The organism is Pseudomonas sp. Irchel s3a18 (genome assembly GCF_900187535.1).
Taxonomy (GTDB): domain Bacteria; phylum Pseudomonadota; class Gammaproteobacteria; order Pseudomonadales; family Pseudomonadaceae; genus Aquipseudomonas.
Genome location: NZ_FYDV01000025.1, coordinates 1 through 57,383, shown reverse-complemented (window position 1 = coordinate 57,383; position 57,383 = coordinate 1). Strand labels below are relative to the sequence as shown.

Below are 57,383 nucleotides of genomic sequence, written 5' to 3'. Positions count from 1 at the left end.
CGATAAGGCAGAAAAAGTGTTCAAGGGCGCGTGCCGACCCGTGCTCCCCTCCAGGTGCCTGTAGGTGTCGGCATTCGTCAGGCACAGCAGTTTCCTGCCATCCTTGAGTTCAACCCAGAACGTCACCTGGGCCTCATCGTGGCTCAAGGCAGTGTCGGTGACGGCGCAGAGGGGCGCCAGCGCCAGGGTGGCGGCCAGGCCCATACCTGCAGGGTTCTGCGTGAGTGATTGTGGGGCCTGGTTCAACAGGGTGAAATCCTTGATGTCCGTCACCGGGACGTTGAGGCCCGGCCAGGGATAGAGCGCGGTCTCGACGTTGATCACACCCGGTCCGCAGGTCCCGACACCATAAAGAAAATCACCGGTCAGAATCTGGATGTTAGCCATGTGGATGCCTCCCGATATCGACCTCGTGGACATTTCACGCCCCAAAAAAGAGCGAGTCAATGACCGGGCGACAGGCGTGGGATTCAGGCCTCAGATATTGAGCTTTTCGCATTCGGCCTGGGCTTCCAGGCGAGTCCCATAGAGGGCATTCATCCGCTGTTTGTCCTGATTGTCGTAGAGGTTGAAACCCATCGGGGCCAGCCCGGTGTGTAGCCGAATACCTCTACGGCCGGATGTGGTCTTGATGGGGATCGCAGGAACCACAACGAATCGGGGGATCATTTCCCTGTCCTCTTGCCTGGCGGATGTTAAGCAATAGAGGCAATAAGCCGCCACCGCAAGCGAGCTTCAGGTGTATCCGATGAACTGTCCGCGCCGGGGCATTATGCCGGGATGGCCGTTTGTCCGGCCTGTGGTTATGCTCAGCAGCTTATCATTCGTTAACAATAATCAAACCACAGTGACGTTATGAGCCAACCAGAGACGCGTGCGACTGCCTTAGCGCTGTATCCCGAGGATTCCCGCGAAGCAGCGGCGCTGCTCAAGCAGGCCGTGCCCTTGATGGTGCGCCACAACATTCCACCCAATCCGGTGCATTACGCGCTCTGGTACACCTACAGCAAAGGCCAGGAGCCAGAGCTCAATCGTCACCTGGACAGAATGGTCAGGGACTTCGAGGCTTTCCCGGCAGAGTCTGCTGCCCGGCTGTTTCGTGAGTACATCATCCGCGATGAACTGGAGGACGCTCGCAGCGGCCAGCAGCAGGCGATCAACCTGGTGGACGGCATGGAGCGCGACATCTCGCGCAGCGTCAGAGGCAGCCAGCACTTCCAGGATCGCCTCGGGCATTGCCTGGACATGCTGGAGGAGCCGAGTGGCGAACGCTTGCCAACCCTTCTGAGTGAACTGCAGCAGAGCACCCGGCTCATGCAGGACCAGCAAGAGCTGTTCCTTTCCCAACTGCACTCGGCGCAAAACGAGATCAAGAGCCTGCGCGACAAGCTTGAGCGCGCCCAGTTGGCCGCGACCCTTGATGGCCTGACCCAGGTGCTCAACCGAACGACGTTCACCCGTTTACTGGAGCAGGCGCTGGGCGCCGGTCAGGCAGGTGTGGCATTGATCATGCTGGATATCGACCACTTCAAGCAGTTCAACGACCAGTACGGCCACCCGTTGGGCGACCGGGTGCTCCAGCATGTCGGCGAGGTGCTGCGCAATGCAATCAGCCCACATGTTACGGTGGCGCGCTATGGCGGTGAAGAGTTCTGCGTCATGTTGCACGCGTGCAGGGACCTGGATAACGCCTGGGATTTTGCCGAACAGTTGCGCCTGAAGGTGCAGGCCTTGCGGATCAAGGCGCGCGGTAGCGACCAGGTGCTGGACAGGGTCACGGCGTCCTTTGGTGTCGCCCTCGCCAAACCGGATGACACCCTTGAGAGCCTGCTGACGCGTGCCGACGACGCGCTGTACCAGGCCAAGCGCAATGGCCGTAACCAGGTCCATCGGTCGGCCTGGAGGTGACCCTCGGGGTCTTCAGGTGAACCGCTGAAAATCGTCGCACGACAGCCGCGGATTGTCTTCAGTGGCTCAGTGTCGATAAGCGGTATGGCGCGAAAAAAGTGTGGTTATTTAAGGACTTAGCGGATAAACGGTATAAAATTAACCTGTAAATATCTTGTTACAAGTCAATGGGTTAGGTATTATCGTCCTGCGTTCACCACCACGGTTTATGCATTTTTAAGCCCCAAGTTTCCATCAGCTACTTGGGCTTTTTTTTGCCTGCAATTTGGCCCCTAGGCCTGCAGGTTTTCTGCTGTCGGTGTTCAGTGTCCATCGCCGCCCGGTTATTTCCCCAGGCCATAAGGGCGACACAAAACGTTATTAGACCCCTCGGCAGGGCAATGCTAAAAAAGAAAGTGCACGGCATTCAATCAGCATGAAGCGGGTTGAGTCACAACGTGCACTGCATCTCCATTTGCTTAAATGGAAACCGCCCAACATTGAGCTGGGCAACGATCAATGAGTCTGATGCCGCCCTCAGGGTCAATTGCTGCGCCTCTGGCCAACTGCTCGCGCAACCGTGCATAGGGCTCATTGATCACTTTTTCTCCCGCAACCTCCAAAATCCGACACGCCATCGCTTATTGCATGGGGCGGGATGAATTGTGCCCGTTAGAATGCCCCCACTGGACAATGAGGCGGTGGCGGCAGATGCGCAGAGAAATTGGTTACTGGAACCGGGAAGGCCGGGAGTTGTTCTATTACCTGGAGTTCAACCCACACACGGCGGAGTTTTTTCTCACCTGTGAACACACCCCGCGCGAGGGTGCAGTGAGCATCAGGTCGGTGCCCCTCAGCGAGGCCCGTGGCGAGCGTTACTACGACGATGCCGTGATGATCATCAAGGAAGAGCTGTTCAAGGATTACCGGATCCAGGCGCACGCTTGATCGCTCAAGCGTGCGGGTTGTGATTTTTCGCTCAGGCGATCAGGTCAACCTTGCCGCTCGCCAGGCGGTAGATCCCGCCCACGATTTTCAACTTGCCATTGGCGAGGGCGTCACTGAGCACGGGCGATGTGGTTTTCAGGCGCTCGACCGAGTCCTTGACGTTTTGCACGGTTGCGTTGTGCAGCAGGTCGCCGGGTTCTTTCAGGACTTTGTTGATCGTGGGCTGGAGGGCGAGTGTCAGTGTCTGAATCTTGCCGGGGTATACCGTGCGGTCTTTGGCGGTTTTGATCCCTGCGATCATGGCCCCGCAACTCTCGTGGCCCAACACCAGAATCAACGGCGCGCCCAGCGCCAGTACCGAGTACTCAAGGCTGGCCAGCCCTTCGTCGGTGACAAAGTTACCGGCGATCCGAACGGCAAACAGATCGCCGCGGGCTGTATCGAACGCGTATTCGGGGGCGATGCGCGAATCCGCGCAACTCAGGACTGCAACGAACGGGTTCTGGCCGGACACCAGGGCTTCGCGCTCCGCCTTGAAGTCGTGGGTGGTGGAGGCACCGCGAATGTATCGCTCGTTTCCTTCCACCAGGCGTTGCAGGGCCTGGTCGGGGCTGAGGGCGTTTTGCGGCTTGGGTGGCGCGGCGTTTTCTTCCGCAGCCTTGGCCAGCCTGGCGGGGAGGGCGCCGGCCAGCAGCAGGGCACCTGCGCCCAGACCTGCGAGCCTCAGAAACTGGCGGCGATCATGGGGGGCGGGGCCTGGCGTTGTTTCACGGGATGGGCACATGGCATATGGACTCGGTTCATGGGGAAGAATGACTGGCACAGGGGCGAGTACTGCCCTGAGCCCCGGGTACCGCCATGTGCAAGTCTAGAGGGTTTGCCGGGTTAGCATTGCGCCCCGGTGATTGGGCGATCAACGGCGATGTCGTGAGGCAGAACCCGCTCAAAAAATGCGATACCGCTATCACTTTGCGTTTAATGCTTTCGCCTGTGCCAGCGTCGTCTACGCTGTCTGAGTGAGTCAGAACCCCATAAACGGACCTGTGGAGCCATCTCATGTAGGGGCGGGCTTGTTGAGGGTCGAATTCGCCATGTGGCGTTGGTCAGGCACCTGGTGCCGACGGTTGCATCCGGCGAGTGGCGGCGTTATCAAGGAAGTGACGCTTTCGGCATTCTGAATGGGAGGCAATAGTCATGTCACTCAATAAGCCTGAGCAGGAACTGCGGCAGGATCTGCAGGACATTGCGTCCGAGCTGCGCTGGTCCGCCGTGGAGATGAAAGCCATTGCCGCGCGACTCAGCGAGTCCGGCAATTCGGTGGACGCCCAGGCGTTGCTGCGGATGTGCGAGTTGTTCGAGCGCACCGACGCGCGATTGGGCAGTTTCGCCGGTGAGGTCAAGGCGCACAAAATCAGCCTCAAGTAAGCCCGGGCGGTCGGCAGTAGTCACACCCTTGACGCCATCGCGGGCGACCCCGTGCCCGCAGAAAATCACCCTCGAACTACTATTATTTTTGCCGAGGCCGGACAAATTCGATAAAGTTAACCATTAGGTCAACTTTTTTCAGCTTGTCAGCCCTTCGCATCGTCAGGAGGGTTTCTGTATGACCTGAGATTTCCCAGAACACCATAATGACATGGACGGATTTCATAGCCGTCCAGAGGATGATCCATGTCCAACCGTGATATATCCCGGCGCTCCTTCTTGCAGGGCGGGTTGATCGCTGGCGTCAGCGTGACGCTGACTCCGCTCAGTTCCCAGGCATTGGCCGCCCTGATGGAAAACAGCGTGACCGTCCCGTCCGAGCAATGGCTTGGCAACAACGGCAAGGCACGCATGCGCAACGACTCACTGTCCAAGGTGTGCGGCAGCAAGGTATTTGCCCGCGACATCCGCGCCAAGGACATGCCGGGCTGGCCGCAACAGCAAGGCCACGCGATGCTGCTCAAGACTATTCGTGCCGACCGCATCTACGAGGGTTTCGACCTGTCGTTGCTGGGCGCCGAATTGCAGCCTGACCGCATCGTCACTGCGCAGGACCTGGACAAGGACGGCATCGTATTTCCGGAAGAACACGCCCCCGATCCGCTGCTGCCGCCCGGCCAGGTACCGATGTTCATCGGCCACCCGGTGGCGATCCTGATCTGGAACGATTTCGAACGTTACCGCCAGGCCAAGAACAAACTCAAGTTCAACGACAAGGCCATCCGCTACGGTGCCCAGGCGCCGCTGTACACCCGTGACCCCTACGGCAGTTTCCGCTACGTGCGCGTGGGCGGGGCGACCTCGGCCGATGAAGACGAATTCGCCAGCCTGAAAGACTCGATCCTGTTCCCGATGATTCGCGAGCGGCGTCCGGTCTGGAACGCCCAGCCCAACCTGCATGGCAACCTGACCGAGCGCGGCCTGTTTTATGCCGACCGCATGAAACAGCAACTGGAAACCCCGCCGGAAGGCTGGATGGTGTTTGACGAGCGCTACAAGACGCCGTCCATCGAGCCGGCCGCGCTGGAGCCGGACAACGGCAACGGTTGGTACGACCCGGCGACCAAGACCCTGCATTTCGTGGTGGCCACCCAGTGCCCACTGGAGACGGCGAGCGAAACGGCGAAGATGATCGCACCGTCGCGTTTCGGCCTGAGCACGCTGAACATGCACCCGGGCTACACCGTCGGCTACGGCTCCAAGGACCACAACATTTTCGTCTACTACGCAGCCCTGGCGGCGTTGTACGGCGCCGGTGTGCCGGTACGCCTGGCCAACGACCGCTACGAGCAGTTCCAGAGCGGCATCAAGCGTCACCCGTTCGACATCCGCTACCAGTTGGCGGTGGACAAAAAGGATCACAGCTTCAAGATTTTCCGCGCCGACATGACCGTCGATGGCGGCGGCCGGATCAACTACAGCCCGTCGGTGGCCGCCGTGGGCGCCACCGCCGCGCAGTCGATCTACTACATGCCGCAGAACGACCTGCAGGTAACCGCGTATCACTCCCGTGCTGTCGAGGCCGGTTCCATGCGTGGTTATGGCACCCTGCAAAGCATGGCCGCCACCGAGATGATGGTGGATGAAATTGCCGATCGCCTAGGGATCGATGCCATCGACCTGCGCAAGAAGAACGTGCTGCTGTCGGGGATGAAAAACACCCAGGGCGCGGTGCCGGCCGGTGCCTTGCGCCTGAACGAGATTCTCGAAAAGGCGGCGGGCAATGAGTTCTGGAAAAACCGTCACGCGCTGAAAAAGCAGGAAGACGCCAAGGACCCGGATAGCTTGTACGGGGTGGGTTTCGCCATCTGCCAGAAAGACTTCGGCACAGGCTCCGAAGCGCCAATGGCCAGCGTCGAGTTCACTGCTGAAGGTCATGTCACCCTGCGCCACATCGGTATCGAGATCGGCACCGGCATGTCCACGTCCCAGGCCCTGGTGGTCGCCGACTTCCTCGGCAATCCGGCCAGTGAAGTGAAGACCGGTGAGACCGAGTGGAAAGAGCTGCAGCTGACCAGCAGCGGCAACCCCTACATCATGAGTCAGGCCGAGCAGGACACTGTGCTGCGCAACCCGCGCTGGGTCGGCAAGATCGCCTCGGCGTCCTCGGCCACCAACTCGGCTTACTACTTCAGCCACGCCACCCGTGAAGCGGCGCGCGTGCTGTTCAACCACGGCCTGTGGCCGGCGGCCATGGAAATCTGGCGCCAGGGCCCGTTTGGCGGCCAGGCCAACCCGTATGTGGTCCGTCGTGAAGACGCCCACTGGGTCGATGGAAAGCTGACCGCCAATGGCATGGAACCGCTGCCGTTCGCCGTACTGGCCAAGCATGCCCACGAGCGTGGCCTGGTGACCGGTGCCACCGTGCACGGTTTCAACCGCTGGAGTTGGGCCGAGGCCGAGTTCAGCATCAACGGCGTGCGCGAGCGCCTGCCGCTGGATGCCCTGGCCGTGAAATACGGTACCGGTGCGCCGAAGGCCAAGCTGGCGCAGATGACCAGCGCCGGCTTCCACCTGCTGGACCGACAGAACGTCGCGTATCCGGCGACGCAGTTGAACAACGCGGCCGTGACCTACTACAGCCCCGTTGCCACTTTGGTGGAACTGAAAGTGAACAAGGGGTCGGGCGAGGTGCGCGTCCTTAACCACCATTCCTGGCTCGAATGTGGCCGGGTGCTGGTGCCGGAGCTGGTCAAGGGCCAGATCGAAGGCGGGGTCGCCATGGGCATCGGCCACGCGTTGCTGGAAGAGATGCCGCTGTACGAAGGCGGGCCGGGGGAGGGTGACTGGAACTTCAACCGCTATCGCTTGCCCATGGCCAAGGATGTCGCGGTCTGGACGCAGACGTCGGAGATCCTCCCACCCCTGTCGCCAAGCGACCCGTCCAAGGGCATTGCCGAGGTGGTGATGATTCCGGTGGTGGGCGCTATCGCCAACGCCGTGGCTCACGCTATCGGCAAACGTGTCCGTGACCTGCCTATCACTCCAGCGCGCATCAAGGAGGCCCTCAATGGCTAACCGTCCGCTTCAAATGACCCTCAATGGTCAAACCGTCGGTCCCGTCGAGGTCCCTGAAGATCTGCCGATGATCGACTACCTGCACGAGTACCGTAACCTCACCGGTTCACGTCTGGGCTGCGGCCAGGGCATTTGTCACGCCTGCGTGGTGATCGTCGACAACCCCGACGGCACCAGCGAAGAAGTGCGCACCTGCATCACCGGTGCCCACTACTTCGAAGGCAAGAAAATCCGCACCATCGAGGGCCACGCGAGCCGTGATGAAGCGGGCAAGGTCACCGAACTGAACCCGATTCAGCAACGCTTTGTCGACGAGTTCGCCTTCCAGTGCAGCTACTGCGCACCAGGTTTCGTCAACGCGGCGACCGTGCTGGTGGAAAAACTGCAGCGCCAGCCGATCAAGAAGAGCCAGCTGGAAGCGGTGATCGAGGACAGCCTCGGTCACCATATCTGCCGCTGCACCGGGTACGTGCGCTACTACAGCGCCACGCGCAACGTGCTGACCGATCTCGGCCTGGTCAAGGAGGGTTAAGCATGAAGCGACTACTTTCCGGCCTGGCTGCCGCCGTGGGTCTTGCGGTTTCGCTGATGGCGATCCAGCAGGCCCAGGCGGCCGATCAGCAGCAGATCAAGCAGGGTGAATACCTGGCGCGGGCAGCCGACTGCATGGCCTGCCACACCGCGCCCGGTGGCGCACCCTATGCCGGTGGACTGCCCATCGTGTCGCCGTTCGGCACCATCTACGGCACCAACATCACTCCGGACAAGGAGCATGGCATCGGCCTGTACAGCGATGACGAGTTCTTCGCCGCGCTGACCGAAGGCAAGCGTCGTGACGGCGCCAACCTGTACCCGGCGATGCCATACACCTCGTATCACTTGATGCCCCGTGCCGACTCCGATGCGATTCACGCCTACCTGAAGACTTTCGAGCCGATCAACCGTGCCGCACCGGTCACCCGCCTGAGCTTTCCGTTCAACGTGCGTCTGGGCCTGACCGGCTGGAACATGCTCTACGGCAAGGACGTGAAGCTTGAGCCGACTGAAGGCAAAAGCGAGGCGTTCAAGCGCGGGCAGTACATGGTCGATGTGCTCGGTCACTGTGGTGAATGCCACACGCCGCGTGGCTTGCCTGGCGCCATGCAGCAGGACAAACGCATGACTGGCGGCTTGCTCAATGGCTACCTGGCGCCCAGCCTGCTGGCCAACGATCTGGCAGTCCGTGGCTGGACCCATCAGGACCTGAGTTCGTTCCTCAAGCATGGCATGAGCGCCCAGGGCACGATGTTCAATGAGATGTTCCCGGTGTTCCACAACAGCACCCAGAACCTCAGTGACTCGGACCTGGCGGCCATGGCTACCTTCCTGCTTGGCGATCAGCCGCCCCAGGCCAAGGTGCTGGCCACGGTGGCATTGGACAAGATGACCGAAAGCGCCCAGCGCGGCCGTCAAAGCTACCTGAACGTCTGCGCCGGTTGCCACGGTGTCGAGGGCGAAGGCAAGCCGCACATCGCCGTGGCCATGCAGGGCAACACCACCCTACGCCTGGAAGATCCGCGCAACCTGTTGCGCGTCATCGACGACGGGATTGGCGAGCAGCAGTTCTCGGGTTTCGAGCGCATGCAACCGATGCCGGGTTTTGTCGACAAGTTGAGCGCGCAACAGACCACCGACCTGATCAACTACCTGCGTCAGGCCTGGGGCGGTCAACCGGCAGACCTGGTGATCAGCCAGATCGAACAACTCAAGGCTGAGGCTCCGCCAGAGCACAAGGCGAACTGACATGCAGCATCTTGACCTGCAGGTGATACGGCGCGCGTTGGCCTGGTCCAGCGCGGGCCAGTGCGTGTGGCTGTGCAGCGTCCTCAGCACCTACGGCTCGGCGCCCCGTGCGCCGGGCTCGATGCTGGCGGTCAACGACAGCGGTCATTGGATTGGCTCGCTGTCGGGTGGCTGCGTCGAGGACGATTTTCTGGAGCGCATGGCCGAGGGGCTGTTCAACGACGCCGTCGTGGTGGTGCGCTACGGCGAGACGGATGACCCGCGCTCTCAGGTGAGACTGCCCTGTGGCGGGCTGCTCGATGTGCTGGTGGAGAAGCTTGAGCCGGACTGTGAGGTGCAGGCCCATCTGCGTGAACTGGAGTCGGCGTTGCTGGGGCAACGTCGCCTGATTCGTGAGGTCGACTTGCACAGCGGCGCCCGCAGCCTGCTGGTTGACCGCGAGCATGGGCCCCGTATCGAACGTGAAATCGACCGTGTACGGTTGCGCGTCGGTGCGGCGCAACGGCTGTTGCTCGCCGGTTACTCCAGCGTGGCGCAGGCCTGTGCCGAATTCGGGGTAGGCCTGGGTTTCGAAGTGATTCTGTGCGACCCGCGCGATGAGGTGCTCGAAGGGGTGGTCCTGGAGAACGTCGAGATACGCCGTCAATTGCCATCGGTGTTCATTGCCGACGGTGGCTGCCACAGCGACACGGCGGTGGTGGCGCTGACCCATGATCCGCGTATCGATGACCTGGCCATGATGGAGGCCGTACGCACCGACGCGTTCTACATCGGTGTGATGGGCTCCCTGCAAACCTCGCAGAAGCGCTTCGAGCGGTTGCGCCGCATCGGTGGTCTGGGGGACGCTGAACTGGCGCGCATTCACGCGCCCATCGGGCTTAACCTGGGCAGCAAGACGCCGGCGGAGATCGCCTTGGCGGTGCTCGCCGATATTGTGCGAATTCGCAGCGGTATTGCCCGGGACCGGCTCTGACGCCAGGTGTTGACGCGGCAGTGATCGACCCTTGGTGAGTTCCGGCCTGAAGCTTCAGGTCGGAACGCTTAGCGGAACCTTGGCAGTGGGCGCTCAACGGGTTTGAGCGAGGTCAAGGCGCTCTGGATCAGCGGCGTGTCTTTCTCGATATCCAGCAGACGGTCGCGGATTCTCACGGCGGTCGGGTGGCCGTCATGGTTGTCTACCCAGTCGGCAATTTCCTTGCAGGCAGCGGTCAGGCGCGTCTGGCGTGAGTCGAGCAGGGTCAGCAAGGTGGTGATGGACTCTTTTTCGGACATGACAAACACCTCCATAGTCGAGAAGGTTGCAAGGATTCGACGACAGGCCCGTGCCTGCGAACCTGCCGCCGGTCAAGGCGCCGATCCTTCAGCTCAGTTCATTATAGCCCCTGCCATTGAACGTCGGTCACATTGCCTGGGGCCTACGTTTCAGCCTTGGCGCGCGACCCGCGAGCTGACCCGGTTGAGGCGCCGGCACTCGTTCAGGGCGTCTTCCTGGCGATCATAACCGTCGCCGATGAACCCGCCGCGAGTACGGGTATCGGCAATCCTGTACCAGACCTCCGCAACCGGAGGCGGATGGGCCACTTCCCCGACTCGGCGCCCCTGGACGATGATCTTGTTGCAGCGTTTCACAACGAAAATGTCTTCCATGGCGTCACCGGGGTGATTTGTATTCCCATCAACTATAGATCGCGGTGGCCAAGGTGCAAAAACAACGCGTGTCGTTCGTCGCATGGGTCACGACAGTCACGGCTGGCGGACGTTGTGCAGGCACCACCCGTCAGGTGTCCAGGCCAGGGTATGGGAGGGCTGGAGTGCGTTGATGAATCCGGCGTCATGGGAGACGGCGATGATCGCACCGGCAAACCCGCGCAGGGCCTGCTCAAGGGCCTGTACCGAAGCAAGGTCCAGGTGGTTGGTCGGCTCATCGAGCAACAGCAACTGCGCCGGGTTCTCGCGCCATGCGGCAACGGCAAGGGCGGCCTTGAGTCGTTCGCCACCGCTGAGTAGGCGGGTCGGCACGGTCACGCGCATGGTGTCCAGTTGCAGGTGGGCCAGGCGGCTGCGCACCGCGCCCTCTGACAATGGCGTGTCCTGCAGGTTTAACTGCTCGATCACAGAGCGTTGTGGGTCCAGTTGTTCAAGGTGTTGATCCAGATAGGCACTCGGCACGTGGGTCAGGCACTGCCCGCTGACAGGGTTGCAGTGGGCCGCGAGCATTTTCAGCAGGGTGGACTTTCCGCAACCGTTCGGCCCGCTGACGGCAACGCGTACAGGGCCTGCAAGTGAAAGCGTGAGCCAGGTGCCGGGTGCCCCGGCTGGCAGCCATGGCAATTGCGCATCGACCAGTGTGAGCACTTGCCGGCCGGCCGGTATGGCGCTTGCGGGCAGAGGAATCAGCACGGGTTCGGCGGGCGCAACCCGTGTACGGGCTTCGCGTACCTGAGCATCTATCGCGCTTTTACAGGCCTGATGCGTTTTGCGTAGATGGCCCATGAACTCGGTGGCCGAGCTTTTCATCGTGGCACGCTCAAAGCGTGAGACGTTGGCGCTGTCCGCGTTTCGGCGTGATCCGGCGGCACGCCGTTGAAGGGCGTCGTGCTCGCGCTGCAAGCGTTTTTGCTCGCGACTGCGCAGTGTGCGGGCATGATCAAGGGCTGATCGCGCCGCGTCTTGCTCGATGTCTCGCTGCGTGAGGTACGCCTCATGGTTGCCGCCAAACACCTGCACCCCCCGTTCACTGAGTTCGACGATGCGTTCAAGGCTGTTGAGCAGGGTTCGGTCGTGGCTGACCACAATCAAGCCACCGCGCCAGGCAGCCAAGCGGCCCATCAGCCAGCGGCGACCGTCGGCGTCCAGGTGGTTGGTCGGTTCATCCAGTACCAGCATCTCGGCCGGGCTGAGAAACGCGCCGATCAGCGCGATGCGCGCACGTTGACCACCGCTCAAGGTGTTCACGGGGTGGTGTGGGGTCAGTGCGCACAGGCCGGCTTCATCGAGCATTGCACGTAGACGATCGCGCATGTCCCAGCGCTCGGCCACCTGTTCAAGGTCCCGCGCGTCGGCCGTGCCGTCGGCCAGCCGCTCGAGGGCATCGAGTACCTGCGCGACGCCGGCTGCCTGAGCGACGTTTTGCTCAGCCATGACACTCGGCTCTTGTGCCACATAGGCAACGCTGGCGTGACGAATGAGGTTTCCCGAGGTGGGTTGCAACTCACCGGCAATCAATCGGGCCAGCACGGATTTGCCACTGCCATTACGACCGACGATGCCGGTGGGGCACTGATCCAGGCGCAGGGTGAGGGCGTCGAACAGGGTCTGGCCATTGGCAAATTGATAGGTGAGCCGGTTCAGGATGACCAGCGCAGGTGGATGCGTGACGTGAGTCATGGCACCTCCAGAAAATGTCGGAAAGACCAGCACGGAAGCTGGCCCGCATAGGGCCACGCGCTGCGATTACATTTTTGAAAGGCTTAGTTGTTCACGTCGAACGATCGTCCCGGGGGAGAGGAAAGGTGCATAGCCTAGCCCAGGCGCGGATACCCTTACAAGCTTCAGGTCTATTGGCCGGTGCAGTTTCAGGCCAGCACCGCCACGGCCTTGATCTGCGCCCAGAGTTGTTGCCCGGGATGCACCTGCAAGTGATCGCGCGAATACCGGGTGATGCGCGCCAGCAACGGCGTGCCGCCAGCGTCCAGTCGCACCAGGACATGGGCGGTGTTGTCGGCGGCAATTTCACTGATGACCGTGACCGGCAAGCGATTGAGGATGCTGCTCTGTTCGCCACCCGCAAGGCTCAGGCTGACATCCCGGGCCTGCACCTTGAAGCGCAACTGTTTGCCCACGGCCAGGGGCAGATGGGCCACGCGTACATTCAACAGGCTGCGGGGCAGTTGCAGGGTCAGCAGTTGGTAGTCGACGTTGTAGTCAGTCACCTGGCCGTCGATCACCACGCCCGCGTCGTCACCCTGCGCCAGCGGCAGGTCGAGCCGCGCCAGGGTTTCGCCGACCGGTCCGCTGGCCAGGGCCTTGCCGGCGCTCAGCAGCACAATGTGATCGGCCAGGCGCGCGACTTCGTCCTGGGAATGGCTGACGTACAACACCGGTATTTCCAGTTCGTCGTGCAGCCGCTCAAGGTACGGCAGGATCTCGCTTTTGCGCTGTGAGTCCAGCGCGGCCAAGGGCTCGTCCATCAACAGTAACCGAGGGCTGGTGAGCAACGCACGGGCGATGCCGACGCGTTGCCGTTCGCCGCCGGAGAGGTGTTGCGGATGGCGATCCAGCAGGTGGCCGATGCCCAGCAACTCGGTGGCGTGCAGCAGGTCGACCCGGCGCTGCTCACGGGCAATACGCCGCAGGCCAAATTCCAGGTTGGCCCGCACCGACAGGTGGGGGAACAGGCTGGCTTCCTGAAACACATAGCCCAGCGCCCGTTTGTGGGGGGGCACAAAGTGCTTCTTGCGACTGTCCTGCCAGACCTCGTCGTTGATCTGGATAAAGCCATGCTCGGCTCGTTCCAGGCCGGCGATGCAGCGCAGGCAGGTGGTCTTGCCCGAGCCGGAATGACCGTACAGCGCCGTGACGCCACGGCCGGGCAGGTCCAGGTCGACGTCCAGGGTGAAGTCCGGGTAGCGAAGATACAGGCGCGCGTGAATCCCAGCAGTCATCGATCAGCTCCAGCCGGCCTTGGTTTTGCGGCTTGAATACAGTGCCAGCAGCACCAGGAATGAAAACACCAGCATCGCTCCGGCCAGCCAGTGGGCCTGGGCATACTCCATGGCTTCGACGTGGTCGTAGATCTGCACCGAGACCACGCGGGTCTTGTCGGGGATGTTGCCGCCGATCATCAGCACCACGCCAAATTCACCGACGGTATGGGCGAAGCCGAGAATGGCCGCGGTGACAAAACCAGGCCGGGCCAAGGGCAGGACCACACTGAAAAAGGTGTCCCAGGGATTGGCGCGCAAGGTGGCGGCCACTTCCAGGGGGCGGGGGCCGATGGCCGAGAAGGCGTTTTGCAACGGCTGGACGACAAAGGGCATCGAGTAAATCACCGAGCCGATCACCAGCCCGGTAAAGCTGAAGGTCAAGGTGCCCAGCCCCAGCGACTGGGTGAGTTGGCCAATGAACCCGTTGGGGCCGAGGGTCAGCAGCAGGTAGAAGCCGATCACCGTCGGCGGCAGCACCAGGGGCAGGGCGACGATCGCCCCGATGGGGCCGCGCAGCCAGGACCGGGTGCGCGACAACCACAACGCAATCGGAGTACCGATGATCAGCAAAATCACCGTGGTCAGGGACGCGAGCTTGAAGGTCAGCCAGATCGCGGCAAGGTCGGCACTCGATAGGGTCATTTAAAGTTGATAACCGTAGGATTTGATAACGGCAGCGGCTTTCGGCCCCTTGAGGTAGTCAACCAGTGCCTTGGCAGCCGGGTTGTCCTTGCCTTTGTCGAGGATCACCGCGTCCTGCTTGATCGGATCGTGCATGTCGGCGGGCACGATCCACGCCGAGCCAGCGGTGACTTTGCCGTCTTTATAGATCTGCGACAAGGCGACGAAGCCCACTTCGGCGTTACCGGTGGAGACGAACTGAAAGGCCTGGGTGATGCTCTGGCCTTCGACAATCTTGTCCTTGACCTTGTCGGTCAGCCCCAGCCTGGCCAGCACTTGCGTAGCGGCGAGGCCGTAAGGGGCGGCTTTCGGGTTGGCGATGGACAGGTGTTGGTACTGGTTACTGGTCAGCACGTTGCCCTTGGCGTCGACGTAACCGTCCTTGGCCGACCACAGCACCAGGGTGCCGATGGCGTAGGTAAAGCGCGAGCCGTCGACGATATCGCCTTCCTGCTCGAGTTTTTGTGGGGTGCTGTCGTCTGCCGAGAGGAACACTTCGAACGGTGCACCGTTCTTGATCTGGGTGTAGAACTGCCCCGTGGCGCCATAGGCGGCGACCAGTTTATGCCCGGTGTCTTTTTCGAAGTCGGCGGCAATGGCCTGGATCGGCGCGGTGAAGTTGGCGGCGACGGCGACCTGGACTTCGTTGGCCTGGGCCGAGTTCAAGGCGAACACGGCGAACAAGGAGGCCAGGCAAACCGGGGCAAAACCTGAGACACGAATAGTCATGAAGCGGCTCCGAAGGACGAGTGAGGTGGGCAGTGTGTTGTTGTGATTCGACTGCGCTGGGGCTGAGGCTTAACGCTATATATAAAAATATACAGCGAAAGAGCTGCGAGCGGAACTCGTCAACGGCTCATGAGTGAAAAATTGTATACAGTTTTCTGTCGGGGGGCTTTCAGTGGTATCTGCAGAAGGGGTGATCGTTCCCGCCCGGGAACGATCATCGAGGCGCCGAGTTCAGCGGCGTCCCAGCAAGGCCAGCGCTTCATCCGCCAGGCGTCGGGTCAGTTCGCCAGTGGACAGTTCCACACCCAGGCGCAGCGCCTGTCCGGCCCACAGGGTGCTGAAGTCTGCCTCGTCCTTGGCGCGCAGCGGCAGCAAGGCACCGCCAGCCAGCGGGAACGCCGGGGCCTGCGGACAGATCGGGCCGAGCTCGCGCATGATCCGATTGATGATCCCCCGCGCCGGGCGCCCGGTGAAAATGTTGGTGACTGCCGTTTCGCTCTTCCTGGCGCTGCGCAAGGCCTGGTGGTGCGAGGCGCTGACCTGGGCTTGCGGCGTGAACAGGTACGCGGTGCCTAGCTGCACCGCCGAGGCGCCCAGGGCGAACGCGGCGGCGATCCCCCGCGCATCGCCAATGCCACCGGCGGCGATAACGGGCACGCGGACGGCATCGACGACTTGCGGCACCAGGGCAAAGGTACCGACCTGAGTGCTCAAGTCATCGCTGAGAAACATCCCGCGATGGCCGCCGGCCTCGTAACCCATGGCGATGATCGCATCGCAGCCATGTTGCTCAAGCCAGATGGCCTCAGCCACAGTCGTCGCGGACGACAGCACCTTGGCGCCGGTGGCCTTGACCCGGTCGAGCAGGGATTTCTCCGGCAGGCCGAAATGGAAGCTCACCACTTCGGGGCGAAACGCCTCGACCACCTCGCAGGCGGCCTCATCGAACGGCGCCCGGTTGGACACCGGTGTCGGCGCCTCGAAATCAGCCCCCAGTTCACGGTAGTAGGGTTCCAGCAGTTGCTTCCATTGGCGGGTGCGCGACTCGTCGGCAACGGGTGGCTGATGGCAGAAGAAGTTCACATTCAATGGATGCGTGCTGTGTTGCCGTATCGTCGTGAGCGCCTCGCGTAATTGCCCGGTGCTCAGCATGGTTGCGGGCATCGAGCCCAGGGCGCCGGCGTTACTGGCGGCGATCACCATGTCCGGGCCGGTCGCGCCGGCCATGGGCGCCTGGATGATCGGCAACTCGATGCCTAGCAGATCAACAATACGGGTGTCAGGCCATTGGCTCATCAGCAGTGTGCTCCTGCATGGAAAAGGTGAATGGGGGTCGGCTGTTGCGGTTCAATCGGTTCGTCAGCGATCAAAGCCGTCACCCTTTGAGCAGGGCATCGGTGTCGTTCAAACGGGCCGGGCGACGCGCTGCTTGTCCGCGATAGCGGTGGCTCAGCCAACATCAAGGATGACTGTGCTGGCGTCAGCGATTCTGGCCCAGAGGGCAAAAATCATAGCCCTGGCATGTAGCATCGGTCATGGCTTTTTTGCGCCGTGGCTGCGAAGGTATTGGCCTGGACTCAGCTCACGGCGACCCATCCAATCAGGAGACAGTGATGTTCAAAGGCATTTTGATTGAGAACGATAACGGCGCGTACCAGGCCAGTTTGCGAGAGATCGACGACGATCAGTTACCCGAGGGCAATGTCACGGTGCGTGTGGCGTACAGCACCCTGAACTTCAAGGATGGACTGGCGATTACCGGTTCAAGCCCTGTGGTGCGCAGATTTCCGATGGTTCCCGGGATCGACCTGGCCGGCACGGTGGAGGTCAGCGAGCATCCGGACTTCAAGGTTGGAGACAAAGTGCTGCTCAATGGCTGGGGCGTGGGGGAAGGGCACTGGGGTGGGCTGGCACAGAAGGCACGGCTTGCGGGTGATTGGTTGATTCCCTTGCCGCGTGCATTCACCGAAGCCCAGGCCATGGCCATTGGTACGGCCGGCTATACCGCGATGTTGTGCATCCTGGCGCTGGAGCGCAACGGCGTGACTCCGGACCAGGGCGAGGTATTGGTAACCGGGGCCAACGGTGGTGTCGGCAGTTTCGCCATCGCCCTGTTGTCCGCGCTGGGCTACCAGGTGGTCGCTTGCACCGGTCGCCCCTCGGAGCATGCCTACCTCAAGCAGTTGGGCGCCCGCGAGATCATCGATCGGGCCAGCCTGTCGGGCCCCGGCAAGCCGTTGGCCAAGGAGCGTTGGGCGGCGGTGGTCGACTCGGTGGGCAGTCATACCCTGGCCAATGCCTGCGCCAGCACCCGGGCCAATGGTACGGTGGCGGCGTGCGGACTGGCCCAGGGCATGGACTTTCCGGGCTCTGTCGCGCCTTTTATCCTGCGCGGCATTACCCTGGCCGGGATCAACAGCGTGACTCAACCCAAGGCCCGGCGCATTGCAGCCTGGGACCGACTGGCCAGGGACCTGGACCTAGGGTTGCTGTCACTGATCAGTCACGAAATCGCTCTGAGCGATGCCATCGACCTTGCGCCACGGCTGCTGGCCGGCGAGGTGCGCGGGCGCGTTGTGGTGGATGTGAATCGTTAATCAAGGAGGAAGTGTTCATGGGTGTCAAACAACTGGAAGTACAGCCGTTTCGTGTGGCCGGACTGCGCGTGCGTACGCTTAATACCGCAGAGCAACAGGCGTCGACCGCCAGGATCGGCCCGATGTGGCAACGCTTTTTCAGCGAGGGCCTGTACGACAAGATCGCCGGCAAGACGGCGGATTCGTGGGTGTATGGCGTGTACAGCCAATATGAGTCGGACGCGAGCGGGGCGTTTGACGTGCTGGCGGGCGTGGCTGTCAATGAGGCCCCGGCCGATTACCACAGCCTTGAAGTGCAGGGCGGCCAGTACTTGGTGTTCGATGCCAAGGGGCCGATGCCGGGCAGCGTGATTGAGGCCTGGGGGCGGGTGTGGGCGTATTTCGATGAACATCCGCAGGTTCAGCGCCGGTTTGCCACCGACTTCGAGGCCTACACCGGCCCCGACAGCGTGGCCGTGCACATCGGCATTTTCTAAGGCTGGCTTTCGCGCGCCAGCAACTGACGCTTGCGTTCCACCCCCCAGCGATAGCCCGACAGGTCGCCATCGCTGCGCACCACCCGGTGGCACGGTATTGCCACCGCCAGGTTGTTGGCCCCGCACGCCTGGGCCACGGCGCGGAACGCCTTGGGCGCACCGATACGCCGGGCAATCTCGGCGTAACTGGCAGTGCTGCCCACCGGGATCTCCCGCAACGCCTTCCAGACCCGCTCCTGAAACGCTGTGCCGCGCACATCCAGCGGCAGGTCCAGGCCCAAGGCGGGGGCTTCGATGAAACCCACCACCTTGGCAATCAGTTGCTCAAACTGCGGGTCCGCGCCGATCAGGTTGGCTTGCCGGAACTTGTCTTGCAGGTCGCGGACCAGGGTATCGGGATCGTCACCGAGGAGAATCGCGCACACCCCGCGCTCGCTCTGTGCCACCACGATCGCCCCGAGCGAGCATTGGCCGACGGCAAAGCGAATGTCAGTATTCTGGCCCGCGGCGCGGTAATTGCCAGGAGTCATGCCGAGCACCTGATCGGCGGACTCGTAGAAGCGACTGTTGGAGTTGAACCCGGCGTCATACAACGCATCCGTCACCGAGCCCGCCACCTCGAGCCGTTCGCGGACTCGGCGTGAACGCTGGGCCGTGGCATAGCCCTTGGGCGTCAGGCCAGTCACGGCCTTGAACACGCGGTGGAAATGAAAGGGGCTCATGCGCGCGCTGTGTGCCAGTTCGCCGAGACTGGGCACGGTGTCGGCGGATTCGATCTGTCGACAGGCCGCGGCGACCAGGGTGGCGTGCTGGCTGGCAACCAGGGTTTGATCCGCCGCGGCCCGCTTGCTGGGGCGGAAACCCGCGGCCAGGGCTTGTTCCTCGGTGTCGAAGAACACCACGTTCTGCGGTTTCGGTAAGCGCGCCAGGCTACTGGGGCGGCAATAGATCCCGGTGGTTTTTACCCCATAGACAAACTGACCGTCGGCGTGCGGGTCGCGAGCCAGTACGGCGGCCCAGCGGGGGTCTTGTTCGGTGGCGTGCCTGGCGGTGGTCATGGTGCGTTACCTTTTGAAGATTCAGCCCAGCTTGCCCGGTCTGAAGGCCGAAGGCACTCCGCGGCTTGCGGTCAAATTCCAGGTGTCACCCCGCGCGGCGCAAGGTGAGGTTGATCCGCTGTGCGCCCAGTTGTGGATGATGCCCCTCGTTGAGCGGCAACACGCCGTGATAGCGCAAGCGGTCCACGCCGCCCCAGACCACGATGTCCCCGTGAAACAGTGGCACTCGCCGGCTTTTGTCACTGCGTTTCAAACCACCGAACAGAAAGATCGCCGGTAGGCCCAGGGAGACCGACACGATAGGCGCATCATAGGACCGTTCGTCTTTGTCCTGGTGCAAGGACATTTTCGCACCGGGCAGGTACCGGTTGATCAGGCAGGCGTCCGGCATAAAGTCGCTGAAGCCGGCTGCCATCGCTGCGGCATGCGCCAGTTCCCGGAAGACGGCAGGCATTTCTGGCCAAGGCTGGTCGCTGAGCGGGTCGAGGCGGGTATAGCGGTAGCCACTGCGATCGGTGGTCCAGCCCAGCGTGCCGCAACTGCTCAAGGCAACCGACATGGTGAAACCACCCGGTGTGACCATGTTTCGAAACGGTGCTTGCAGCAGCACAGGCTCCAGTGCGGGAAGTAAACGCGCCACCCAGGGCAAGGCAAAGCCACGCAGTACGTATGACTGTTCGCCGATCTGTTCGGTCCGCGCCGGTTGGCGGTCTTCCCCGGCAAACAGGTCGAGGGTGACAGGGAGGCTGTGATCACTGTGCATCGTGGAAAATCACTCCAAGGGTATGCCGCTCACCGCTGTGCAGGCGACTGACGCCATGGCGCATGTTCACCCGGTAGTCGCCACGAACGCCCTGCACCGGGCGCTGGCTCACCGCAAATATCAGTGCATCGCCCTGTTCAAGGCTCATTACCATGGGCCGCGATTGCATCCTGGGGCGCTGCTCGGTGAGCACGAACTCGCCACCTGTGAAGTCTACACCGGGTGCTGACAACAGAATCGCCACCTGCAGGGGAAACACCTGCTCACCGTACAGATCCTGATGCAGGCAGTTGTAGTCCCCCGGGCCGTAGTGCAGCAATAAGGGAGTAGGGCGTTGCTGGCCGGCAGCATGGCAGCGCTGCAAGAACGCGCTGTGCGCTGCGGGAAAGCGGTCAGGCAGGCCCATGCGTTCATGCCAGCGGTTGGCCAATGGCGCTAGCCGGGTGTACAGCGCCCCGCGTAATTGCTCGACGAGTGCGGGCAGGGGGTAGCTGAAGTAACGGTACTCGCCCCGCCCGAAGCCGTGCCTGGCCATCACCACGTGAGCGCGGAAACGTGTCGGTTCGGCGTACAGCGCCGCAAGGTCGCGGCATTGCCGGGCAGTGAGCAGGCCCTTGAGGATGGCGCAGCCATCCTGGTCGAGGGTGTGCTCGAGGGCGGGCCAGGGGAGGGTGTCGATACGTTCGAGCAGCGACGGCCCGGCTGTCGCAGGGGCGGCGTTGCGGTCGTGGTGGTGCGGGGAAGTGGACATGGCTGGCTCCTGAACCCGGGTCGAGGATGACCAGTCTGGGAGGCTCAAGCGCGGGTGACACTCCGGTGCTTGCGGTCGAACTCCGGAGTGCTTGCCAGGTCGGTCGGCGACCTTACAGCGCCTTGCTCACACTGATGTCAGTGATGACATCTGTGGTGTCGCCATGGATGGCGGCAAGGGCGGCCCTGGCCTCGTCTTCAGTGCCCTTGACCAGTTGGGCGAACTCGAACCGGCGCTCGCCGTTGAGTTTGTACTTGATGACGTACTTGGTGGTTTGAGTCACGAGCGTACCTGTGTGTCACAGTGTATATAGAGGATCAGCTGAGTTTCGAGCTGGACCGGCGAATGATCTTGATCGAGTGCGTCAGCGTTGGCTTACGGGTCACACTGATCGGTCGACGGTTGACCGTGTCGATGGTGATGTTCCAGAAACCGGTGCTCGGCGCGGTGATTTTCGCTGGGAAGGTGTCGAATGCACCCCCGTGGTAGGTGTGGCGTCCACCATTTTTGAAGCTGCGAAAGTTGGCGTCGTTCATCAGGCGGATGTTGCAGGTTTGGGAGCATTGGATGACGACGATGTCATCTTCGTTGAGGTGCTCGCGCTGGTGGATAAATTTCATGGGGCGCCTCCAGAAGGGCTTTTTCTACAAAATCAAAACGATAGCATGTGCGATAGCGCAGTTTATCAGCCTCCACACCCGAAAAGCGGGCTCTTGGGTCCGGCTTTGACAATTAAAAACAGTTATCCGTGATTATTTGCGCAATAAAGCGCTGCATTCCGGAGAAAATCGGTATTTGTGCTGTCGGAGGGTCTTTATTGGAGGATTTGTATGAAGCGGGGCGTTTTGTTGCTGGCATTGGCGATGAGTGGTTGTGCGACAGTCTCGGACATCAATCAGACGCTGCCCACCATGAATGTGATTTCAGGGAAGAAACCACAAGAATATGCCGCCTGTGTTGCCGACAAACTGGCCACTAGCCGTGGCGCGGTGCAGATCGAACCGTACAAGGATGGCGTGCAGGTCATCGTGCCAGGAAAACTCTCCGCCGATCCGGCCGCGGTGTTTGATATCGACGCGCGCTCCGGCGGCAGCAGCATCAAGCTCCATGAGAGCCTGTCCAACGTGCCGATGCGCCCTGGCGATATCGGCAATGCGGCCAACGAGTGCATTTCTGGCTAGGGTCGATCGCCTGCCCGCACCGTCTGTTGCCCAAGCCCGGCCCCGCCACCGTTGAAGGTGTGGGGCCGGGCTTTTTCATTTCTGACCGTCTCGAACCCAGATCCGCGTTGTGATGGGCGGACCCATCACCTACTCTTCATATGCTTATGCAAAGTAGGCCTAAGCATATAACTAGAAGAATGGAGTTCGAGATGGAATTCAACCCGATGGTGTTGAGCGGCCTGATGCTCGTGGCGGCCAGCAGTGCCATGGCTGCCGATGGTCAGAAAATTTTCACCCAGGGCGGCACACAGCCGGGGGCAACCGCCTGTTTTGCCTGCCATGGCGCGGATGGCATGGGGATGCCTGCGGCCGGCTTTCCTCGATTGGCAGGGTTGTCCGCGGAGTACCTGCGCAAGCAACTGAATGATTTTCGCGGTGGTTCGCGGGGCAGCGCGGTGATGCAGCCTTTGGCCAAAGCCCTGACCGATGATGAGATCCAGGCCGTTTCCAGCGCATTGGCGGCCATGCCAGCGCCTGAAACTACCCTGGCCACGCGCGATGCCGTGCCGAAAAACGCGGGGCAAACCCTGGCATTGCGAGGTGCCTGGGACCGGCAGATTCCCGAATGCGTGATGTGTCATGGACCGGGTGGCGTCGGCGTCGGTAGCGCCTTCCCGCCGTTGGCCGGGCAATCGGCGAGCTATCTGGTGGCGCAATTGAACGCCTGGCGCGATGGCACCCGGCACAATGACCCCAATGACTTGATGGGCCACATCGCCAAAGCCCTGACACCGGACGAGATCACCGCAGTCGCCGATTATTTCGCGACCTTGGGCAGCCAGGAGGCCAAGCCATGAAATTCCTTTCTTTCGCGCCACTGTCCCTGGTGTTGATGAGCGCCGACCTGTACGCCGCGCAGACGGTCATGGACGACCAGTCCGAGCTGAAAACCCAGGCAGTGGCAGCCGGTCATACCTCCTATTTCCAACCGCCGGCCGAACACGAGTTGTCGGACAACGCCTTTGGCAAACTGGTGCGCCAGGGCCACAGTCTGTTTGTCGACACCCGGCGCCAGGCACCGGCGTATGTCGGCAATGGCCTCAATTGCAGCAACTGCCACCTTGATCAGGGACGTTTGCCCAACTCCGCACCACTGTGGGGGGCCTATCCGATGTACCCGGCGTATCGCAAGAAGAACGACAAGGTCAACACCTTTGCCGAGCGCCTGCAGGGGTGTTTCCAGTTCAGCATGAACGGCAAGCCGCCACCGGCCGACGGGCCGGAGATTACCGCGTTGTCGGCCTATGCCTACTGGCTGGCAACCAAGGCGCCGCTCGGCGTCGAGTCACCGGGGCGCGGCTACCCTGAGGTCACCCAGCCGGCCAAGGGCTATGACCTCGCCCAAGGGGCGCAGGTCTACAAAGCGCAGTGTGCGATTTGCCATGGCGATACCGGGCAAGGGCAGAAAGTCGGCCAGGACTATGTCATGCCGCCCCTGTGGGGCAAGGACTCCTACAACTGGGGGGCCGGCATGCACCGCATCAATACGGCGGCGTCGTTCATTCAATACAACATGCCATTGGGCAAGGGAAAGAGCCTGAACGATCAGCAGGCCTGGGATGTGGCGGCGTTCATCAACAGCCATGAACGGCCGCAGGATCCGCGCCTGATCGATGGCTCCATCGAGAAAACCCGCGTGAAGTTCCATGCCAACGATGGGGTCAATCTCTACGGGCAAACGGTGGATGGGGTGCTGATCGGGCAAGGGATCCGATAAACTGTCGTCTATCGACACAATGCCGCTCTTGGGCGGCATTGTCATTTCTGGAGCAGTCAATGAAACGCGAGCAAGTCAGAGAACGGCATGCAGAGGGTCACATCTCTGCCACCCATGTGATTCAGAATCCTGCGAACCCGGGGGAATGGATCGTCTTTTTCAAGAAAAGCGCAGGGCGCAGTTTTTTCCTGGTGGATGACAATGACGAGGTCGAGTCCTTCAGCCGGCTGGATGACTTGATCGAGACCGTGCGCGGCCTTGGGATCAAGTTCGCCGAAATACACATGTGATGAGTCAGCCCGCTCTGTCGGCTACTTGCACACCACCACGACACTGCGGCTTTTGAAGTTGCCGACGTCAGCGCCAAGGGTCTTTTCACTTTCGTCGAGGGCCGGCGTACCCTCCGTGCCTACTATCCGGTAGCCGGTGCCGGCACAGGATGCATCGGCTTTCTCGTAGCATTTGGCCCAGGAGTTGGCTTCGCCCGAACAGTCAATTGCCAGGCCTTGCTGGCCATCGTCCAGGTAGATTTTGGAGGTGCTGGCGCATCCGCCCAGGAGCAGTACCGCCATCAGCGTCAGGTATTTTTTCATGGGTGGCAGCCATCAGTCAGCAGGGGCGCAGTTGCCCTGGGCAAGGATGCTACAGCCCATGGCGATCAGGCTACAGACACGCACAAAAAAACCTGCGGGCAGGCAGGTTTTTTGCACGGGTAAGCTGTTACTCAGGCTTGGCGCCACGGCGCTTGGGTGCAGGCGGGGTGTCCTGCAGCACGGAGGCCACTTCAATCGCCATGGCTTGCGAGGGGAAAGGCCCGGCGATATTTTCGCCGCTGGCGCTGTCGACCCACCACTGGCCATCTTTGGCCTGGTTGATCAGGTAACCGTTCACACTTTTTGCTGCCGACATCTATCTGCCTCGTTGGCTGGTTCAATCGCGCAATGATAGCCGATAGCAGCCAATGTGTCTGAGCCTGTTCTCTGGTCTAAAGTGAAGCCCTCGTGTTGAACAGGGGGGCTGGCAAGTCACTGTGGCGGGTTTTAACACTGCGTGCGGTGTGAATTTGCGGAACTATCTCGCAGAATATTTCTCTATGATGGCACCGGTTAGCCAGTGCGGGGCATTGTAACGTCCCCGCCGTCTGATTAGACTGCGCCGAAACTCGTATACACAGCCCTTATCAAGGACTTTTATGATCAAGAAATGCTTGTTCCCAGCAGCCGGTTACGGTACTCGCTTCCTGCCAGCGACTAAAGCCATGCCCAAGGAAATGCTGCCGGTGGTGAACAAGCCACTGATCCAGTACGGCGTTGAAGAAGCACTGGATGCCGGCTTGACCGAAATCTCCATTGTCACCGGCCGTGGCAAACGCGCCCTGGAAGACCACTTCGACATCAGCTATGAGCTGGAAAACCAGATCAAGGGCACTGACAAAGAGAAATACCTGGTCGGTATCCGCAAGCTGCTCGACGAATGCTCGTTCTCCTACACCCGTCAAACCGAAATGAAAGGCCTGGGCCACGCGATCCTGACCGGTCGCCCACTGATCGGTGACGAACCCTTCGCCGTGGTACTGGCGGACGACTTGTGCGTCAACCTGGAAGGCGACGGCGTGCTGACCCAGATGGTCAAGCTGTACAAGCAGTATCGCTGCACCATCGTGGCGATCCAGGAAGTGGATCCGCAGGAAACCCAGAAGTACGGTGTGATCGCCGGTGACCTGATCGGTGATGACCTGTACCGCGTGCGCAACATGGTCGAGAAGCCAAAGCCTGAAGATGCTCCGTCCAACTTGGCCATCATCGGTCGTTACATCCTGACGCCGGACATCTTCAAGCTGATCGAAGAAACCGAGCCAGGCAAAGGCGGCGAGATCCAGATCACCGACGCCCTGATGAAACAGGCGCAAGACGGTTGCGTGATTGCCTACAAGTTCAAGGGCAAGCGTTTCGACTGCGGCGGCGCTGAAGGCTACATCGAGGCGACCAACTTCTGCTTCGAACACTTCTACAAGACGGGCAAGGCTTACTGATAGCTGAGTCACCGCCCTGTACTGAAAAGCCACCTTCGGGTTAATACCGTCAGTTAAGCGAACGCCAACCTATGTAGGAGCGAGCGCGCTCGCGATGAACGTTAACGATAACGCGTGTTTTCTGAATAAACGCGTTGTTCTTGAGGTCATCGCGAGCGCGCTCGCTCCTACAAATTCGGCTTCATCTCCTTAACTGACTGGCATTGACCTTCGGGTGGCTTTTTCATTTTTCGGACCCTGCGGTTCGCGGCGCTGACCATCAAAGCGGCAGCAGGTATGCTGGTGGCCTGCCGAGGAGAGTGAAATGGCTTACGATTTTGACCTTTATGTGATTGGCGCCGGTTCCGGTGGTGTACGCGCGGCGCGCTTTGCTGCGGGCTTCGGTGCAAAAGTGGCCGTGGCCGAGAGCCGTTATCTGGGGGGGACCTGCGTCAACGTGGGCTGCGTTCCCAAGAAGCTGCTGGTGTACGGCGCGCACTTTGCCGAAGACTTCGAACAGTCCCGGGGCTTTGGCTGGTCGTTGGACGAGGCCGACTTCGACTGGGCGACGCTGATCGCCAACAAGGACCGCGAGATCAATCGCCTGAATGGCATCTACCGCAACCTGCTGGTCAACAGCGGCGTGACCCTGCACGAAGGCCATGCCAAGTTGCTGGACCCGCATACGGTCGAGGTCAACGGCCAACGGTTTACCGCCAACACCATTCTGGTCGCCACCGGTGGCTGGCCGCAGATCCCGGAGATTCCGGGGCGCGAGCACGCCATCAGCTCCAACGAGGCGTTTTTCCTCAAAACGCTGCCCAAGCGCGTGCTGGTGGTGGGCGGTGGCTACATCGCCGTCGAGTTTGCCGGGATCTTCCACGGCCTGGGTGCCGAGACCACCTTGTTGTATCGCGGTGAGCTGTTCCTGCGTGGTTTTGACAGTTCGGTGCGCAAGCATTTGCAGGAAGAACTGACCCGACGCGGGATGGACCTGCAATTCAACGCCGACATCGAGCGTATCGACAAGCAGGCCGATGGCAGCCTGAACGTGACCCTCAAGGATGGCCGCCAGCTGCAGGCCGACTGCGTGTTCTACGCCACCGGGCGGCGTCCGATGCTGGACAACCTGGGCCTGGAAAACACCCGGGTCACGTTCGACAACAAAGGCTTTGTCGAAGTCGATGAGCTGTACCAGACCGCGGAGCCCTCGATCCTGGCCATTGGCGATGTGATCGGCCGCGTGCAACTGACGCCGGTCGCCCTGGCCGAAGGCATGGCCGTTGCGCGTCGCCTGTTCAAGCCGGAACAGTATCGTCCGGTCGATTACAACATGATCCCGACGGCCGTGTTCAGCTTGCCGAACATCGGCACCGTTGGCCTGACAGAAGAGCAGGCCCGGGAAGCGGGGTATGAGGTGCAACTGTTCGAAAGCCGTTTCCGGCCGATGAAGCTGACCCTGACCGAGTGCCAGGAGCGCACCCTGATGAAACTGGTGGTGGATGCCAGGACCGACAAGGTGCTGGGTTGCCACATGGTCGGACCGGACGCCGGCGAGATCGTCCAGGGGCTGGCAATTGCCCTCAAGGCCGGCGCGACCAAACGTGACTTCGACGAGACCATCGGCGTGCATCCTACGGCCGCTGAAGAGTTTGTCACGATGCGCACCCCAGTAGCGGGTTAAGCGCCTTTCGCGGTACCCGACGCTGTGTCTGGCGGTGCATGAAGTGTGCCTGCCAGAGCCAGCGTTTTTTTATGCAGATACTTTTTTCTTCTATTAATACTGTCGGCTAATAGCCAAAACCAATCAGCAGCATCAGGTTATCCAATGAGCCATCAGCGGACTCATTGGTTAGGATTCTCCCATCAAGTTTTTAACCACTGACGGAGAGTCAACGATGCCTATCATCAACAGCCAAGTTAAACCGTTCAAAGCGACTGCCTACAAAAATGGCGACTTCGTACACGTGTCGGACGCTGACCTGAAAGGCAAGTGGTCTGTCGTATTCTTCTACCCGGCCGACTTCACCTTCGTTTGCCCGACCGAGCTGGAAGACCTGGCCGACAACTACGCCGAATTCCAGAAGCTGGGCGTCGAGATCTACAGCGTGTCCACCGACACTCACTTTGCCCACGCGGCCTGGCACAACACCTCGCCGGCCATCGGCAAAATCCAGTACACCATGATCGGCGACCCGACCCACGTCATCTCCCGCAACTTCGACGTACTGATCGAAGAAGCCGGCCTGGCGGACCGTGGCACCTTCGTGATCAACCCTGAAGGCCAGATCAAGATCGTCGAACTGAACGACGGCGGTGTGGGTCGTGACGCCTCCGAACTGCTGCGCAAGATCAAGGCTGCCCAGTACGTTGCCGCTCACCCGGGCCAGGTTTGCCCAGCCAAGTGGAAAGAAGGCGAAGCCACGCTGGCGCCGTCCCTGGACCTGGTCGGCAAGATCTGAGTCTGTGAGTCGATCGAGGGCGATGAGCTCTTGAGCACGTAAACCGCATCGCCCCAAAAAACGCCTGGGCGAATCTGCCCGGGCGTTGTTTTTTCAAGAACCGAATAAAGGAGATCGCCCGTATGTTGGACGCCAATCTTAAAGCCCAGTTGAAGTCATACCTGGAACGGGTCACCCAGCCGATCGAGATCGTCGCCTCCCTCGACGACGGTGCGAAATCCCAGGAAATGCTCGCGCTGCTCAAAGACGTTGCCAGTCTTTGCAGCCTGATTACCTTGCGCGACGACGGTAACGATGCACGCAAACCGTCGTTCTCGATCAATCGCCCGGGTGCCGATATCAGCCTGCGTTTCGCCGGCATCCCCATGGGCCACGAATTCACTTCGCTGGTGCTGGCCTTGCTGCAAGTCGGCGGTCACCCTTCGAAGGCCAGCAGTGAGCTGATCGAACAGATCCGCTCGCTCAAAGGCGAGTTCAACTTTGAAACCTACTTCTCGCTGTCCTGCCAGAACTGCCCGGACGTGGTCCAGGCGCTGAACCTGATGGCGGTGCTCAACCCGAACATCCGTCACGTCGCCATCGATGGCGCGTTGTTCCAGGACGAAGTCACTGAGCGCCAGATCATGGCCGTGCCCAGCGTCTACCTGAACGGTGTGAACTTCGGCCAGGGTCGGATGGGCCTGGAAGAAATCGTCGCCAAACTCGACACCAGCGCCATTGAGCGCCAGGCCGAGAAAATCAGCGCCAAGGAGGCCTTTGACGTGCTGGTGGTCGGTGGTGGCCCGGCCGGTGCGTCGGCGGCAATTTACGCCGCCCGCAAGGGGATTCGCACCGGTGTTGCCGCCGAGCGGTTTGGCGGTCAGGTGCTGGACACCATGGCCATCGAGAACTTCATTTCCGTGCAGGAGACCGAAGGGCCGAAGCTGGCGGTGGCGCTGGAAGAGCACGTCAAGCAGTACGACGTCGACATCATGAACCTGCAACGCGCCGACACCCTGGTGCCGGGCAAGCATGGGGAACTGCATGAAGTCAGGTTCGCCAGCGGTGCCAGCCTCAAGGCCAGGACCGTGATTCTGGCCACCGGTGCGCGCTGGCGTGAAATGAACGTGCCGGGTGAGCAGCAATACCGCAACAAGGGCGTGGCGTACTGCCCGCACTGTGATGGTCCGCTGTTCAAAGGCAAGCGCGTGGCCGTGATTGGCGGTGGTAACTCTGGCGTCGAGGCGGCCATCGACCTGGCCGGTATCGTCGCCCACGTGACCCTGCTGGAGTTCGATGTGCAGTTGCGCGCCGACGCCGTCCTGCAGCGCAAGCTGCACAGCCTGCCGAACGTCACCGTGATCACGAATGCACAAACCACGGAAGTCACCGGTGACGGTCAGAAGGTCAACGGCCTGCGTTACAAGGATCGCCAGTCAGGCGAGACCTTGGATGTGGCGCTGGAAGGGATCTTTGTCCAGATTGGCTTGCTGCCTAACACCGACTGGCTCAAGGGCACCGTCGAACTGTCGCCGCGGGGCGAGATCATCGTCGATAACCGGGGTGAGACCTCGATCCCGGGTGTGTTCGCCGCTGGCGACGTGACGACCGTGCCGTACAAGCAGATCGTGATTGCCGTGGGCGAGGGCGCCAAGGCATCGCTGAGTGCCTTCGATCACCTGATCCGTACCTCGGCCCCTGCATAAAGGCCTGGGCCGAAAACACAAAACCTCGTAGGAGCGAGCGTGCTCGCGATGGTCGCCAACGATAACGCGGGAAGGCTGGCCCCCCGCGGCGGTCTGAGGCTTATCGCGAGCAAGCTCGCTCCTACAGAGGGAATGTGGCGGAGGTTACAGCGGCGCCGGCTGAATGATTTCAACCCAGTACGCATCCGGGTCCTTGATGAAGGCCAGGCTCTTCATGCGGCCGTCATTCAAGCGTTTCTGGAAGTCACAGCCCAGGGCTTCGAAGCGCTCGCACGCGGCGCGAATGTCGGGGACGGCAATGCAGATATGACCGAAACCACGCGGGTCGGTGTTGCCATTGTGGTAGGCGAAATCGGTGTCGTTCTCGGTGCCGTGGTTGTGGGTCAGTTCCAGGATGCCCGGGATCGACTTCATCCACTGGGTGCGGGCCGCCGCGTCGGCGGGGATCTGGTTCTTGTCGACCAGCGCAAGGAAATACAGGCTGAATTCGGCTTCCGGGAAGTCACGCTTTTCCAACAGAGTGAAGCCCAGGACACGCGTGTAGAAGTCCAGGGACTTGGTGATGTCCTTGACCCGCAGCATGGTGTGGTTGAAGACGAATTGCTGGGTGGCGGTGTCAGGTTGGGCGGTGACGCCGGGGAAGGTATTCAGTTCGTGCAGGCTCATGGGCCCTCCGGAAAACAAGTGGGGCAAACGACGCTGCGGACAGTAACTGTCCTTGGGCTTGCGGTGTGCCAATGATACGCAACGGACCGGGTTGCGCCAAAGTAAAACCTTGGGCTATTGCCTGGGCGAGCGGCTGGGCTCAGACTTTGAAGCTCGCCCCGCCAGTGTTCTGCGTGATGATCCGACTGTATAAATCCCTATTCGTATTCACTTGTCTGTTTTCGGCTATCGCGTGTGCACAGCCGGCACTTCCCGAGATCGCCTGGCCCAGTGGCTGGCAGGTGCAAGCACTGACGCAAGAGGCGGAACCCGCACCCAGTTCGCCGCAGGTCGTCAGGCAACGTGCGATAAAAAACGATGAAAATGGTGATCCGGTATTGGTCATGGAGTTGACCATGAGCCAGGTTGAAGTCGGGCATGAAGTCAATGTGCAGGGTGTCCTGCTGGAAATGCGCAAGTCGATACAGAAGGATTTTTTTCGAAGCGGCTATCAGAGTGTGTGCAACAAGATCCATCCCGCTACATTGAGCCGGTTATCGGCCCTGGAAACCACCTGCACGGTTACCCGTAATGGTCAGATGCTGTTGTCGCAAACCGTGGTCGCTGCGGTAGATGGCGATAAGGTCTATGTATTTTCCTATGCCGGCCAGGCTGAGGCTTATGCAAAAAACCAGGGTGAAATACAGGACTTTCGAAATAGTTTGAAACTTTGATGGCAGGCGCAGGGGGGTAATGCCAGTCAGTTAAGGAGGTGAAGTCGCATTTGTAGGAGCGAGCGTGCTCGCGATGAACTCAAGAGCAACGCGTTTAATCAGAAAACACGCATTATCGTTAACGTCCATCGCGAGCACTCGAGCGTCGACCGGCTGCACCTACAAAGGTCGACGTTCGCTTAACTGACTGGCATTAGGCGCCGGGGGGCTGTGATTTCAGCGCTGTGGCGCAGGCCCATTATCCAAATGGATTATATAAAAAGTTAGTTTGAGGGATTTATCGGCTTTTGCAACTAGATCGACGATCATACCAGGCATGAAAAAGCCCTGCATGTGCAGGGCTTTTGGCGTGGCGTCGAAGACTTAGGCGCGAAGCCAGGAATCAACGGTGCTGGCGCCGTATTGTTCCTTCCAGGCTTTCAGGCCGCGGTGATTACCACCCTTGGTTTCGATCAGCTCACCGGTGTGCGGGTTCTGATAAACCTTGACCACGCGCGCGCGGCGGGTCTTGGGGGCCGCAGCCAGTTGCAGGCCGGACTTAGGGTTCGGGTCGAGGATGGCGATAATGTCGCGCAGGCTCTTGCCGTAGGTTTTCATCAGCCCCTGGAGCTTTTCTTCGAATTCGATTTCTTTCTTCAGCCCGGCGTCGTTCTTCAGGGATTCCAGCTGCGCGAGCTGTTCTTGAAGGGCCTTTTCAGCTGCACGAAATTCAGCGAGTCTGGACAATATCTTTACTCCAATAGTGTGTTTGGCTGATACATACCGCCAACAAAGCTATAAGCCAAGAGCCTTGTAGCGACTCGGGGGATAGTGGCTCACCTGCCAATCCTGCTCAGGCAGGAAAAATTGTAGTAGTTAATTGAGTCGGAGTAAATCACGTCTTTTTCAAGATGTAAGGTTGCCCGGCGTTTTTTACGCAAGGGTGTGCGCCTAGTCATGGGATTCCATTTTTCAGGGCAGTTTGACCAAGGGCTTAGTGGTTCTTGAGCTCGATAATGAAGTCCGCAGCGGGCATGGGGCGACCATACAGGTAACCTTGCAGGAAGTTGACCCCATGCTGGGCAAGATAGTCACTCTGCTGCAGAGTTTCCACGCCTTCGGCGACGATGCCCAGATCGAGTTTTCCGGAGAGTTCAATGATGCTTTCCAATATATGCCCGGACAAGGCATCGGCCCCGATCATCGCCACGAAACTCTGATCGATTTTCAGGAAGTCCACATTGAACTGGCGCAAGTAGCCCAGGCTGGAGTGCCCGGTACCAAAATCGTCGATTGCAATCTTCACCCCCAGTTCATGCAGTTGTTCGAACAGTTGAAGGGTCACGGGCGAGGGAACAATGAGCTCGCGTTCCGTCAGTTCCAGAATCAGCGCCACCGAGCCTGGCGAGAAGGCAGCGAGGAACTCACGGCAGTCGTCGACCAGTGCCAGGTCCTGGCAATGGTTGGCGGTGATGTTGATGCCGATATGGAACAATTCATTCAAGTGTTGGGTATGGGGCGCGAGCAAGGCGGCGGTCTGGCGCATCAACGAGCGCGTCATCGGAACAATCAGTCCCGAATGCTCGGCGAATGGAATGAACAGGTCAGGACGCACCACGCCTTCTTTCGGATGCTTCCAGCGCATCAGGACTTCGACCCCGGCCCATTGTTTGTTGTCGCCATGCACCACAGGCTGAAAGTAGGGAACGAACTCGCCGGCCTCCAGTGCGCGCTGCAATTCAAGGCTGGGCGACGACGAGCGTTTTTGCAGCCAGTGGGCGATGGTGCCGGCGATCACGCCAAAGAAAATCAGCAGGCTGAACAGTGGCGGGTATTCACTGGCCATGTAACGCCAGACTTCACCCTCGGGAAAGCCGGCTTCCACGCCATAGGCATACCGTGAGGACTGCAGACTGCTGCGGGCGACCGGCAACTCGGGAGGCGGGGTCTCGTGGACCTTGCCATCGACCGTCAACCAGCTGTCACCGACTTGCAGCCGCAACAAGGTCTTGCGGCCGATCAGGCGCAGGACATTGCTCAGGTGATAGCCATCCAGCGTGGTCAGTGCGCCTTGCCGGCCTTCACTGAGGCGATACACCAGCAGTGCGGTGTCGGGGGTGACCGGGTTGCCGCTCATCAGCCACAACTTGCCCTGGGTGTACTCGCCGGGGTCGACGTATTGCTTGAAGTCGCCAAACAATGAACTGCAATACAGGTTGTTGTCCCACACCAGATTGGTCGAGCGCACAAAAGGCCGGCGGGTGACTTGTTCACGCAAGGTCAGTGTCACGTCGGCGCAGGGTTGTCCGGCCAGGGGCAACAGCACCTGGGCCGCGTGGGCAGTGTTGTCGAGCATCAGGTCGAACTGGCGCACCGCCTCGACGGCGGTCTGATGGGTGTTTTGCGTGAGCCGGAATTCGGCTTGCATGTGCAGAATGATCACGCCCAACAGCACGGGAACCAGGCCGGCCAACACGGTGATGGCATTGCGAACGGCGGGTTTTCGGCGGGGCTTGAGGGTCAGCGGCATGGGTGAAACCTGTGACGATGGAGTAGGGCAATCAAATGCAGGCGTGGCAAGGGCATGTGTCCCCCGCAGAACGTTGGTACCGGGGATGATAGATGGCGCTTGGCGTTTGTGCTTTTCAACGGTAATCCAGTTGCCGTGCCAGCTTGATGAACGCCAGCGTGGCTGGAGATGCCTGGCGCTCGTCCAGTACGGCCAGCCCGACCTGGCGCTTGACCTTGGGTGACAGTGGCCGCTTCACATAGCGTGGCTGTGGGGTATCGGGCAGCGAGCCCTCGGCAACGATCGTCAGGGCGTCACCGCGACTGACGGTTTCCAGGGTGCTGAGCAGCTGCGAACTGCGATAGCGGATATCCGGCGTCAGCCGGGCCGCACTGAACAAGCGCGATACCAGTTCCGCCGAGCCGGCTTCGGTGAGGATGAACGGGTCATGGCACAGGTCGCTCAGACTCAGGCTGTCACGTTGGGCGAGGGGGTGTTGTTGCGGGATCAATGCCACCATCTGGTCTTCGACCAGGGCAAAGGTGTCGAAGCGTTCCTCGGGTAGCACCACAAAGCCCACATCAATGCGCCTTTCCTCCAGCCACTGCACGACCTGTCGGTCAGGCCCCTCATCAATGTGCACTTCGATCCCGGGCCAGGTGGCGCGGTACTGCTGCAATATCATCGGCAGCAGCTTGATCGAAGAGGTCGGGCCGAAAGAGCCAATGCGTAGCGTGCCGCGTTTCATGCCTCGGGCATCCGCCGCCTCTTGGCGCAAGGTACTGGCCAGGCCGAGCATGGCCCGGGCACGCAGCAGCAACGGCTGGCCGATGTCGCTCAGTTCAACCCGGGACGGATGCCTTCTGAGTAACTCGACGCCCAACTCCTGCTCCAGTGACTTGATGGCGTGGGACACCGCCGACTGGCTGATGCCCAGGCGGTTGGCCGCGCTGGTGAAGCTTTGCAGTTCGGCCACCCGGGAAAATATCTCGAGTTGGGTCAGTGTCATGAGTAATTGCTCATTTTACGATGATCGATCATGAGGTAAAGAATACGCCATTAGCGCAATGCCAGTGAGTTAAGTGAACGCCGACTTTTGTAGGAGCAGCCGGTCGACGCTCGAGCGCTCGCGATGAACTCAAGGGCAACGCAGTTACTCAGAAAGCACGCGTAATCGTTAACGTCCATCGCGAGCGCGCTCGCTCCTACAAATGCGACCTGTGCTCCTTAACTGAACAGCATTGCGCCATCAGCGCGCCATTTTTCTCAGGAGTCTCATGAAAAGCCTTGTCCAGAGCCGTTCCCGTGAGTCGGATGCGCCCGTCTACCTGAAACTGGCTGCCGTCACCATGATCTGGGGCGGCACCTTTGTGGCCGGCCGGTTTCTGGCGGACGGACTGACGCCGTTGTTGGCCGCCAGCCTGCGGTTCCTGCTGGCGAGCCTGGCGCTGCTGCTGTTCATGGCCGCGGCGCGCATTCCGCTGGTACGCCCGACATTCAGGCAGTGGCGGCAATTGGCGCTGCTGGGGTTCTTCGGGATCTTCTTCTATAACCTGTGTTTCTTTTACGGTTTGCGGTTGATCAACGCATCGCGGGCGTCGCTGATCGTGGCGCTCAACCCGGCGGTTATCGGCCTGGCCTCGTGGTTGTTGTTCAAGGAGCGGCTGAGCAGGATCCAGGTCGCCGGCATCGCACTGTGCCTGGTCGGCGCCGGCGTGGTCATTCTCGGGCGCAACCCCTCGGCGCTTGACGGGGCGGCGGCAGATACCTGGCTGGGGGATGTGCTGATACTTGGTTGCGTGCTGGGGTGGGGCGTCTATTCGTTGTGTTCCAGAGGGCTGAATCAGGCGCTGGGGCCGCTGCACACGGTCACCTATTCCATTGTGCTGGGTACCCTGATGCTTTGGGCGACCAGTGCCGTGCGGGGTGAGGTGAGTCTTGAGGCACTCATCGACCTGCAGGCGGGGCAGTGGTCGAGCCTGTTGTATCTGGGCGTGCTGGGCTCGGCTTTGGCCTATATCGGCTACTACGACGGGCTCCGCCAGATCGGCGCCACCCGTTCCGGAGTGTTTATCGCGCTGAACCCGCTGACCGCGGTGATTCTGGGCGCGCTGTTGCTGGACGAGCAGATGAGCGGCGCGATGTACCTGGGCGGCGGGGTGATTCTGCTCGGCATCTACCTGTGCAACAAACCCTTTGCATGGGCGCGAAAAAGGGGGATTTTATAGAGAAGGCGGACAAACCGTTTTACGCTGTGTAGAATCGGGTTACGCATATAAGAATAACGTCTTCTGGCAGCAGAAGCCTCGCCCGTAAAAGCCTTGGGTCGACAATGAAGATATTTGGGTTCCAATTGATCTACGGTGATTTTCTCGCCCGCAGTGTGCGAGGAATCTCCTGCGCGCCACCTGTCGCACTCAGCATTGCTCGAAACTAACGATCCGTTAATTCCAGAAAAAGCATGATGAGGCGCCAACCATGGCAGATTTATACGAAAACCCAATGGGCCTGATGGGCTTCGAGTTCATCGAACTGGCATCGCCAACCCCGAACACCCTTGAACCGATCTTCGAGATCATGGGGTTCACCAAGGTCGCGACCCACCGTTCCAAAGACGTGCACCTGTATCGCCAGGGCGCGATCAACCTGATCCTCAACAACGAACCCCACAGCGTGGCCTCGTACTTCGCGGCCGAACACGGCCCCTCGGTGTGCGGCATGGCATTTCGTGTCAAGGACTCGCAGCAGGCTTACAAGCGTGCACTGGAGCTTGGCGCCCAGCCGATTCACATCGAGACCGGCCCGATGGAGCTGAACCTGCCGGCGATCAAAGGCATCGGCGGCGCGCCGCTGTACCTGATCGACCGTTTTGGCGAAGGCAGCTCGATCTATGACATCGATTTCGTGTTCATCGAGGGTGTTGACCGCAACCCGGTCGGCGCGGGCCTGAAGATCATCGACCACCTGACCCACAACGTGTACCGCGGCCGCATGGCCTACTGGGCGAACTTCTACGAGAAGCTGTTCAACTTCCGCGAGATCCGCTACTTCGACATCAAGGGCGAATACACCGGCCTGACCTCCAAGGCCATGACCGCGCCGGACGGCATGATCCGCATCCCGCTCAACGAAGAGTCGTCCAAGGGCGCGGGGCAGATCGAAGAGTTCCTGATGCAGTTCAACGGCGAGGGCATCCAGCACGTTGCGTTCCTGTCCGATGACCTGATCAAGACCTGGGATCACCTGAAAAGCATCGGCATGCGCTTCATGACCGCGCCGCCCGAGACCTACTACGAAATGCTCGAAGGCCGCTTGCCGAACCACGGTGAGCCGGTGGGCGAACTGCAGGCGCGCGGGATTCTGCTGGATGGCTCTTCGGAAGCAGGCGACAAGCGCCTGCTGCTGCAGATCTTCTCGGAAACCCTGATGGGGCCGGTGTTCTTCGAATTCATCCAGCGCAAAGGCGATGATGGTTTCGGCGAAGGCAACTTCAAGGCGCTGTTCGAATCGATCGAGCGCGATCAGGTCCGCCGTGGTGTGCTGGCCACCGAGTAAGGTTCTGACGCTGTAAAAAAACGCCCGGTCAGGTTTCAAGCCTGACCGGGCGTTCTGGTTTATGACATCGATTTTCGTTGCTGCCGGACCAGGTGCTTGAAGCCCTCGAATACCAGCACCAGCACCGCCAGCCAGATCGGAATGTAGGTCAGCCATTCCCCCGCCTTGATGCTCTCTCCCAGCAGTAGCGCAACCCCCAGCAGCAGCACCGGCTCGACATAGCTGAGCAGGCCGAACAGGCTGAATGGCAGCAGGCGGCTGGCGATGATGTACACCACCAGCGCCGATGCACTGATGATCCCGAGTACGGGAATCAGCAACGACAGCCACGGGTGCTGATCGAACACCCCAAAGCCTTGTTCGCCATGGTGCACGACCCAGTAGGCCACGGGCAGCAACAGCGCCATGTCCAGCCACAAACCGCCGAGGTTGTCTGCCGCCAGGCGTCGGCGCAGCACGAAATAGGTGGGGTAACCGATGGCCACCAGCAGGGTCGCCCAGGAAAAACTGCCCACCTGATACAACTCGTTGAGCACGCCAAGGGTGGCCAGGAACGCCGCAATTTTCTGCAGATACGACAGCCGTTCGCCATACACCATGCGCCCGGTCAGTACCATGGTCAGGGGTAGCAGGAAGTAGCCCAGCGAAACGTCCAGGCTGTGACCGTTCAGCGGCGCCCACATGAACAGCCAGAGCTGCACGCCGAGCAAGGCCGACGACAGCAGCAAGCCACCGAGCAGCGCCGGCTTGCCGGCGACCCGCCGCAGGATCTCGATGACCCGTTTCCATTCGCCCGACACCAGCATGAAGACGGTCATGCACGGCACGGTCAGCAGCATGCGCCAGCCAAAGATCTCCACGCCGTCCAGTGGCGACAGCAGGGAGGTGTAGTAATACATGACGGCGAACAGCACCGAGGCTGACACCGATAGAGCGATACCTTTAGACACGCAGTCCTCGCCAAACACGGGGGAAATTCAAGAGGGCAGAGGATAGCGTGGATTGCCCGGCGGATGTGCGCGCTGAACCCGTGGCGAGCAAGCCACGGGCGGTGTTCACGGTTGATTGAGCGGCGCGCGCCGTGTGTGCGGGCCGGTCCGCACACACGATATTGGCGTTTATCAGGCGCGCAAGGTGCGGGTCATGCGCAGCGCCAGCAGACTGCCGCCGACAATCACGCCCGCCAGCACATACAGCGCGGCATCGGTCGAGCCGCTGGTGTCCTTGACCCAGCCCACCAGGTACGGGCTGAGGAAGCCGGCCATCTGCCCCATGGAATTGATCAGCGCCAGGCCACCGGCCGCGGCGCCGGCACTGAGCATCGCGGTGGGCACTGGCCAGAACATCGGCAGGCCGGTGAGGGCGCCCATGGTGGCGATGGTCAGTCCGAGGATGGCGATGGCCGGTGTCGTGGCGAAGTTCACCGCGATCAACAAGCCCACGGCGCCCATCAGCATCGGCACCACCAGGTGCCAGCGACGCTCTTTATGCAGGTCCGCCGAGCGGCCGACGACCAGCATGAAGACTGCCGCCAGCAGATAGGGGATCGCGCTGAGCCAGCCAATCACCAGGTTGTCACTGAAGCCCAGGTTCTTGATGATCGACGGCAGCCAGAAGTTGATCGCGTACACGCCACTCTGGATGCAGAAGTAGATCAGGCCGAACGCCCAGATCGCCGGGTTCTTGAACACCGCCAGCAGCGAGTCGGTGGCGGTCTTGGGTTTGTTGCTCCAGTCGATGGCCTGGTCCGCTTCAAGTACCGCGCGCTCATGGGGCTTGAGCCACTTGGCGCTGGCAAAGTTGTCGCTCAACAGGAAGTACGCCATCAGGCCCAGCACCACGGTCGGGATGCCTTGCAGCAGGAACATCCACTGCCAACCCGCCAAGCCACCCTGGCCGGCGGCGAAGTGGTTGAGGATCCAGCCGGAGAACGGGCTGCCGAGTAGGCCCGACACCGGGATCGCCGACATGAACAGCGCCATGATGCGGCCGCGACGGAAGGTCGGGAACCACTGCGAGAGGTACAGCACCACACCCGGGAAGAATCCGGCTTCGGCGGCGCCGGTGAACAGGCGCAGGGTGTAGAACTCGGTGGGCGTGGTGACGAACAGCAGGCAGGTCGACAGCGTGCCCCAGGTCACCATCATCACCGCGATCCAGCGTCGCGGGCCGAATTTGCTCAGGGCCAGGTTACTCGGCACGCCGCACAGCACGTAGCCGATAAAGAAAATCCCGGCCCCGAGGCCGTACACGGTTTCGCTGAATTTCAGCGCATCGAGCATCTGCAACTTGGCAAAGCCAACGTTGACCCGGTCCAGGTAGTTGAACAGGTAGCAGATGAAGATGAAGGGGATCAGGCGCAGGGTAATGCGCTTGTAGACGGCGTTCTTGTCGTCATCGGTGGCCAGTATGGCAGCGGCGCTCTGTGACATGGCGGGTCTCTCTTTATTATGATTTTTTGCGGTGCAAGGGTAACGTTGACCGCTTGATGAGTCTCGGTCACCCATTGGCGGATGTCTTTGTGCCTGAGCACAGGGTTTGCGCCAACCGCCTGTGCGGGTGAACAACAATCATTGCCCCGTGTTTCAAGGAATACGCCCCATGTTCGAACTCGATCACGACCTGGCGCAGGATATCGTCGACCGGGCGATGGCCATTCTGCCCTACAACGTCAATGTCATGGACAATCAGGGGCTGATCTTGGGCAGCGGCGAGCCCGAGCGGATCAACACCCGGCACGAAGGCGCGCAGTTGGTGCTGGCCAACGGTCGGGTGGTGGAAATCGATGCCCAGACCGCCGCGCACCTCAAGGGCGTGCAGCCAGGGATCAATCTGCCGTTGCTGCTCGATCAACGCTTGATTGGCGTGCTGGGTATTACTGGCGAACCCGAGCAGCTACGCACCTATGCCGAACTGGTGCGCATGACCGCCGAGATGCTGGTCGGCCAGCGTAACCAGCAGGCTGAACAGCAATGGCGCCGCCAGCGTTGTGATGACCTGCTGGCACTGTTGCTCAGTGACGCGGGGGACTCGCCACGGCTGATCGACGAAGCCCGGCAAATGGGCCTCAAGCCGCAATTGGCGCGTACTCCATATTTGTTTGAATTGGGTCTGGAGCACGCCGGCGGGCAAACGGTAGAGGCCTTGAGTGCCTGGCTGAGTTCGCGCTACCCCGACAGTTGGTGCGTGAGTTCGGCCAAGTCCTCGTTGCTGTGGTGCCGGCCAACGACTCAGACCGTGGACAACGAACGCTTGCTGGAAAAACTCCAGGGCCTGGGCTGGAACATTCTGCGTATCGCCGTGGGCGGCCAGGCCGATGGCTTGCAGGGCCTGCGTCGTTGCTATAGACGGGTCGGCGACTTGTTGGCCTATGGCCGCGACGTGCTGCCGCACAGCCGCTTGCTGACCCTCAATCGCTATCGTCTGCCGGTCATGCTCTGGCGCCACCGCAACGACGATGCGCTGGATGAACTGCTCAACCCGCTGCGCAAGGTGATTGCCAGGGACACCAATGGCCAGTTGCTGGCGACGTTGCGCAGTTGGTGCGAACACGACGGCCAGAGCCAGGCCTGCGCCGAGGCCCTGGGCATTCACCGCAACAGCCTGCGCTATCGCATGGAGCGGATTGCCGAGCTCAGTGGCGTCGATCCATTGCGGCTGGACGGCATGCTGGCGTTGTACCTGGGCGTACAGCTACTGCCGCAAACCGATACGCCATTGCGCGTTTGTGGAAATGAACAATAAACCCCGATGGTGTTTGTGCAGCGGACCGGCGTCATTGGCCAAGGCAACTGGCAGCATGCTCTGCATAACAACCGGAGAATTCACATGAAGATCGTCATCGCCCCCGATTCGTTCAAGGACAGCCTGAGTGCCATGGGCGTGGCCGATGCCATTGCTTTGGGGCTGGCCGATGTGTGGCCGGATGCGCAGTTGGTCAAGTGCCCGATGGCCGACGGTGGTGAGGGCACGGTCGAGGCCATTCTCGCCGCCTGTGCCGGCGAACGGCGCAGCACGCGTGTGCAAGGGCCTCTCGGCGAAACGGTGGAGGCCCATTGGGGCTGGTTGCCCGACAGCCACACCGCGATCATTGAGATGGCAGAAGCCAGCGGTCTGCAATTGGTGCCGCTGGAGCAGCGTGATGCGTGCATCAGCAGCACCTTTGGCACCGGGCAGTTGATGGGTGCCGCGCTGGATGCCGGTGCCCGGCGCATCATCCTGGCCATCGGCGGCAGTGCCACCAACGACGGGGGTGCCGGTGCGCTGCAGGCGTTGGGCGTGAGCTTGCTCGACGTGCAGGGGCAAGCGATAAGTACCGGTGGCCTGGCGCTCAAGGACCTGGCCCGAATTGAACTCAATGCAATGGACCCGCGCCTGGCCCAGGTCCGTATCGAGATCGCCGCCGACGTCGACAATCCACTCTGCGGCCCCCACGGCGCCTCGGCCATTTTCGGTCCACAGAAAGGTGCCTCGCCTGAGCAGGTGCAGCAACTCGACCTTGCCCTCGGGCACTTCGCCGATCATTGCGCACACGCACTGGGCAAGGACCTGCGCGACGAACCCGGAAGCGGCGCCGCGGGTGGCTTGGGGTTTGCCGCCAAGGCGTTTTGGCAGGCGCAATTTCGTCCGGGCGTGGAAGTGGTGGCTGAACTGATCGGGTTGGCGCAGACGATGCGTGGCGCCGATCTGGTGGTCACTGGCGAAGGCCGCTTCGATGCTCAGACCTTGCGTGGAAAAGCCCCTTTTGGTGTCGCGCGAATTGCCCGACAACAAGGCGTGCCGGTCATCGTCATCGCCGGCACCCTGGGCGAAGGTTACGAGCAGATGTATGCACAGGGTGTCGATGCCGCATTTGCCTTACCCTCGGGACCGATGAGCCTGGTGCAGGCCTGCACCGAGGCGCCGCGACTGCTGCGCGAGCGGGCAGGGGATATTGCACGCGTCTGGCGAGTGGTGCTCAAGGCTGAATCCGTGCGACCTGTACAAACACCCACCTGTCAAGTCTGACAGTATCGCGGTTAAAAAATACGGCGCTTAATTCGCTCAGGTCATTACGGCCAGGCAGGGCGACAGGGCGTTGTTTACAGTGCACATGTCGTGAGTCGAACTGCCTGACATCTTTGGTAGGCCATGAAGCGGTTCATGGCCGAAATCGAATGGTTGCGGAGCGATAAACATGGCACGTTCATATGATGCGTCAAAAGCCGAGCAAGTACGCAAACACTATCTTGAGAGCCAATTCGTTGCGGTGGATTTGCGTCCACCGGTGCTGGTGGATGGGATTCCCGGTGATGCCGATGGATTAATGCCGCACGATAAAACTTCTGCTCCTTTGGAGATAGAGATCCCACTGTTCTCGGATCGACATAGTGTTGTGCCAAACTTGCTGACAGTGGAGTGGTTGCCCGCCAGCTCATCGGAATATTTATTTGTTTTTGATGAAGATGTACCTGGATCAGCTACCTTGCCCGATGATCGATTCCCTCTACGGAGGCAGCTCCCCCTCAGCCTTTTTCAGAACTACGAAGGTAAGTTCGAGTTTCGTTACCGTGTCCGCAACTGGAACGATCATACGATAGAAAGAGAGTCACCCCCAGCACCGGTGACGATCGACAGGATAGGGCCTATCCATCCTGGAACACCCGAGGCGATTGAGGGTGTTCCCGCGTTGGTTACCTCCGATATTCTGACGCGCGATGGTGGCGTGAAGTGCCAGATCCCGGACTTCGCTGAAGACAAAAAAGAGTTTGTCAGGGTAATGGTGGGACTGATGGATAAACCGCCGGAGTCGGCGGCGGAATTTCCTGCCTTGGTGGTGATTGATGAGTTGCTTGATCCCGGTCGGCAAATCCTGATACCCGAGAATTTTGTAACTGCCATCGGTTCGAAATTACAGTACCTGGTGTATTACTTGTTCGACAAGGCGGGGAATCGCAGTGAACGCTCTTACGACCGAAGTATTCAAGTGGCGCTGGGCGAACTGCCAAGTGGTTTGTCGCCGTGCGAGGTGCCGTTGGCCGATGATGACGGGTTCATTGATCGTGCCGATGGGGCCATGCCGGTAAAAGTCCATATTCCCGAGTATACCGACTGGCAAACCAGCGACGGCATTGTAATTGAGTTCGGTAATCAGACCCTGGCACGTACGTCCGTAGGCGCGCACCTTGATTTTCCTCTGAAAATCACGATTCCGTGGGGGCGCGTGTCGGCAGCCTATGACTTCCTCGCGGGAGGGCCACAGGAAGTCCAGGTAGACTACCGAGTGTTTCGTGGTGACTACCCCACCCGATCGCCGGCGCCGACCCCGGCGACCTTGATCCTCGAACTCCCCGGGCCAGAGAATCCGAATCCCGAACCGATCAATCCGGTACTTGATGTGATCCGGTTCTTGAGTTCCGAGGGCAGTGATCGCGAGCTGACGATCGATGATATCGACGATGACGCCACGGCTTTTTTCAAGTTGCCGGACAATGTCGTGGCAAACGATGTATTCACCATTACTTATAATAATCGGGTGATCAGCTCTGCACCTTATACAGTCAGCGGAAGCGAAGACCCCAATCAGGAAGTTTCGCTATCGATTCCATGGGACGATATTAAACTCACTCCGGTCATGACCGGGCTGGAGATGTTCTACACCTTCACTCGCCCGGGATTTGTCAATCCGCAGGAGTCGAAGCGGACAGCAATCGATGTCCTCGTTGAGGTGGTTGACCTGCCTGAGCCGTTGTTTCCCAAAGCCGTAGATCTTGGAGGTGGCTATAAAATTTTCAATTGCACCTCACTCGAAGAAGACCGCGGCGTCTGGGGCGTCAAGGTGCATATCCCGGTATCAAGTCATTTAAAAGAAGGTGTGTTGGTAAAGTTTAATTGGCAGACTTACGGTCCGGACGGGACTACCCCATTGCCTGGCACCACGATAGAGGATGAGAGAGAAGTCTCATTGGCGGAGGAAAGTGCGGGGATGGACTGGTTCGTCGCCTATGAAACCTATCTTAAACCGACGTATGTGCCGGGAACCTCGAGTTCGGGTGAGGGCAAGGCGATGTACAGCCTTCCCGTTCGTGGTGTCGATGAGTCATCTGAGTGGGAAGACGTCATTATTGGGGTATTTGAAAGCACGGGCTCAGGCAACGATCATTGCGTAATTCCCAGACCTTGAGAGTTGTTTTGGTCTGATGGCAGGAGGATATTTTTCTCCTGTCATCGGCCTCCTTTTTTGTAGGTTTTAACAGGATAAGTCCTACAGACACTTATAGGTTTTCTAACTAGTCTTGCGGCCTTTTCAAGTTCAGGAAAAGACCATCGGTCTGACGTACTTGACGTTTAAAACCTATAAATCTGTGGTGCTCGATGAACGCTAAAAATACCTTCGTCCTCTATCCCTTGCCTGTATCCCTCAAGTGGATGAGCCTTCTGCCGTTGTTCTTGCTCAGTAGTCATTCGCTGGCCAAGGACATTACCCGAGACACCGTGATTGATAGCGGTGCTGGCGCTGAGAACTACCGCGTCAGAAACGGCGCCAATCTGACCGCCAATGGTGCGACGACCAAACAGATCCGGGTTGATCCGGGGTCCTCTGTGACACTGACGGGAACAACCGTCGATGGGACCGCGAGCAGCGTTGCTGTCGACCTGCTCGACGGCAACGCGTCCATCACCGGCAGTACTGTTACCGCCCGAACCACCGGCCTTTCACTGGGTTTCAGCGCGAGTGGTTCGCCAGGCTCCAGGGCGGCGGTCAGCGACAGTGATATTTCCGGTGGCGTGACAGGAGCCCTGGTCGGGAGCTTTGGCCAATTGCAATTGACCCGTAGCAAACTGACGGCAAGCAGCGATTTCGGGAGTGGTCTTCAGTTAGCCAGTGGCCAAGTTTTAGCAACTGCCAGTGAAATTCGAGGCGGCGGCAACGGAGTGTTCTTTACCCCGGGCAACCTGGCGGCGGGTCAGGCGCTGCTAGTGCTCGATGATACGGAGGTTGAGGGCAAAACCGGCTCGGCGATTTTTGTCGATGATTACGGCCTGACGCCGATTGACGCGCATATCGAGGTGCGTAACGGCTCCACTCTTTTGGGGGGCAATGGCACACTTCTGGAGGTCAAGGGTGTGTCGACCGCGAGCATGCTGGTCGATCACAGCGATCTGCTGGGTAATGTCATTGCCGATTCCGCGGCCACGGCGAACATCACCCTGCAGAATCGGGCGACGCTGACCGGCCAACTGACCAACGTCGAACAGTTGACGGTCAACAGCGATGCCCGCTGGGTGATGGTCGCCGATGGCGAGGTCGCGAATCTCGCCCTCAACGGCGGTGGCGTCCAGTACGGCAATCCAGGCGAATACTACAGGTTGAACGTCGGAAATTTGTCGGGCGACGGCGGCACGTTCTACATGCACAACAACTTCAGCACGGGCCAGATCGACACCCTGGAAGTGACCGGCACCGCCAGCGGCGATCACAAGGTGGCACTCGACAGTAGCGGCACAGAACCCGTGGCTGCGGGCTCTACGGCAGTGGTCCGTATCGGTGACGGCGACGCCCGTTTTTCATTGCTGAACGGCCCGGTGGAGCAGGGAGCTTTTTCCTACGATCTGATCAAGCAGGGCGATAACGAATGGTTTCTCAACACGGCGACCCGCGTTGTCAGCCCGGGCACCCAATCGGTGATGGCCCTGTTCAACGCTGCGCCGACTGTCTGGTACGGCGAACTCAGCACCCTGCGCAGCCGCATGGGTGAAGTACGTCAGGACGGCGGCAAGGCGGGTGGCTGGATGCGTACTTATGGTAACAAGTTTGATGTCAATGCCAGTTCCGGCACGGCCTACCAGCAAACCCAGCGAGGCTTGTCGTTCGGTGTCGATGCGCCGCTGCCACTCGGTGACGGTCAATGGCTGGTGGGCTTGCTTGGCGGGTACAGCAAATCCGATCTGAACCTGAGCCACGGCACCAGCGGTACTGTCGACAGCTACTACGCGGGTGCCTACACCACATGGCTGGATGAGCCGAGTGGTTACTACTTTGACGGCGTCTTGAAGTTCAACCGTTTCCAGAACACGTCTGACGTGCAACTCAGTGACGGCAAAAAGACCAAGGGCAAGTACGACAACACGGGTGTCGGTGCGTCTCTGGAGTTCGGGCGTCATATCAAGCTGGCCGACGACTACTTTATCGAGCCGTTTGCGCAACTGTCAGGGGTGATCATTCAGGGCGAGAGTTATGACCTGGACAACGGCCTGTCCGCCGAAGGCGATCGTACCCGTTCCTTGCTCGGCAAGGTCGGTGCCACGGCCGGACGCAACGTCATGTTGGGTGAGGGCAAGGTGGTGCAGCCCTATCTGCGCGCCGCTTACGTACATGAGTTCGCCAGCAATAACGAAGTCAAGGTCAACAACAACGCCTTCAACAATGACCTGTCGGGTTCCCGTGGCGAACTGGGCGCCGGAGTCAGCCTGACGTTGACGGACAAGGTTTCACTGCACGCTGAATTTGACTATAGCCACGGTGACAAGATCGAGCAGCCGTGGGGCGCCAATGTGGGCGCACGCTATCGCTGGTAATCGGACTCGCGTTGAGGAGAGGGTGTGAGGGTTCCTCTTCTCTTGCTGGCGTTATTGCAGTTGTTTCTGATGACCCATGGATAAACATGGGTTTTTTTCCAACCACTCACCGGAAAGGTGTTTCTCGGTAGTCCTTCCGGCTCGCTGTTCAGTGAGGGAATAGACATGCCTAAGCACACGGCTCCTGTTGATGAACCCAATGCCAGCCTCGCTCCGCTCGTTATAGTCGGTGTATTGCCGCCGATCGAGGGTGGGGAAGACAATCTTCTGCCCAAAGACGCCTGGTTGAATCCATTGCGTGTCACGTTCGAGTTGTGGAGTGATCACTCCACGCGTCCAGGCGCATTTGATCGCGTCCAGTTGATCTGGGACGGGGATGAAGGCAAGCCGATCGATGAAAAGCAATTTGACGGTCCCTATACAGAGGAGGACCTGGCGGACCTCTGGCTGGAAGTGCCGGCGTGCAAGCTGAGTGAAGGGGGCCACACGATTTTTTACAAGGTGTGGTCCTGGAATCAATCGCCGATACCGCGGGTAACGGAACCCGTCAATGTCACCATCGATAAAAGCCCGCCTGTTCTGGCTGGTGACCGCAAGATGGCTTTTCCTGAGGCCGTTGTTCCCCCATACAAAATCACTGCTCAGTACCTGAGCGATCCGGCTAATAGTGATCAAGTGCTGGCAACGCTACCCGATTACGCCGTGAAAAAAGTCGGTGATGTCATTAGCTGGTATTGGGAAGAGTTCCCCAACAGTCAGCACCTTGTCGATAGCCTGACCCTGGACCCGGGCAATGTCGGCCAGCCTCTGCACCTTCCCCTCAAGGGGGACATGTTGCGCGAGCGCGGTAATGGCCTGCGGTATGCCACGTGTCGAGTGCGTGATCGAGTCGGTCATGAGGTCACGACGTTGCATGTCCTTCTGGACGTCAACATCCTGCCGCCGCCACTGCGCAAGCGCCCTTCGGTCAAAGAGGCAACAGGCGCAGTACTGGATCCGCTGTTTTATGGCGTTTCGGGCGTGACCGTTGTCATCCCCAGACAGGACGATGAGGACCTGGGGCTCAAGCGAGAGGTCTTCTGGCGGGGGTATGGAGAGTTGGGGTCGCACCATGCGCTGGAGCCTAACCCCGCGAACCCGCGCGAGTATCCGATACCACCGGCGGCCATCGTGCCCAACATCGGCGCAGGTAGAGTTGCGGCGATCACCTACCGTGTGGAGGGTGACACCAAGGAATCCGATCCCTTGAGGCTAACCGTCAGCACGATCCCTGCAAGCAAGTATTCGCAGATTGATTGCCCTCAGGCCGCGCGAGGCAATCCGTTGAAGCTTAGTCGCAGCGCTGTTTCGCCCGAAGGCACCGGGTTGACGTTAGCGGCCTGGGTGTATCAGGCGCCAACCCAGTACATCAATATCTGGCTGACCTCCGCCAGCCTCCCCGATGAGCCCATTCGTACGGCATGGCCGGTCGTCCGGGGTATCAACAGAGCGACATTGCCTAAAACCTATCTGGAGCGCCTGCCGCTCAACGCTGTATTGGCAGTGCATGTCAGTGTCAGCTTTGATGGGGGAGATAGCTATCTCCCCTTTCTGAGTCTAGACATTCAGGTACTTGCGTGATCGGCGTCCCTGGCGGTTTACAAGTAGGTGATGGTGAACGATAGCGAGCCCTTGGCAGAGCCCGCTTCTACCAGATCAGGCGCTGCGGTCTGGTAGAGGCGGGCTTTGAAACTCAAGGTGGTGGTCCCGGGGTTGATGGCCTTCAGCTTGACTTCGCTGGCCAGTGCGATAGGGGTTTCATCGTCATGCAGAATTTGCATGACCACGCCTTTGGCCGTCGAGCCGGTGCCCAGGGTAAATTGACCTGATGCGGCATCATGGATGAGAGATCCCGCGGTCGGCTCCAGGCGTATGTGTGCATAGGTGATGGTTTGCGCAGGGGTTCTGTCATCGGCCCGGCAGGCATTGAGCGTAATGTTGAAAGGCTCCGGCGTTGTGCTGTGACCAACGGCGGTGAACTCCGAGAGATTCCACGTGCCCAGGTCTACCGGGTCGGCGCTGACGGGGTTTGTCGAAAGCGTGCACTCCGCTTGAATGACGGTCCCGGTCAGGGACATGGTAAACGCGTTACCCACTCCGGTAAATTCGCCGCCAAGCAGGTCTGGGACATTCAGTTGATGTATGCCCGGTGCGATGTCACCGGTTTTGATGAAGGTGATATAGGGCCACATTAGCGAGTGCGAAAGTACGAATGGCATGTACCGCTGAATATAGCCCGCATAAGGCACCGCCAAGCTGCCACTGACTGACGTCCATGCGGTGTCGTATTGCGGGCTCAGTTTGACCACCACACCGACCCCATCGACATTGGTCATGAGTACTTTCCCGGTAATGTCTTCGCCATTGACGGGATTGAAAGTACCCGGCACGAGCGGTACATGATTGCGCCCAATGAAGTCGATCCGGGGGCCATTAGTCTGGCAGTCAATTGCCAGCCCACCACCACTTACCGGCCCGTAGCGTCTGTTTACCGGCCCAATGGGCGTGCTTCGTGGCACATCCCTGGGCACGTAATGGGTACCGGCGTTGATTGTGTAGGCGATAGGCCCCGGAGTTCCGTCCTTCCAATAACAAGTATCGGCGGCGTGTGCCAGGGCCAAAGGGATAAAGGGGCTGACCAGGGCAAAGGTCAGGCTACCTAGCAGGGTTTTGCTCGATATCATGTTAAATCCTGAAATAAGCAGACCGATAGACTCATGGCGCATCGGCTTGGAAAAAAGTTGCCATGTCTGCATCACAGGCACGTCAGTTCCTGTATCCGATAGCCTTGTTCTTGCGCCTGGTTGTCAATGTCCACGGGCAGTTGGCATTGCTCGGCAGGTTTTTCACCCCAGCGCACATGCAGTGTTCGGATGTCGGCAGTCGTGCCCAGCATGAACTGTCCGGCCTGTCCGACAATGCCCAGTGGCTCGCCCGCCGCATCACTGACTTGCGCGCCAAACGGCAAAGGCTCACCACGACTGTTACGAGCCGTGATGACCAACCGTTGTACCTTGCGCGCGGCAAAGCCGGCCTTGACCACCGCCCCGCGACGTGGCACCACGTGCGCAACGCCATTGTCGATTTCAACATTCGGCCCCAACTCACTGCTGTCGAGTACCACCCGATTGACGCGGTAAGGTCGAAGGTAGGGGATCAGGGCATAGCCGCGCTCATTGGTCTTGACGGCCGTGGCGTTCAAGACACCGATGCCGGCAATGTCCGGGACATCGACCAGGCCGCTGGTTTCGCCCAGGTAAGGCCCAAGCTCCATACCGCCCTCGTGCAGCAGCAGTGCGCCGCTGGCATTCATGGACAGGCTGTTGTACTGGGTACCTTGGGTTACACCAGCACCAAAACTCGCAACGGGCGTTTGATAACCCATCGACAGCTCTGCGGTTTGCTGATTGGCGGCGCTGTTTGCCAGCGCGGCGCGGTAGTTCAGGCGGTGCTGGTCGTGGCTACCGGAAACGCTGGCGCGTTGGCTGAATTGTCCTTGGCTTTCCCTGACATCGAAGGTGGCGGTGCTCGAGCGGCCGAAGTCCAGGGGAAGCGAAACGCCAAAGCTGACTTGCCTGTCGCTGAGCCCGGAATCCTTTAGCGATTGGGAAGCGTATAGGTTGTAACTGATGTTTTTGTGTTGTGTATTGAACTGAAACTGGAATTGTCGTTGCTGATAATCGGTGCGCCAGTAGTCTTCCTGGGACAACGTCAGGTTGATGGAGCTTGAAGTGCCGATGTTTTGGTAAATCGCGGCCTCCAGGCGACTGCGCCGGCTGCCGTGAAAGCGCGAATCCTGAGCGCGTTCGCGCAGGGCTTCATCGAAATCACGGTAGCCTTGCGTGGAATAGCGATAACCGGCAAAGCGCAGGTTGGTGCGGGTCTCAAAGGTTTTCCCGTACTTGAGGGCGTAACTCATGCCCTGGCTCTGCTGACGGCTGTCGTTGGGGTTGGTGTCGGCACGCGACTGTGTGACATCAAACGACAACGCGCCGACCTGGCCCAGGTTCATCGCCAGCCCGATTGCGCCGGCCTGATAAAAGTCGCTGGCCAATAAGCCACCGTACAGTGTCGAGTCAGCGCTTGCACCGGCGGCCAGAGTGCCTTGCCAGAGCAGCGGACTCTCCAGGGTCGTGTCAGGGGCGTTGTATTGGCCCACACTGGCGCTATAGCGCCATACCCCTTCGCGCAGCAGGTTGCTGAGAGTGGAGTAGGACTGGGTGAAGCGCCGGACCTGGCCATCGGCCTCGGTCAGGATGATTTCCAGTTCACCACTGCCACCGCCCGTGCTGAGGTCATCGATCTCGTAGGGGCCGGCGCTGACATAAGTCGAATAGATCGGATAGCCATTCTGCCGGACTTCCAGTTTGGCCCGGGTCTGTGCCACTCCACGAATGACCGGTGCGTAGCTTTGCAAGGTGTCGGGGAGCATCTCCATATCCGAAGCCAATTGCACCCCTTTGATGGGGACGCTGCGAAACACGTCGCCGGGTGTGATGGTTTCGCCGATGGTCAGTTGTGAGCGGGTTCCCGGTACATCGCGCTGTGCATAGGTGTAAGCCCGGGTCCATTCACGTTGGCCCTGATTGTCGTGACGAAAGGCATGATTGCTGCGCATGCGCCAGGCCCCAAGGTTCAGGCCGCTGTTCAAATACAGGTCCTGGTTGCTGGAGTGCCCGGCGCTGGCACTTCGCCCCTGGAAGGCCGAAGCCTGGTAGCTGACAAACGCGGCATTGATGCCGTAGTCCCACAATTGGGGGTCGACATGACCAAGCACATCCCGGCGCATGGCAATCTGCGGTATGGAGACCGAGAGCTGCAGTTGACGGGCGTCGAAATCGGTCGAGGCGCCGGGAATCAGCGAAGCAATATCGATACAGACAGATGGAGTGGCGTCCGGTTCGGCAAAGCTGTCGAGCTTGACCCCCATCTCCTTGAGCAGTTCGTACGACAGGCAGGGAACGAGTTCGCGGGTGTCGGGCGAGGCGAGGAATTCGATTTCGCGTTGATCGAAAAACACCTGATTGATGTGAATGCGCACCAGATACCGCCCCGGGCCCAGATCCTCGCGTTCGGCCAGGGCATTCAAGGCCAGGGCACCGGCATCGCTGGGGTTGCTGTCGAGTTGGCGCATGAAGGTGGACTGGAATTGGGTCGTTGCGCTGGCGTGTGCTGAGTCGGTCTCCAGTAACAGGCTACTACCGCTGCTGATCACAAAAAGATGAACAAGGCGCTGCCGGGCGGGCAGGCAAAAGCGCCGGGTTAGAAAAGACATAGTCATGTTCCGGACAAGTGCATGAGCGCCAGAGCGTTAAAAACCAGGGCTGACGGGCAGGGTAATGGGCGCAGTAAAACCGCCGTAGTCGGTGATCGTCGTAAAGGTCACTTGCATGCCCTGGTCGGGCCTGACGCCTTGCAGGTCGAAGCGCTGACTGGAGAGGGGGGCGAGCATAGCGGTGTTATCCAGCGCAACGGTCTGGCCGTTACTGAGGACTTCGATGCGGATAAACGACACATGAAACGGACTTGGATTGTTGACGCGTAAATGAGCCTGGCCATCCTCTTGTTGTATGGACCAGCTCAACTCTTTCAAACGGTCCGTCGGGTTGTCTTTGAGCTCCTGTGGTCGATAAAAAAACTTGATCCGCGTGCGCAGGGCAATATTCAGTTGGTTGTCTGAAATGGATTGTACTTGTGGAATTTCTTGAACATTGAAGTAAAACAATGACTCGCGATCACGCGGCAGCGTGTTGGGCAATCCGTTGATCTGGACTTGCTGCTCTTTTTTTGCATTTAATCGAAACAAGGCAGGCGAAACAATAAAGGGTACCGCCGTGGTCTGGTCGTCGGCAGCGGTATTGACCCAACTTTGCACGGCAAAGTCTCTGTCGCTGGGGTTGGTAATGGTCAGTGAAACATTGCGCTTGTCGCCATTGAAAACCACGCGTGTATTGCTGAGGGTCAATGCGGCCTGAGCAACGGGTAAATAAACAATGAAAGCAATAAAAAGCGCGCAGGCAGGGGTGGCTGCTCTGGCGCGTAGCAGCCATTGGAAAAGGCCAGGCATGATGAGTGTCCTTGAGCGATGGATCAGAACAGACCTGCAAATCGACGCTGAGCCAGGAAGCGAACTTCCTGGCCGAGGGGATTAGTGCAAGGTTTAGATAATGTTGACGGTAAAGTTGACGTCCGCTTCGGCGGGGCCGGCTGTCACGGGTGCGTGGGACCTGTAGGCGGCGTGAAAGGTCATGGTGCTTGGATTGGTTACGGAAATGGGGTACGACTTCGAAGCAACGCCATTGGGTATCAGTGCCCCATCGTTATCCTTGATTGCCACACCGATACCCCTGGCCACACCGGTCAAGGGTTTGAGTCCGTGCAGTTCATTGCTTGGGCCCACACCGCCATGCACCGAGCTGAAGGTCACGGTGGCCGCGGTGCTTCCCGGCGGCACGGTACAGCCGCCGCCCGGGGTTATTTTCAACTGGAAGGTTTTACCCACGCTTTCGTCGCCCACGTTGGGGAATTTGTCGGTGTAGGTGTAGCCAATCAGGATCGGGCCACCGGGGGCTCCCGTGACCGGGTCAATGACGTCGATCGGGCACGTCACGCTGTCAATCCGACCCTGGAAGTTGATGGTGCCGGTCAAGGCAAATGCCGCCTGGCCTGCAAGAGCCAGTACCAGGCCCAAGGGTAAAGTGAGTAATGATTTCTTCATATTGCAGTTCCTTTGAATAAGAGGGTATGAGGACAGGGTGCGAGACTGTCTTTTTTTGAAGGCCAAAAGTGGTTGGCCGGATCAATAGAGGTGGAGTGGTGTCTCGACGGGGGGAGTTTAGGAGTCGTGCGGGGGGAGGGATATGAGAGAACTCTCAGTTTTAATCGAGTGACAGGTTTGTTGAGGGTTGCAAGTGTAAGTTAATGTATAATTCAAATATTGCTGTGGTGAGGCTGAACTCGCCCACGCCTGCAGCCAAGAGCAGGCGTGGGCAAATAATTTCACAAGTAAAGATGCTTAATTATTGGCGTTCGATTTTGTTTGTGGGCAGTCAATATTTCAGCTTGGATTTCCTTAACTTTGCTGCCACGGAGCCAGCCACCGTCGAGAGGATGCCAAGCTGCTTCTTCGGGGTATGTTTTTTTCAAAACCGGTGGTGGATCTCCTGATGGAAGTTTCGAGAAATCGGTGGTGTGTGATAGATGTGATACACTAGCTTGTGGTTCTCCGGAGAGTCTCACAGGTTTAGGAGAGTTACTTTCCGGCTGGGGCGGCGGAGTAGGTGGTCGAGCTTTGATTGTTGATACTCGAAACGGGTCTGCAGCACCATCGGGTGACAGGTCCGCAGGGGGCTTGTATTTATTGCTACTGAGTCTTGGTCTTACTGAAGATGCAGAATTTTTGCCTATCGATTTTCCGAATGCCCTGCCCACACTAGTTACCGGCGTAACGAGCCCTACCATGCCGGCATTCCCAGAAATCACGCTGGCCTTTCTCAAACTTGAACTGTTCGTCACGACCGCTGCGACACCTGTCACAGTGCTGGTGGCCTCTGCCCCGGTACTGAGCAGGTTCGCCGCAGCACCTAGCTTAGTCAGCGCTGAAGCTTTGCCGATGAGCGCGGCAGCCGCACCCGGTGCGAAGTAAAGACTGACAGCAGTAAGGGCCACCATGAGTCCAATCTGGACAATCATCCCCCAATCCACCTTGGAGCCCATCGCCTCATAGGCATACTGTTGCAACGCTGCATGGCCAGTCGGGTCGATATGGTTGATGGGGTCGCTGACGCAATACAGGTAGGGATTGACTCCGCCCGAACCGAAGGGGCTGAACGAGTCGGGGCTGTGGAAGCGGCGCAGGTGCGGGTTGTAGGCCCGGTAGCCTTTTCCCAGCAGGTACCAGCCATGCTGGTCTTCGCGTATTTCTCCGTTGAAACCCAGTGTGCTCTGCATGGGGACGTCGCTGTGGCGCTCACCGTAGGCGCCATACACGGCCGCGCGCAGGGTGTCGCCCTGGCTTTCGCCCAACAGACTGTGCTTGGCATCGGTCAGGAACAACAACGTCTGAGTGTCGTCGCCAATGGTTTGTTGACCCACAGGCTGGTCGTCGCCGTAGAAGTAATTGATGCACGTATCACCCTGTCGGGTACTGCTCAGGCGATCATCCTGGTAGAAGCGCAAGGTTTCGCTGCCGGTGCGGTGTTTGACCCCTCGCAACTGGTTGTGACCGTCGTAGCGATAACGGCTGATGACGCTACCGGTCATTTCATTGACACTCAGCAGACGCCCCTGTGTGTCGTAGCGCAGGTAATGCCCCCGCTCATCGGTTTCCAGATGGCCGTCGGCGTCATAATGCAAATGAATACCTTGAGGAAACTCCTTGAGATAATCGGCGTGAGTGTGGGTGACGTTCACCAGTTGGCAGGGATCGGTGGTGGCGTACCCGCTCACCGCTTCATCCGAACTGCCATCCTCGAAGGTGCTCCAGGCGTGGGTAATGTTGTCCAGTGCATCGAAAGCGAAGTATTGCTCGACGATTGCATTGCCATACCGATCCCTGGGCAAGGACTCCCCGGCACATTGATAGCGCTCAAGGCGTCCCCGGGCATCGTAGGTGAAGGTTTCCAGAAGCAGGGATCGGCTGTCTTCGAGCAAATGGCGGGTAGCCAGTTTATTGTCGGGTCGATAGGTCTGAAGCAGCGTGCGTGTGGCCTGACCATTCAAGCTCAAGGTTCGTTGGATCTCCCGACCCTGCTCGTCGTACTCCCATCCAGTCAGCAGGACGCTACCGGCGCTCAGATCCTCGTTGCGGGTCGATTGCAATTGCCCCAGGCTGTCGTAACTGAAGGTGGTTTGCAATTGTCCCTGGCGCACGCACTCAACGCGACCGTGCAAGTCATAGGCATAGGTGGTGACTAATCCGTCGGTCTCCGTGCGGCTCACCGGCAGGCCACGGGGCGAACTGGTATAGCGGGTTTGCTGGAGGGTCGTGCCAGCCTCGATCCAGCATTCACCGAGCAGGCGCCCGGTTTTATCGTGGTCAAATACATACACCCCTTGGTCGTTTTCCGTGCGTAACAATTGGGCGCTGTGGGGGTCATAGGTGAAGCTGGCGTGCTCATCCGCCGCCATGATGCCCACGGGCTGGTCGGTCAGCCCCGACTGGTATTCGTAGGCAATCTCCTGGCCTTTGGCGGTGATGTGTTTACACGCTTGCAAGCTTCCACCCTGGTATTCATAGCGCAGGGTGCGCGGGCCGACGCTGAGGTATTTGAGGCGGTCAAGACCGTCGAATGCCTGCTCGCCAGCGAGTAAAGGGGATGCCTCGACGTTACCATTGGGGTTTACCTTCAGGCTCACGGGCAGCGATGCCGAAGAGTGCTCGGCATATTGCCTGTTGATCCGTGTACCGTCGGGCAGGGTGGTGCTTGACAACCTCGACCACGGGTCGTACTCGAACAAGGTCGGCTCACCCATTTCGTCATATTGTTTAACGCAATTGCCCAAGCCGTCATAAAAGAACTCTCGCTCACTGACGGGTTTTTGCTGTCCATCCAGCTGTTGAACTTTTAGCGGTTTTTCAAACAGATTGGTGGTGGTCAGTGTTGTGTTGCTGATGCGGGGTTCAATATCGCTGCTTTCCAGCCAGGTGAGTTGCTCAAGTGTGATCGGATCGTTCTGTGTGACGCTGACGACGCCGCTTGGCTCGGTAACACGATGCTCCTGACCCCAGTCGTCGTAGCGGTAGCGGGTGGTCAGTGCTCGTTCCTCCAGCAGTCCGTCCCGTTCCCACCAGTCATACACCGTGTCCTGACTCAACTGGCCACGGGCATTGTAGCGCGCGCTGTAGGTCCGTATGACGCGCTCTGGATCAGAGGGGTCGCTGCCGATCAACTCTTCGTGGACAACGCGATTGAGGCCATCCAGCAGGGTTCGGGTGCATACATCTTTGACGTCTGTAAAATACTGCTCGGCTTGTTGACCCATTTTATTGGTCAGTTTGTAGGTATAGGTGCGGCTGGCCTCGTAGGCTGTGCCCGGTGCCACGATTTCCGTGGTCATCCTGCCCAGCAGGTCATATTCGTGGGCAATTTTCACATCGTTGTCGTCTTGGTTGAGCAGCGCTTCACCCGTGAACAACGAGTGTTCCGAGGTGATGCTCTTCATGACGCCGTCGAAGCCGGTCAGGGTACTCACCGTATGCTGGACGGGCTCACCGTTACGAACATGAGCGGTCTTACTGTACTGGTAACTCGTGGTAGTGGTCTTGCCGTTGAGGGTCACCTCATCGCGCAGCTTGCGGCCGTGCTCGAAGGGGTTGTCCGGTTGGTCGATATAGGTATATGCCGTGACTTGCAGTGGCTCCTGATCATTGCCGACCTGCAGCA

General features: G+C 59.8%; 52 protein-coding genes (1 of these 52 running past the window's edge). 25 read left to right on the top strand and 27 right to left on the bottom strand.

Features of this window, described 5'->3' with window-relative positions:
* On the bottom strand, window positions 1-387 hold the 5' portion of the coding sequence (locus tag CKW29_RS24040) for a hypothetical protein (RefSeq protein WP_095149246.1). Its footprint begins 6 nt before the window's first position; the window shows 387 of its 393 coding nt (coding positions 1-387); its start codon is at window positions 385-387; the stop codon falls past the left edge of the window.
* A gap of 468 nt (window positions 388-855) precedes the next feature.
* On the opposite strand from CKW29_RS24040, the gene CKW29_RS24030 reads away from it, so the two are divergent.
* Window positions 856-1,908, top strand: coding sequence for a GGDEF domain-containing protein (locus CKW29_RS24030; RefSeq protein ID WP_095149244.1), 1,053 nt, complete (start codon window positions 856-858; stop codon window positions 1,906-1,908).
* 690 nt (window positions 1,909-2,598) lie between these two features.
* Window positions 2,599-2,835, top strand: coding sequence for a hypothetical protein (locus tag CKW29_RS24025; RefSeq protein WP_095143507.1), 237 nt, complete (start codon window positions 2,599-2,601; stop codon window positions 2,833-2,835).
* A gap of 31 nt (window positions 2,836-2,866) precedes the next feature.
* Here CKW29_RS24025 and CKW29_RS24020 read toward each other — a convergent pair whose 3' ends face one another.
* Entirely contained in the window at window positions 2,867-3,619 is a 753-nt protein-coding gene (locus CKW29_RS24020) for a carbonic anhydrase (protein ID WP_095143508.1), read from the bottom strand.
* Window positions 3,620-4,029: 410 nt separating this feature from the next.
* Between CKW29_RS24020 and CKW29_RS24015 the strand changes: the two genes are divergently transcribed.
* The 5 genes from CKW29_RS24015 (at window position 4,030) to CKW29_RS23995 (ending at window position 10,093) form a co-directional block, all read left to right on the top strand.
* Window positions 4,030-4,260, top strand: a complete 231-nt coding sequence (locus tag CKW29_RS24015) for a hypothetical protein (RefSeq protein ID WP_095143509.1) — start codon at window positions 4,030-4,032, stop codon at window positions 4,258-4,260.
* A gap of 246 nt (window positions 4,261-4,506) precedes the next feature.
* Entirely contained in the window at window positions 4,507-7,338 is a 2,832-nt protein-coding gene (locus tag CKW29_RS24010) for a xanthine dehydrogenase family protein molybdopterin-binding subunit (protein WP_095149243.1), read from the top strand.
* The gene (locus tag CKW29_RS24005) at window positions 7,331-7,870 is read left to right on the top strand and encodes a (2Fe-2S)-binding protein (protein ID WP_095143511.1); all 540 of its coding nucleotides are present in this window, start codon (window positions 7,331-7,333) and stop codon (window positions 7,868-7,870) included. The genes CKW29_RS24010 and CKW29_RS24005 overlap by 8 nt, the downstream gene beginning before the upstream one ends.
* 2 nt (window positions 7,871-7,872) lie before the next feature.
* Entirely contained in the window at window positions 7,873-9,120 is a 1,248-nt protein-coding gene (locus CKW29_RS24000; RefSeq protein WP_095149242.1) for a cytochrome c, read from the top strand.
* Window position 9,121: 1 nt separating this feature from the next.
* On the top strand, window positions 9,122-10,093 hold the full coding sequence (locus CKW29_RS23995; RefSeq protein ID WP_095149241.1) for an XdhC family protein: 972 nt from the start codon (window positions 9,122-9,124) through the stop codon (window positions 10,091-10,093).
* Between the two features lie 68 nt (window positions 10,094-10,161).
* On the opposite strand, the gene CKW29_RS23990 is transcribed toward CKW29_RS23995, so the two are convergent.
* The 7 genes from CKW29_RS23990 to CKW29_RS23960 form a co-directional block, all read right to left on the bottom strand.
* Window positions 10,162-10,392 carry a hypothetical protein gene (locus CKW29_RS23990; RefSeq protein ID WP_095079225.1) on the bottom strand — a complete coding sequence of 77 codons (231 nt, stop codon included), beginning with the start codon at window positions 10,390-10,392 and terminating at the stop codon, window positions 10,162-10,164.
* 150 nt (window positions 10,393-10,542) lie between these two features.
* Window positions 10,543-10,767, bottom strand: coding sequence for a hypothetical protein (locus CKW29_RS23985; protein ID WP_095149240.1), 225 nt, complete (start codon window positions 10,765-10,767; stop codon window positions 10,543-10,545).
* 96 nt (window positions 10,768-10,863) lie between these two features.
* Entirely contained in the window at window positions 10,864-12,507 is a 1,644-nt protein-coding gene (locus CKW29_RS23980) for an ABC-F family ATP-binding cassette domain-containing protein (protein ID WP_095149239.1), read from the bottom strand.
* A gap of 188 nt (window positions 12,508-12,695) precedes the next feature.
* Window positions 12,696-13,784, bottom strand: coding sequence for a molybdenum ABC transporter ATP-binding protein (modC, locus tag CKW29_RS23975; RefSeq protein WP_095149238.1), 1,089 nt, complete (start codon window positions 13,782-13,784; stop codon window positions 12,696-12,698).
* A gap of 3 nt (window positions 13,785-13,787) precedes the next feature.
* The gene (gene modB / locus CKW29_RS23970; protein WP_095143518.1) at window positions 13,788-14,468 is read right to left on the bottom strand and encodes a molybdate ABC transporter permease subunit; all 681 of its coding nucleotides are present in this window, start codon (window positions 14,466-14,468) and stop codon (window positions 13,788-13,790) included.
* Entirely contained in the window at window positions 14,469-15,236 is a 768-nt protein-coding gene (modA, locus tag CKW29_RS23965; protein WP_095149237.1) for a molybdate ABC transporter substrate-binding protein, read from the bottom strand.
* Window positions 15,237-15,467: 231 nt separating this feature from the next.
* Window positions 15,468-16,532 (bottom strand): nitronate monooxygenase family protein, encoded by a 1,065-nt coding sequence (locus tag CKW29_RS23960; RefSeq protein ID WP_095149236.1) that lies wholly within the window; start codon window positions 16,530-16,532, stop codon window positions 15,468-15,470.
* A 317-nt stretch (window positions 16,533-16,849) separates the two neighbouring features.
* Between CKW29_RS23960 and CKW29_RS23955 the strand changes: the two genes are divergently transcribed.
* Both CKW29_RS23955 and CKW29_RS23950 read left to right on the top strand, forming a co-directional pair.
* Entirely contained in the window at window positions 16,850-17,833 is a 984-nt protein-coding gene (locus CKW29_RS23955) for an MDR family oxidoreductase (protein ID WP_095143521.1), read from the top strand.
* 17 nt (window positions 17,834-17,850) lie between these two features.
* Complete coding sequence (locus tag CKW29_RS23950; protein WP_095143522.1) at window positions 17,851-18,309, top strand: GyrI-like domain-containing protein; 459 nt, start codon at window positions 17,851-17,853, stop codon at window positions 18,307-18,309.
* On the opposite strand, the gene ada is transcribed toward CKW29_RS23950, so the two are convergent.
* The 5 genes from ada to CKW29_RS23925 form a co-directional block, all read right to left on the bottom strand.
* The gene (ada, locus tag CKW29_RS23945; protein WP_095149235.1) at window positions 18,306-19,367 is read right to left on the bottom strand and encodes a bifunctional DNA-binding transcriptional regulator/O6-methylguanine-DNA methyltransferase Ada; all 1,062 of its coding nucleotides are present in this window, start codon (window positions 19,365-19,367) and stop codon (window positions 18,306-18,308) included. The two genes, CKW29_RS23950 and ada, sit on opposite strands and share 4 nt — an antisense overlap.
* A gap of 85 nt (window positions 19,368-19,452) precedes the next feature.
* Window positions 19,453-20,130 carry a DNA oxidative demethylase AlkB gene (alkB, locus tag CKW29_RS23940; RefSeq protein ID WP_095149234.1) on the bottom strand — a complete coding sequence of 226 codons (678 nt, stop codon included), beginning with the start codon at window positions 20,128-20,130 and terminating at the stop codon, window positions 19,453-19,455.
* Window positions 20,120-20,881, bottom strand: a complete 762-nt coding sequence (locus tag CKW29_RS23935) for a 2OG-Fe(II) oxygenase (RefSeq protein WP_095149233.1) — start codon at window positions 20,879-20,881, stop codon at window positions 20,120-20,122. The genes alkB and CKW29_RS23935 overlap by 11 nt, the downstream gene beginning before the upstream one ends.
* A 112-nt stretch (window positions 20,882-20,993) precedes the next feature.
* Complete coding sequence (locus tag CKW29_RS25820; RefSeq protein ID WP_095149232.1) at window positions 20,994-21,164, bottom strand: hypothetical protein; 171 nt, start codon at window positions 21,162-21,164, stop codon at window positions 20,994-20,996.
* 34 nt (window positions 21,165-21,198) lie between these two features.
* Window positions 21,199-21,501, bottom strand: coding sequence for a DUF1883 domain-containing protein (locus CKW29_RS23925; protein WP_095079212.1), 303 nt, complete (start codon window positions 21,499-21,501; stop codon window positions 21,199-21,201).
* Between the two features lie 210 nt (window positions 21,502-21,711).
* On the opposite strand from CKW29_RS23925, the gene CKW29_RS23920 reads away from it, so the two are divergent.
* From CKW29_RS23920 to CKW29_RS23905, 4 genes are all read left to right on the top strand, one after another.
* Window positions 21,712-22,062 carry a hypothetical protein gene (locus tag CKW29_RS23920; RefSeq protein WP_095143527.1) on the top strand — a complete coding sequence of 117 codons (351 nt, stop codon included), beginning with the start codon at window positions 21,712-21,714 and terminating at the stop codon, window positions 22,060-22,062.
* Window positions 22,063-22,253: 191 nt separating this feature from the next.
* The gene (locus CKW29_RS23915; protein ID WP_256584936.1) at window positions 22,254-22,901 is read left to right on the top strand and encodes a cytochrome c; all 648 of its coding nucleotides are present in this window, start codon (window positions 22,254-22,256) and stop codon (window positions 22,899-22,901) included.
* A complete protein-coding gene (locus CKW29_RS23910; RefSeq protein WP_095149230.1) occupies window positions 22,898-23,821 on the top strand; it encodes a c-type cytochrome in 924 nt (307 codons plus the stop codon). Before CKW29_RS23915 ends, CKW29_RS23910 begins: the two co-directional genes overlap by 4 nt.
* A 59-nt stretch (window positions 23,822-23,880) precedes the next feature.
* A complete protein-coding gene (locus tag CKW29_RS23905; protein WP_007935641.1) occupies window positions 23,881-24,111 on the top strand; it encodes a hypothetical protein in 231 nt (76 codons plus the stop codon).
* Between the two features lie 21 nt (window positions 24,112-24,132).
* Here CKW29_RS23905 and CKW29_RS23900 read toward each other — a convergent pair whose 3' ends face one another.
* Window positions 24,133-24,414 carry a hypothetical protein gene (locus tag CKW29_RS23900; RefSeq protein WP_095143530.1) on the bottom strand — a complete coding sequence of 94 codons (282 nt, stop codon included), beginning with the start codon at window positions 24,412-24,414 and terminating at the stop codon, window positions 24,133-24,135.
* Between the two features lie 127 nt (window positions 24,415-24,541).
* Entirely contained in the window at window positions 24,542-24,730 is a 189-nt protein-coding gene (locus tag CKW29_RS23895; protein ID WP_095143531.1) for a hypothetical protein, read from the bottom strand.
* Between the two features lie 283 nt (window positions 24,731-25,013).
* Here CKW29_RS23895 and galU point away from each other — a divergent pair, with 283 nt between their 5' ends.
* The 4 genes from galU (at window position 25,014) to ahpF (ending at window position 29,979) form a co-directional block, all read left to right on the top strand.
* Window positions 25,014-25,853 carry a UTP--glucose-1-phosphate uridylyltransferase GalU gene (galU, locus tag CKW29_RS23890; protein WP_095143532.1) on the top strand — a complete coding sequence of 280 codons (840 nt, stop codon included), beginning with the start codon at window positions 25,014-25,016 and terminating at the stop codon, window positions 25,851-25,853.
* Between the two features lie 304 nt (window positions 25,854-26,157).
* Window positions 26,158-27,516 (top strand): glutathione-disulfide reductase, encoded by a 1,359-nt coding sequence (gorA, locus tag CKW29_RS23885; RefSeq protein ID WP_095149229.1) that lies wholly within the window; start codon window positions 26,158-26,160, stop codon window positions 27,514-27,516.
* 214 nt (window positions 27,517-27,730) lie between these two features.
* Window positions 27,731-28,294, top strand: coding sequence for an alkyl hydroperoxide reductase subunit C (gene ahpC, locus CKW29_RS23880; protein WP_095143534.1), 564 nt, complete (start codon window positions 27,731-27,733; stop codon window positions 28,292-28,294).
* 122 nt (window positions 28,295-28,416) lie between these two features.
* A complete protein-coding gene (gene ahpF / locus CKW29_RS23875) occupies window positions 28,417-29,979 on the top strand; it encodes an alkyl hydroperoxide reductase subunit F (protein WP_095149228.1) in 1,563 nt (520 codons plus the stop codon).
* Between the two features lie 144 nt (window positions 29,980-30,123).
* Here the strand turns inward: ahpF and gloA are convergent, their stop codons facing one another.
* On the bottom strand, window positions 30,124-30,645 hold the full coding sequence (gene gloA, locus CKW29_RS23870) for a lactoylglutathione lyase (protein ID WP_095149227.1): 522 nt from the start codon (window positions 30,643-30,645) through the stop codon (window positions 30,124-30,126).
* A 176-nt stretch (window positions 30,646-30,821) separates the two neighbouring features.
* Here gloA and CKW29_RS23865 point away from each other — a divergent pair, with 176 nt between their 5' ends.
* Complete coding sequence (locus CKW29_RS23865) at window positions 30,822-31,358, top strand: DUF4946 domain-containing protein (RefSeq protein ID WP_095143612.1); 537 nt, start codon at window positions 30,822-30,824, stop codon at window positions 31,356-31,358.
* A 363-nt stretch (window positions 31,359-31,721) separates the two neighbouring features.
* Here the strand turns inward: CKW29_RS23865 and CKW29_RS23860 are convergent, their stop codons facing one another.
* The 3 genes from CKW29_RS23860 to CKW29_RS23850 form a co-directional block, all read right to left on the bottom strand.
* Window positions 31,722-32,084 (bottom strand): histone-like nucleoid-structuring protein, MvaT/MvaU family, encoded by a 363-nt coding sequence (locus CKW29_RS23860; protein ID WP_095079200.1) that lies wholly within the window; start codon window positions 32,082-32,084, stop codon window positions 31,722-31,724.
* Window positions 32,085-32,331: 247 nt separating this feature from the next.
* Window positions 32,332-33,867, bottom strand: coding sequence for an EAL domain-containing protein (locus CKW29_RS23855; RefSeq protein ID WP_095149226.1), 1,536 nt, complete (start codon window positions 33,865-33,867; stop codon window positions 32,332-32,334).
* A 115-nt stretch (window positions 33,868-33,982) separates the two neighbouring features.
* Entirely contained in the window at window positions 33,983-34,855 is an 873-nt protein-coding gene (locus tag CKW29_RS23850) for a LysR family transcriptional regulator (protein WP_095149225.1), read from the bottom strand.
* A 268-nt stretch (window positions 34,856-35,123) separates the two neighbouring features.
* Between CKW29_RS23850 and CKW29_RS23845 the strand changes: the two genes are divergently transcribed.
* Window positions 35,124-36,074 carry a DMT family transporter gene (locus CKW29_RS23845; RefSeq protein WP_095143540.1) on the top strand — a complete coding sequence of 317 codons (951 nt, stop codon included), beginning with the start codon at window positions 35,124-35,126 and terminating at the stop codon, window positions 36,072-36,074.
* Window positions 36,075-36,324: 250 nt separating this feature from the next.
* On the top strand, window positions 36,325-37,401 hold the full coding sequence (hppD, locus tag CKW29_RS23840) for a 4-hydroxyphenylpyruvate dioxygenase (protein ID WP_095149224.1): 1,077 nt from the start codon (window positions 36,325-36,327) through the stop codon (window positions 37,399-37,401).
* A gap of 59 nt (window positions 37,402-37,460) precedes the next feature.
* On the opposite strand, the gene rarD is transcribed toward hppD, so the two are convergent.
* Together rarD and CKW29_RS23830 are read right to left on the bottom strand one after the other, a co-directional pair.
* A complete protein-coding gene (gene rarD / locus CKW29_RS23835) occupies window positions 37,461-38,351 on the bottom strand; it encodes an EamA family transporter RarD (protein ID WP_095149252.1) in 891 nt (296 codons plus the stop codon).
* 171 nt (window positions 38,352-38,522) lie between these two features.
* Window positions 38,523-39,833, bottom strand: a complete 1,311-nt coding sequence (locus CKW29_RS23830) for an MFS transporter (protein WP_095149223.1) — start codon at window positions 39,831-39,833, stop codon at window positions 38,523-38,525.
* Window positions 39,834-40,002: 169 nt separating this feature from the next.
* Between CKW29_RS23830 and CKW29_RS23825 the strand changes: the two genes are divergently transcribed.
* The 5 genes from CKW29_RS23825 (at window position 40,003) to CKW29_RS23805 (ending at window position 48,579) form a co-directional block, all read left to right on the top strand.
* Window positions 40,003-41,145: a sugar diacid recognition domain-containing protein gene (locus CKW29_RS23825; protein ID WP_095143543.1), complete on the top strand. Its 1,143-nt coding sequence runs from the start codon at window positions 40,003-40,005 to the stop codon at window positions 41,143-41,145.
* A gap of 84 nt (window positions 41,146-41,229) precedes the next feature.
* Window positions 41,230-42,408: a glycerate kinase gene (locus tag CKW29_RS23820; RefSeq protein WP_095149251.1), complete on the top strand. Its 1,179-nt coding sequence runs from the start codon at window positions 41,230-41,232 to the stop codon at window positions 42,406-42,408.
* A 169-nt stretch (window positions 42,409-42,577) separates the two neighbouring features.
* Complete coding sequence (locus tag CKW29_RS23815; RefSeq protein ID WP_095149222.1) at window positions 42,578-44,563, top strand: hypothetical protein; 1,986 nt, start codon at window positions 42,578-42,580, stop codon at window positions 44,561-44,563.
* A 191-nt stretch (window positions 44,564-44,754) separates the two neighbouring features.
* Window positions 44,755-46,959 carry an autotransporter outer membrane beta-barrel domain-containing protein gene (locus CKW29_RS23810; RefSeq protein ID WP_095149221.1) on the top strand — a complete coding sequence of 735 codons (2,205 nt, stop codon included), beginning with the start codon at window positions 44,755-44,757 and terminating at the stop codon, window positions 46,957-46,959.
* Window positions 46,960-47,124: 165 nt separating this feature from the next.
* Window positions 47,125-48,579 carry a hypothetical protein gene (locus tag CKW29_RS23805; RefSeq protein ID WP_095149220.1) on the top strand — a complete coding sequence of 485 codons (1,455 nt, stop codon included), beginning with the start codon at window positions 47,125-47,127 and terminating at the stop codon, window positions 48,577-48,579.
* 17 nt (window positions 48,580-48,596) lie between these two features.
* Here the strand turns inward: CKW29_RS23805 and CKW29_RS25655 are convergent, their stop codons facing one another.
* The 5 genes from CKW29_RS25655 to CKW29_RS23780 all read right to left on the bottom strand — a co-directional run.
* A complete protein-coding gene (locus tag CKW29_RS25655; protein ID WP_143496917.1) occupies window positions 48,597-49,754 on the bottom strand; it encodes a fimbrial protein in 1,158 nt (385 codons plus the stop codon).
* Window positions 49,754-52,273 carry a fimbria/pilus outer membrane usher protein gene (locus CKW29_RS23795; protein ID WP_095149218.1) on the bottom strand — a complete coding sequence of 840 codons (2,520 nt, stop codon included), beginning with the start codon at window positions 52,271-52,273 and terminating at the stop codon, window positions 49,754-49,756. Before CKW29_RS23795 ends, CKW29_RS25655 begins: the two co-directional genes overlap by 1 nt.
* 36 nt (window positions 52,274-52,309) lie before the next feature.
* Window positions 52,310-53,065 (bottom strand): molecular chaperone, encoded by a 756-nt coding sequence (locus tag CKW29_RS23790; RefSeq protein ID WP_095149217.1) that lies wholly within the window; start codon window positions 53,063-53,065, stop codon window positions 52,310-52,312.
* A 93-nt stretch (window positions 53,066-53,158) separates the two neighbouring features.
* Window positions 53,159-53,716: a fimbrial protein gene (locus tag CKW29_RS23785; protein ID WP_095149216.1), complete on the bottom strand. Its 558-nt coding sequence runs from the start codon at window positions 53,714-53,716 to the stop codon at window positions 53,159-53,161.
* Window positions 53,717-53,997: 281 nt separating this feature from the next.
* On the bottom strand, window positions 53,998-57,383 hold a 3,386-nt coding region (locus tag CKW29_RS23780), incomplete at its 5' end, for an RHS repeat-associated core domain-containing protein (protein ID WP_143496914.1).

Coding starts and splice junctions, on each gene's coding strand:
- CKW29_RS24030 (WP_095149244.1), top strand. CDS start 856: ATGAGCCAACCAGAGACGCGTGCGACTGCCTTAGCGCTGTATCCCGAG.
- CKW29_RS24025 (WP_095143507.1), top strand. CDS start 2,599: ATGCGCAGAGAAATTGGTTACTGGAACCGGGAAGGCCGGGAGTTGTTC.
- CKW29_RS24020 (WP_095143508.1), bottom strand. CDS start 3,619: ATGTGCCCATCCCGTGAAACAACGCCAGGCCCCGCCCCCCATGATCGC.
- CKW29_RS24015 (WP_095143509.1), top strand. CDS start 4,030: ATGTCACTCAATAAGCCTGAGCAGGAACTGCGGCAGGATCTGCAGGAC.
- CKW29_RS24010 (WP_095149243.1), top strand. CDS start 4,507: ATGTCCAACCGTGATATATCCCGGCGCTCCTTCTTGCAGGGCGGGTTG.
- CKW29_RS24005 (WP_095143511.1), top strand. CDS start 7,331: ATGGCTAACCGTCCGCTTCAAATGACCCTCAATGGTCAAACCGTCGGT.
- CKW29_RS24000 (WP_095149242.1), top strand. CDS start 7,873: ATGAAGCGACTACTTTCCGGCCTGGCTGCCGCCGTGGGTCTTGCGGTT.
- CKW29_RS23995 (WP_095149241.1), top strand. CDS start 9,122: ATGCAGCATCTTGACCTGCAGGTGATACGGCGCGCGTTGGCCTGGTCC.
- CKW29_RS23990 (WP_095079225.1), bottom strand. CDS start 10,392: ATGTCCGAAAAAGAGTCCATCACCACCTTGCTGACCCTGCTCGACTCA.
- CKW29_RS23985 (WP_095149240.1), bottom strand. CDS start 10,767: ATGGAAGACATTTTCGTTGTGAAACGCTGCAACAAGATCATCGTCCAG.
- CKW29_RS23980 (WP_095149239.1), bottom strand. CDS start 12,507: ATGACTCACGTCACGCATCCACCTGCGCTGGTCATCCTGAACCGGCTC.
- modC (WP_095149238.1), bottom strand. CDS start 13,784: ATGACTGCTGGGATTCACGCGCGCCTGTATCTTCGCTACCCGGACTTC.
- modB (WP_095143518.1), bottom strand. CDS start 14,468: ATGACCCTATCGAGTGCCGACCTTGCCGCGATCTGGCTGACCTTCAAG.
- modA (WP_095149237.1), bottom strand. CDS start 15,236: ATGACTATTCGTGTCTCAGGTTTTGCCCCGGTTTGCCTGGCCTCCTTG.
- CKW29_RS23960 (WP_095149236.1), bottom strand. CDS start 16,532: ATGAGCCAATGGCCTGACACCCGTATTGTTGATCTGCTAGGCATCGAG.
- CKW29_RS23955 (WP_095143521.1), top strand. CDS start 16,850: ATGTTCAAAGGCATTTTGATTGAGAACGATAACGGCGCGTACCAGGCC.
- CKW29_RS23950 (WP_095143522.1), top strand. CDS start 17,851: ATGGGTGTCAAACAACTGGAAGTACAGCCGTTTCGTGTGGCCGGACTG.
- ada (WP_095149235.1), bottom strand. CDS start 19,367: ATGACCACCGCCAGGCACGCCACCGAACAAGACCCCCGCTGGGCCGCC.
- alkB (WP_095149234.1), bottom strand. CDS start 20,130: ATGCACAGTGATCACAGCCTCCCTGTCACCCTCGACCTGTTTGCCGGG.
- CKW29_RS23935 (WP_095149233.1), bottom strand. CDS start 20,881: ATGTCCACTTCCCCGCACCACCACGACCGCAACGCCGCCCCTGCGACA.
- CKW29_RS23925 (WP_095079212.1), bottom strand. CDS start 21,501: ATGAAATTTATCCACCAGCGCGAGCACCTCAACGAAGATGACATCGTC.
- CKW29_RS23920 (WP_095143527.1), top strand. CDS start 21,712: ATGAAGCGGGGCGTTTTGTTGCTGGCATTGGCGATGAGTGGTTGTGCG.
- CKW29_RS23915 (WP_256584936.1), top strand. CDS start 22,254: ATGGAATTCAACCCGATGGTGTTGAGCGGCCTGATGCTCGTGGCGGCC.
- CKW29_RS23910 (WP_095149230.1), top strand. CDS start 22,898: ATGAAATTCCTTTCTTTCGCGCCACTGTCCCTGGTGTTGATGAGCGCC.
- CKW29_RS23905 (WP_007935641.1), top strand. CDS start 23,881: ATGAAACGCGAGCAAGTCAGAGAACGGCATGCAGAGGGTCACATCTCT.
- CKW29_RS23900 (WP_095143530.1), bottom strand. CDS start 24,414: ATGAAAAAATACCTGACGCTGATGGCGGTACTGCTCCTGGGCGGATGC.
- CKW29_RS23895 (WP_095143531.1), bottom strand. CDS start 24,730: ATGTCGGCAGCAAAAAGTGTGAACGGTTACCTGATCAACCAGGCCAAA.
- galU (WP_095143532.1), top strand. CDS start 25,014: ATGATCAAGAAATGCTTGTTCCCAGCAGCCGGTTACGGTACTCGCTTC.
- gorA (WP_095149229.1), top strand. CDS start 26,158: ATGGCTTACGATTTTGACCTTTATGTGATTGGCGCCGGTTCCGGTGGT.
- ahpC (WP_095143534.1), top strand. CDS start 27,731: ATGCCTATCATCAACAGCCAAGTTAAACCGTTCAAAGCGACTGCCTAC.
- ahpF (WP_095149228.1), top strand. CDS start 28,417: ATGTTGGACGCCAATCTTAAAGCCCAGTTGAAGTCATACCTGGAACGG.
- gloA (WP_095149227.1), bottom strand. CDS start 30,645: ATGAGCCTGCACGAACTGAATACCTTCCCCGGCGTCACCGCCCAACCT.
- CKW29_RS23865 (WP_095143612.1), top strand. CDS start 30,822: ATGATCCGACTGTATAAATCCCTATTCGTATTCACTTGTCTGTTTTCG.
- CKW29_RS23855 (WP_095149226.1), bottom strand. CDS start 33,867: ATGCCGCTGACCCTCAAGCCCCGCCGAAAACCCGCCGTTCGCAATGCC.
- CKW29_RS23850 (WP_095149225.1), bottom strand. CDS start 34,855: ATGACACTGACCCAACTCGAGATATTTTCCCGGGTGGCCGAACTGCAA.
- CKW29_RS23845 (WP_095143540.1), top strand. CDS start 35,124: ATGAAAAGCCTTGTCCAGAGCCGTTCCCGTGAGTCGGATGCGCCCGTC.
- hppD (WP_095149224.1), top strand. CDS start 36,325: ATGGCAGATTTATACGAAAACCCAATGGGCCTGATGGGCTTCGAGTTC.
- CKW29_RS23830 (WP_095149223.1), bottom strand. CDS start 39,833: ATGTCACAGAGCGCCGCTGCCATACTGGCCACCGATGACGACAAGAAC.
- CKW29_RS23825 (WP_095143543.1), top strand. CDS start 40,003: ATGTTCGAACTCGATCACGACCTGGCGCAGGATATCGTCGACCGGGCG.
- CKW29_RS23820 (WP_095149251.1), top strand. CDS start 41,230: ATGAAGATCGTCATCGCCCCCGATTCGTTCAAGGACAGCCTGAGTGCC.
- CKW29_RS23815 (WP_095149222.1), top strand. CDS start 42,578: ATGGCACGTTCATATGATGCGTCAAAAGCCGAGCAAGTACGCAAACAC.
- CKW29_RS23810 (WP_095149221.1), top strand. CDS start 44,755: ATGAACGCTAAAAATACCTTCGTCCTCTATCCCTTGCCTGTATCCCTC.
- CKW29_RS23805 (WP_095149220.1), top strand. CDS start 47,125: ATGCCTAAGCACACGGCTCCTGTTGATGAACCCAATGCCAGCCTCGCT.
- CKW29_RS25655 (WP_143496917.1), bottom strand. CDS start 49,754: ATGCAGACATGGCAACTTTTTTCCAAGCCGATGCGCCATGAGTCTATC.
- CKW29_RS23795 (WP_095149218.1), bottom strand. CDS start 52,273: ATGTCTTTTCTAACCCGGCGCTTTTGCCTGCCCGCCCGGCAGCGCCTT.
- CKW29_RS23790 (WP_095149217.1), bottom strand. CDS start 53,065: ATGCCTGGCCTTTTCCAATGGCTGCTACGCGCCAGAGCAGCCACCCCT.
- CKW29_RS23785 (WP_095149216.1), bottom strand. CDS start 53,716: ATGAAGAAATCATTACTCACTTTACCCTTGGGCCTGGTACTGGCTCTT.